The organism is Streptomyces sp. NPDC050704 (genome assembly GCF_040654355.1).
In the GTDB taxonomy this organism is placed as follows: Bacteria; Actinomycetota; Actinomycetes; order Streptomycetales; family Streptomycetaceae; genus Streptomyces.
Genome location: NZ_JBFAHW010000069.1, coordinates 1 through 55,138 on the forward strand (window position 1 = coordinate 1; position 55,138 = coordinate 55,138).

Consider the following 55,138-nt stretch of genomic DNA (forward strand, 5'->3'; position numbering starts at 1 on the left):
CTCGGGGGGCGGGGGGGTGGGGGCCCCCCCCCCCCCACGGGATGGGACGGGTAGGGGCGGCGGGGGCGAAAAAAGGAGGCAGCCCGCCGACGGGGGAAGTTCGGCGGGCTGCCTGGTGCCACAGTGGTCTAGTGGACGGAGTGCTCGTCCAGAGGGAACGTTCCGCCGACGACATCGTCCGCGAAGGCCTTGGCCGCGTTGCCCATGACCTCCCGCAGATTGGCGTACTGCTTCACGAACCGCGGCATCTTGCCACTCGTGAGCCCGAGCATGTCGGTCCAGACGAGCACCTGCGCGTCGGTGTCGGGACCCGCGCCGATGCCGACCGTCGGAATGTGCAGCACCCGCGTGACCTCGGCGGCCAGCTCGGCCGGCACCAGCTCCAGCACGACCGCGAACGCCCCGGCGTCCTGGACGGCCTTGGCGTCCCGGAGAAGCTGCTGCGCGGCCTCCTCGCCGCGTCCCTGGACGCGATAGCCCATGGAGTTCACGGACTGGGGCGTCAGGCCGATGTGCGCCATGACAGGGATGCCGGACTCCACGAGGAGCTCGATCTGGCGGTGCGAGCGCTCGCCGCCCTCCAGCTTGACGGCGCCGACCCCCGCCTCCTTGACCAGCCGCGTCGCCGACCGCAGGGCCTGGACCGGACCCTCCTGGTACGACCCGAAGGGCAGGTCACCGACGATCAGGGCGCGGCTGGTGCCCCGTACGACCGCCGCCGAGAGCATGGTCATCTCGTCGAGCGTGACGGGCACGGTCGTCTCGTACCCCAGATGGCAGTTCCCCGCCGAGTCGCCCACGAGCATCACGGGAATCCCGGCCTCGTCGAAGACGGACGCGGTCATCGCGTCGTACGCGGTGAGCATGGGCCACTTCTCGCCGCGTTCCTTGGCGGTGGCGATGTCGCGGACGGTGATACGGCGTGTGCCCTTTCCTCCGTACAGCGCCCTACTGCTGCTGCTGTCGGTGGATGCGTGGGCAGCCGAAAGCTGCGTCATTGCAACGGCTCCTTCTGTCATCTCGAAGCGCCCTCACGGCGTCCCCGGATCACCTCCATGGTGGCACCTCGTGCCAGGAAACGGCTAGAGGGGCTTCCCGCCCGCGTAAGACCTCGGCAAAGGATTTTAGATACGAGACGGTCTCGTATCGAAAGTCGCTAGGCTCGTCGCTATGACAACTCCCGCCGTCCCCGCCGCCCGCATACCGGAAGCCGTACACCGGCGACGCTGGGCGATCCTCGGCGTCCTGATGCTGAGCCTGCTGATCGTCGTCCTCGACAACTCGATCCTGAACGTCGCGATCAAAACCATCTCGACCCCCGCCCCGACCGGCCTGGGAGCCACCCAGAGCGAGCTCGAATGGGCCATCAACTCCTACACCCTCGTCTTCGCGGGCCTGCTGTTCAGCGCCGGCCTCCTCGGCGACCGGCTCGGGCGCAAGAAGGTGCTGCTCGGCGGGCTCGTCGTCTTCGGCATCGGCTCGGCGCTCGCCGCGTCCTCCGGTTCGCCGGCCGAGCTCATCGCGTTCCGCGCGGTGATGGGCCTCGGCGCCGCCTTCGTGATGCCCGCCACGCTCGCGGTCCTGATGAACGTCTTCGAGCGCGACGAACAGCCGAAGGCCATCGGCATCTGGGCGGGCGGCGTCGGACTCGCCATCGCCATCGGACCGATCACCGGCGGAGTCCTCCTCGACCACTTCTGGTGGGGGTCCGTCTTCCTCATCAACGTGCCGATCGTCCTCGTCGCCGTCGCGCTGATGGTCTGGCTGGTCCCCGACTCCCGCGACCCGAAGCCCGGACGACTCGACCCGGTCGGCGTTCTGCTGTCCGTCGTCGGACTCGTGCTGCTCGTGTACGGGATCATCAAGGGCGGCCAGCTCGCCGACTTCACCGACCCGGGGGTACTGGCGACCATCGGTGCCGGCCTCGCCGTACTCGTCGGGTTCGTCGTCTTCGAGAAGCGCAGCAGCCATCCGTCCATCGACGTCACGTACTTCAAGAACAAGGTCTTCTCGGCCGCGATCGCCGCCATCGCGCTCGTCTTCTTCGCGCTGATGGGTGTGACCTTCTTCTCGGTCTTCTACACCCAGAGCGTGCGCGGCTACTCGCCCCTGCAGACCGGCCTGCTGATGCTGCCGCTGGCCGCCGCGCAGATGATCTTCGCGCCGCGCGCCCGGCTGCTCGTCGACCGCTTCGGCAACAAGGCCACGACCACGGGCGGCATGTTCATCATCGCCGCGACGCTGGCCGCGTTCGGCACGCTGGAGGCGGACACCCCGATCTGGATCCTGGAGGTCATCTTCTTCCTCATGGGCATCGGCATGGCGCACATCATGACGCCCACCAGCGTCGTGATCATGCAGGCCCTGCCCCGCGAGAAGGCCGGCTCCGCCTCCGCGCTCAGCAACACCTTCCGGCAGGTCGGCGGCGCCCTCGGCATCGCCGTACTCGGCTCGGTCCTCTCCGCCGCGTACCGCTCGGGCATCGAGGACAAGCTGCCCGCCGCCGCCCGGCACACCGCGGGCGAGTCCATCGAGTCGACGCTCGGCTACGCCGCGAAACTCGGCGCGAAGGGAGATGCCCTGGTCGGACCGGCCAACGACGCCTTTCTGCACGCGATGCACGTCACGGCCCTGTGCGGCGCCGGAGTCGCCCTCGTGGGCACGGTCGTCGTGGCCTTGTTCCTGCCCGGCCGCACCCCGGCCCCGGCGGAGAAGGCGGGCGAGGACGCGGAGTTGGTGGGCGTCGACCACTGAGTCGTACGCCGGAATCCGGCCCGCCCGAGCGGCGGTGATCGAACTCCTCGTGCACCAGGGAGAATCAGGAGAACCAAGGGAGCGAGCGCGTGGCGGAACGGAACGGACGAGCGGGACGAGCGGGACGAGCCGGATGAGAGAGCGGAGCCAGGACGTGGGTGTCGTGGAGCAGGACGCGGCCGGCGGCGGCGGACCCGTCAGGGGGCGCCCGCGCAGCGAGAGCGTGGAGCGCTCGATCGTCGAGGGCGTCATGAAGCTGCTGGAGGACGGCGTCCCGCTGGCGGACATCTCCATCGAGCGGGTGGCCCGCACCGCCGGTGTGGGCAAGGCCACCATCTACCGCCGCTGGAGCGGCCGGGAAGAGCTGTTCATCGACGTGCTGCGCACCGCCGAACCGCCCGACCCGGAGCTGCCCGGCACCTCGATGCGCGACGACCTGATCGTCCTGCTCGAATCGCTGCGCAGGCGCGGCCTGGCCAACCGCTCGTCGGCCATCCTGCACAACGTCTACGCCCAGATGAAGAGCAGCCCCAAGCTGTGGGAGGCGTACCACGCGGCCGTCATCGACCCTCGCCGCCGGAGGAGCCTCGACGTGCTGCGCCGCGGACAGGAGAACGGCGAGATCCGCGCGGACGTCGACGTCGAACTGGCCAACGACCTGTTCATGGGCCCCATGCTCGTACGTGCCGTGATCCGCCTGGACTCCGGACTCGACGAGGTACTGCCCGAACAGATCGTCGATACCGTCCTGCAGGGGCTCGGGCCCGCCGCCCCCCGCTGACCCGGGGACCGTCAACCCCTGTAGGGAATGTGCGCGTTTCGTCACAGAGCACCCTCGCCGACCGGCGACCGGAACTCCTGGCGCCGACTCGTTCGTCCTCGTGCCCGTACGGCCGTCATGGGACGGCGGGAACAAACGCGATCATCCCCTAGGGTCTTAGACGCGGGGACGAAGTGCACGGCAGTTGGTGAGGCGACGGTATGGCGCAGGCGTACATGACGGAGACGGGCAGCGGCGGCCAGGGGCCCGACCGCAGAGGATCCCGGCTTCGGCGCCTGTACGCGACCCTGCGCAACGACCGCGGTGTCTGGCGCCGCGGTATCGTCCTCGCCGCGCTCTCGATCGTGCTCGCCCTGGTGATGCTGCTGCACGCGCAGATCCCGAACGCCATCGGCAACCTCGGCAGCCTCACCGAGACGTTCCTGCCCTGGCTGGGCGTCTTCGTCCCGGTGCTGCTCGTCCTCGCGCTGGTCCGGAAGTCCGCGACCGCGCTGATCGCCGTGGTGCTGACCCTGAGCGTCTGGCTGAACCTCTTCGGCGGGCTGATCGGCGACAAGACCGGCAGCGGCGGCAACCTCACCATCGCCACCCACAACGTCAACGCCGACAACCCTGACCCGTCCGAAACGGCCCGCGACGTGGCGGCCTCCGGCGCTGACGTGGTGGCCCTGGAGGAGCTGACGGACGCGGCGGTCCCGGTGTACTCGAAGGCGCTGGAGCCGACCTACAAGTACCACTCCGTGCAGGGCACCGTCGGCCTGTGGAGCAAGTACCCGCTGAGCGGGGCCAGGCCGGTCGACATCAAGCTCGGCTGGACGCGCGCGATGCGGGCGACGGTCACCACGCCGGACGGGCAGCTCGCGGTGTACGTCGCCCACCTCCCCTCCGTGCGGGTGAAGATCGAGGCCGGGTTCACCGCGCGGCAGCGCGACAAGAGCGCCGGCGCGCTCGGCGAGGCCATCTCCGACGAGAAGCTGCCGCGGGTCGCGCTGCTCGGCGACCTGAACGGCACGATGAACGACCGCGCGCTCAACGCCGTCACCGCGCAGCTGCGTTCCACCCAGGGCGCGGTGGGCAGCGGCTTCGGGTTCAGCTGGCCCGCGTCGTTCCCGATGGCGCGCATCGACCAGATCCTGGTCAAGGGTGTCGAGCCGGTCACCTCGTGGACCCTCCCGGAAACCGGCAGCGACCATCTCCCGATCGCCGCCCGCGTGAAGCTTTCGGCAACCACCTCGTAACCGCTGGGAATACCGGGCCTGAGAGACTTTGTTCCGTACGTGAACTTAAACTGGTACGGAACTCTGCTCGCTCCCCCTGAAAGGCCCCTCCCTCATGCCCCTGGCCCTGCTCGCCCTCGCCGTGGGCGCCTTCGGCATCGGCACCACCGAGTTCGTGATGATGGGGCTGTTGCCCGACGTCGCGGACGACCTGCACATATCGATACCCGGCGCGGGCCATCTCGTTTCGGCGTACGCGCTGGGTGTGGTGATCGGCGCTCCGCTGCTCGCGGCGGTCACGGCCCGGATCTCTCGCCGCAAGGTGCTGATCGGGCTGATGGTCCTGTTCGTGGCGGGCAACGCGCTTTCGGCCTTCGCGCCCGACTACCACTGGCTGCTCGCCGCCCGCTTCCTGAGCGGTCTGCCGCACGGCGCCTTCTTCGGTGTCGGCGCGGTCGTCGCCACCGGCCTCGTCGCGCCCGAGCGCAAGGCCCGCGCGGTCTCGCTGATGTTCCTCGGCCTGACCGTCGCCAACATCGCGGGTGTGCCCGTCGCGACCCTCATGGGCCAGAACCTGGGCTGGCGGTCGACCTTCCTGGGCGTCAGCGTGATCGGTCTGGCGGCCATCGTGTCCCTGGCGCTGCTGCTGCCGCACGATGGTGCGCACGCGCCTGCGGCCGGTCTGCGGGGTGAGCTGGCCGCGCTCCGGTCGCTGCCCGTCTGGCTGGCGCTCGGTACGACGGTCGCGGGATTCGGTGCGCTGTTCTCGGCGTACAGCTACATCACGCCGATGCTGACGGACTCCGCCGGGTACGCGGACTCCAGTGTGACGCTGTTGCTGGCGCTGTTCGGTGTGGGGGCGACGATCGGGAACCTGCTCGGTGGGCGGCTGGCCGATCGGTCGATGCGGCGGACGCTGTTCGGTGGGCTGATCTCTCTGGCCGTCGTTCTGGCCCTGTTCCCGGTGTTGATGACGACGGCGTGGAGTGCGGCGGTGGCGGTGGTGCTGCTCGGTACGGCGGCGTTCGTCACCAGCTCGCCGCTGCTGCTGATGGTCATGGAGAAGGCGTCCTCGGCGCCGTCGCTGGCCTCGTCCGCGAACCAGGCCGCGTTCAATTTGGCGAACGCGGGTGGGGCGTGGATTGGGGGGCTGGCTTTGGCGGCGGGGTTCAGTGTGACGTCGCCTGCGGTGGTGGGGGCGGGGCTTGCTGTTCTGGGGCTGGGGGTGGCTGCGGTCGCGTATGTGGTGGATCGGCGTCGGGTGTTGACGTCCACGGGGGCTGGGCGTGTGGTGGCCTCGCATGTGCCGCGGGTTGTGGGGGAGTCTGTTCGGCGCTGATCGGCTCCGCCGGTTGGGTGGTTGTTTGTCTGCGGGTGTGTTGTGGCTGGTCGCGCAGTTCCTCGCGCCCCTGGGTGTGTGGGTGGGGCGGTGCCGCGACGGGGTATCCGATCGCCGCTCTGGGATATCCAGTCATGGCATGTTGCCGCGGCGATCGGACACCCCGACACGACCCCTCACGCCGGAAGGCCGAGTGCGGGCGGGTGGGGCCTGCGGTGCAGACCCCAACCCCGCCTCACGGCCGTTGGCCGTTGTCTTTTGTCTTTTAGGGGCGCGGGGAACTGCGCACCCAGCCCCCACCGGCCCGCAGTGATCACACCGCCCCAAGGCCCCCGGTCTTTTGTCTTTTCAGGGGCGCGGGGAACTGCGCGACCAGCCACGGCCGGCCCGCACCCTACGAACCGACCCGAGGCACCCCAGCTCTTTTAGGGGCGCGGGGAACTGCGCAACTGGCTCCAGAACAATCGCCCAACCGCCGGAGGTCAACCGGTTTCGCGCCAGCGGCTGGTGATCGGGAGCCGGCGGTCCTTGCCGAATCCCTTGGCCGAGATCTTGGTGCCCGGCGGGTACTGACGGCGCTTGTACTCCGCCGTGTCGACCATGCGCAGCGTCTTCGTGACCACCGCATGGTCGAACCCGGCGCCCACAATCGCATCGGCCCCCGTGTCCCGGTCCACATACAGCTCCAGAATCGCGTCAAGGACGGGATAGTCCGGCAGGGAGTCGGTGTCGACCTGGCCGGGCCGCAGCTCGGCGCTCGGCGGCTTGGTGATGGAGTTCTCGGGAATCGGCGGGGTCTGACCGCGCTCGGCCGCCGCCCGGTTCCGCCACTCGGCGAGCCGGAAGATCGAGGTCTTGTACACGTCCTTGATCGGCCCGTACGCACCCACCGAGTCGCCGTACAGCGTCGAATACCCCACCGCCAGCTCGGACTTGTTGCCCGGCGCCAGCACGATGTGCCCCTCCTGGTTGGAGATGGCCATCAGCATGGTCCCGCGCAGCCGCGACTGGAGGTTCTCCTCGGCCAGGCCGGTGAGTCCCAGCGATCCCATGTACGCGTCGAACATCGGCTCGATCGGTACGGTCCGGAAGTTGAGCCCGGTGCGGCGGGCCAGTTCGGCCGCGTCGCCCCTGGAGTGGTCCGAGGAGTACTTGGACGGCATCGAGACGCCGTACACGTGCTGCGCGCCCAGCGCGTCGCAGGCGATCGCGGCGACGAGCGCGGAGTCGATACCGCCGGAGAGCCCGATGAGGACGGAACTGAACCCGTTCTTCGCCACGTACGCCCGCAGCCCCACCACGAGCGCCGAGTAGACCTCCTCGTCGTCGTCGAGCCGCTCGGCGTATCCGCCGGAGAGCTCCGCCTCGTACGCGGGCAGCGGCTCCTCGGAGATGACGAGGTGGTCGATGCGCAGCCCGTCGTCCACGACCCCGGAGGGCGGCTCGACGGCGGCGGCGGGCAGATCGAGGTCGAGGACGACGCAGCCTTCGGAGAACTGCGGTGCCCGCGAGACGACTTCGCCGTCCCGGTCGACCACGATCGAGTCCCCGTCGAAGACGAGCTCGTCCTGCCCGCCGATCATGGCGAGGTACGCGGTCGTGCACCCGGCCTCCTGCGCACGCTTGCGCACCAGCTCCAGCCGGGTGTCGTCCTTGTCGCGCTCGTACGGCGAGGCGTTGATGGAGACCAGCAGCCCGGCCCCGGCGGTACGGGTCGCCGGGACACGGCCGCCGTCCTGCCAGAGGTCCTCGCAGATGGCCAGGGCGACGTCCACGCCGTGCACCCGGACCATCGGGAGAGTGTCGCCGGGCACGAAGTAGCGGAACTCGTCGAACACGCCGTAGTTCGGCAGGTGGTGCTTGGCGAAGGTGAGCGCCACCCGGCCGTCGTGCAGTACAGCGGCGGCGTTGCGCGGAGCGCCGGGAGGCTGACCGTATTTCGGCTGGGCCACCTCGGAACGGTCGAGGTAGCCGACGATCACCGGCAGCTCTCCGTAGCCCTCGTCGGCGAGGCGCGCGGCGAGATCCCGCAGGGCCGTGCGGGACGCCTCCACGAAGGACGACCGCAGAGCCAGGTCCTCGACGGGATACCCGGTCAGCACCATCTCCGGGAACGCCACCAGATGCGCTCCCTGCTCGGCGGAGTGCCGGGTCCAGCGGACGATCGCCTCGGCGTTCCCGGCGAGATCGCCGACGGTCGAGTCGATCTGATTCAGGGCGAGGCGTAGTTGAGGCACGGGGCTCAGTGTAATCGTCAGAGCGACGCGATGGGGTGGTGAGGGGGTGTGGGGCGCCCCACCATGTGGGGCACCCCGGCCCACGTGGTGGGACACCCCGCCCCACGTGGTGATGCGGGGTGCTCCACATGGTGGTGCGGGGCGCCTCACGTGGTGGGCGCCCCCCCCCGTGGTGGGTGCAGGGCACCCCTGGCGGCTTGAAGCCGACGTGCCGGGCTCGACCTCCGGATGTGCCGGGCTCAGCCTCCGGAGGCCGAGCCCAGTCTCCGGATGCGTTGGCCTGGCCCCCGGACGGGCCGGGTCCGGTGGCCCGACACAGGCCCGCCTCGGGCCCGCCACAGGCCTCAGCTCCGGTAGCCGAGCACGGTCATCATCCCCGCCTCCGAGTGGTAGACGTTGTGGCAGTGGATCATCCACAGTCCTGGGTTGTCGGCGTCGAAGTCCACCGTGAGCGTGCCGTTCGGGAGGACGACCGCCGTGTCCTTGCGGGGGCCGTCCACCACGTTGGCCAGCTGGAAGGTGTGGCCGTGCAGGTGGACCGGATGCCACATCGACGTGGAGTTGGCGAAGATCAGCCGCACCCGCTCGCCGGCCCGCACGGGGTGGCGCTGTGAGGCGGTGTAGGGCTTCTTGTCGAAGGCCCAGTCGTACTTCGCCATCCCGCCGGTCAGTTGGAGCCTGACCGTCCTGTCCGGTTTGCGGGACGGCAGCCGGACGGACTCGGCGGCCTTCAGTTTGTCCGCCGTCAGCACCTGGCCGTCCAGTTCCCTGGGTCGTATCGACGCGGTGGGCGCCGCCCCGCTCCCCGTACGCAGCAAGGCGAGTGCTGATTCCTTCTTGCCCTCGGCCACCGCCGTCAGCGGGAAGACGCCGTCCTTGACGGTGACCAGCACGTCGTACCGCTCGCCCATGCCGAGCAGCAGCGCGTCCGCCTTCGCGTGCTCCACCGGGAAGCCGTCCGTGTGCGTCACCGTCATCTCGTGCCCGCCGAGGGCCACCCGGAAGGCAGTGTCACCGCCCGCGTTGATCAACCGGATGCGGACGCGGTCCCCGGGCCGGGCCCGGAAGACCGAAGGCGCCTTCGCCGTACGCCCGTTGACCAGGTAGTGCGGATAGGCGACATCCCCCGCGTCTCCGCCGAGCAGGTCACTCGTCGCGCCCATCATCATTCGGGAGGGACTGGAGGGGCGAGAGGGGCGAGAGGGATTGGAGAGGCCGGATGTCTGCGGAGATGGGGACTCCTTCATCTGCATCGACATGTTGGACATGTCATGGCCGGAGTCGCCGCTGTCATCGGTGTTCCCGCCTCCGTCGCCCATGTCCATGCCGCTGCCCATGCCCCCGGACAGCTCCTTCAGGACCCCGTCCGGGGTCGAGCCGTCCACGCCGTCGACCCAGTCGTCGAGCACGATGACCCACTCCTTGTCGTAGGACAGGGGCTCCTTGGGGTCCTCCACGATCAGTGGCGCGTACAACCCGCGGTCCTGCTGCGTACCGGAGTGCGGATGGAACCAGTACGTCCCCGCGTGCGGCACCGTGAAGCGGTACGTGAACTCGGCGCCAGGCTTGACCGGGCGCTGGGTGAGGCCGGGGACGCCGTCCATGTCGTTGCGCAGCGCGAGGCCGTGCCAGTGCAGGGACGTGGCCTGGGGGAGGTGGTTGGCGAGTGTGAGGTCGAGCGTGTCCCCCGCGGTGACGCGGACCTCCTTGCCGGGCAGGTCGTCGCCGTACGCCCACGACCTGACCGTACGGCCGCCGAGGTCGAGCGAGGCCGCGGCGGCGGTGAGCCGCACGGTCCGGACCGGGCCGGAGCCGCGCTTCTTCTCGGTGGCGGCGACCTGCTCGCCCGCCGGGTCGACGTAACCCGCGGGGGCGCTTCCCCGCGAACCGCCCCCGTCTCCGGTCCCGTTCCCATCCTCTGAACCACCCGAACTCGATCCGGAGCAGGCGGCCAGAACTCCCGCCCCGGCGGCGGCGATCGATGCACCGAGCACGGTGCGGCGCGTGTGAATACGCATGACTGAGTAACACCTCGTCGTCAAGTGGTGCGTGTGTGCGGCTGGACGCGTCTGCTGCTTCTGGTACACCGCTCGGGGCCCGGAGGTTCCCACCTCCGCGCGAGCAGTTCGAAGCAGCCGGGGCGCGGGCCTAGATCCGCAGCACCGACAGGCGGGCGAGGAGAGTCCCGGGGGGTGGGGGATCGGGCCGCAGGGCGCGGGCCGGCCGGGCGTCCGAAGGCGCTGCGCCGGGCGACGACGGGCGCCTGAACGCCACGGCCACCAGCACGAGGAACGTGAACGTCCCGAGGACGGCGAGGCACACGGCAGACAGGTCCATGCCGCTCATCGGCGTCTGCCCGGCGGCCGACACGAGGGTCGTCTGCGCTGGGTCGGCCGCCGACGCCCGCTCGGATGAGTGGGTCGAAGACATTGCATGCGCGGATGTCACCCGGTGCTCCGAAGCCGCCATCGACCCGTGCCCCGGCCCCTGTCCGTGCCCCGCCCCGTGTCCCGACGGATGCCCCAACGTATGCATCGCCACGATCCCGAGGAGCAGCGCGGCGAACAGCATCAGCTGTCCGTACACCTGCTTCCTCGGTTTCGTCATGCCGGACACCTTACCCCCACGGGGTATGGGGGGTGTGAGGGGACATGCGAACGCCCGCCCCTCGACGCGAAGTCGAGGGGCGGGCGCAACGAGCCCGGGCCGAGGTAGTGCCCCGGTGTCAGGGCGTCAAGGTGCCAGGGTGTCAGGACGTCAGCGACGGTACGAGTTCACGTAACCGGGTGCGGGTGAACCCACCCCGGTGACGTCGTCGTATCCGCGGACGGCCTTCAGGGAGCGGTCCTTGCCGAGGCTGCGGACCGAGGTCGCCAGGCCTCCCGACGCGTCGAAGGTGTTGACGAAGTCGACCCGCGCCACCGCCAGGTCGGCTCCCGTCGGACGGTCCGTGACGTCGTGGTAGAGCTTCGTGCCGTACCGGCCGTAGATCGCCGGGTTGGCGAAGCCGATCGGCCGGCCGCCGCGCTGCTGCTGGGCGAGCGCCTGGATGCCCGCGATCACCGGCGAGGCGAGCGAGGTGCCGCCGATGCGGTACTCGTCGTACTTCTGCGTTCCGTCCGGGAAGGTCTGCGACTGCCCGACCAGGAACCCGGTGTTGGGATCGGCGATCGCGGAGATGTCCGGCAGGGTCCGCATCGGGGCCGAGCCGTTCGCCCGGGCGAGCGACGAAGGCACCACACCCTGCTGGTAGAAGGGCTGCCGCACCGTCTTGCTGGTGCCGCCGCCCGCGCCCGAGGTGTACGCGCCCGGGAAGTCCGTCCAGCTCTTGCCGTCGTCCGACAGCGTGGACTTCAGCGTGCCCCAGCCGGTCTCCCACTGGTACGTGTCGCCCTTGCCGACGGCCAGCGAGGTGCCGCCGACCGCCGTCACCCACGCCGAATTGGCCGGGGTGTCGACCTGCTTGGTCCCAGTGGCGGCCGCGAAGTCGCCGTCGTCACCGGTGGAGAAGTAGAAGCCGATGCCCTCGATCGCGCCCAGCTGGAAGACCTGGTCGTAGGCGGCCGCGAGGTCCGGCGTCTCGTTGGCCTCGATGTCGCCCCACGAGTTGGAGACGATGTCGGCCAGGCGCCCGTCGACGATCTTGCCGAGCGAGTCGATCAGATCGTCGTCATGGCAGGACGCGGCGCCCACGTAGACGATGTCCGAGGCGGGTGCGACCGCGTGCACGGCCTCGACGTCGAGGGTCTCCTCGCCGTACCAGCCCGGGGCCTTGCACTCCTTGGTGTTCGTGTACCCGCTCGGCAGCACCTGCTTCAACTGCCCATCCGCATACGCCGCGTCACCGTGCTTCGCCGCGTACGTGGCCGCGTCCGACGCGATCGTCGGCGAGGCGTACGCGTCCGTGATCGCCACGGTCACGCCCTTTCCGGTCGCCCGGCCCGCTCCGTACGCGGCGCGCAGCTGCTTGCCGGTGTAGCCCTTCACGGCGTACGGGATCTTCGTGCCGTACGCGTCCGGCAGCGTCGTCGCCGTGTTGGAGCCGTAGTACGAGGAGAACGGCCCGGCGTTGTGGAACACGGCGTCCGGCGGTGGCAGCGTGTCGGTGTGGTTCGCCTTGTGCGGGGCGTTGTCCAGGCCGGTGACGGTGAGGACGGCGCCGTTGAGGTCCGCCGGGGCCGAGGCCGCCGCCGCGGGCGCCCGGTAAGTCTTCCCGCCCTTGGCGTAGTTGTGCAGCTGGGTGCCGAACGCCTTCTCGGTGTCGGCCACTTCACCGGTCACCGAGATGTAGTGCCGGGTCGTACCCGTGACGCTCAGGCCCGCCGCCTTCAACCAGGCGGTCACCTCGGCCACTTGGGCCTTGGTCGCCCCGAAGCGGGCCTGCGCCCGGCGCGCGCTCAGGTACTTCCCGTACGAGGCCGACGACGGGTCGGAGACGGCCTTGGCGTAGGCGCTCAGGCCCGCCGCGTCCCGGCCGGCGAGATAGACCCGGGCCGAGACCCGGGAGGCGTTCGCGGTGGCTCCCTTGTCGGCCTTGGCGGTGGCCCACAGGGGCTTGGTGCCCTGGAGCCTGTCACGGCCGCCCTGGTCGGAGGCGTGGGCCGCGGGTATGCCCAGGACCAGCGCGCCGGCGAGCAGAGGCAGTGTCGCCGCCATGCTCACACCGGCGCGGACCGCGGCACGGTTGGATCTCATGTGGAACCCCCAAGTGGATCTCCGGATGGGGGTCACTCTTGCGATCAACCGTTCATGCCAGGGGAATGGCGGGGGCATAGCTGGGCCAAGAAGCCCCCAAGGAACGGCATGTGCAAGGAGTTTGGGATGCCATGCCCGACATAAGGCCGGGCGGCCGCCTCACTGCGGAGGCTTCGCGCCGCGCTCCTTGAGCAGGTCGGTGATCAGCTTCATCTCCGACTCCTGGGCCCGGACCATGCCCTGCGCGAGCCGCTTCTCCACGCCGACCTCGCACTTCCGCACGCACCCCCCGGCCATGTGCACGCCGCCCACGTGATGCGTGTACATCAGCTGGAGGTAGCGGATCTCGGCGGCCTTGCCGCTCGCCTCGCCCAGCGACTTCATCTCGGCGTTCGTCGCCATCCCCGGCATCAGCGCGCCGTCCTCGCCGGACGCCATGTCGCCCATGCCCATCCAGGCCATGGGTTCCTCGGCCGACACCTTCGGCAGCTCCCACAGGTCCAGCCAGCCGAGCATCATGCCGCGCTGGTTGGCCTGCGTCTGCGCGATGTCGTACGCGAGGCGGCGTACCGCCTCGTCCTTGGTGCGGTCGCGCACGATGTACGACATCTCGACGGCCTGCTGGTGGTGCACCGCCATGTCACGTGCGAAGCCCGCGTCCGCGGAGTCCGCCGACGGGGCCTTCAGACCGGAGCCGTCGCCGTCGGCGACCGCGTACGTGATCGCCCCGGCCGCCACCAGTACGGTCGCGGCCGCCCCGGTGATCCAGCCGGTGACCTTCATCCGCCGCACCGCGGACGTCACTTGGAGAGCCCGTTGGTGCAGGCGGCGCCCGGCTCGGGCGTCTGCTTGCCCTGCACGAACTCCGAGAAGAACTTGTCGACGTTCGGGTCGCTCGCGCCCGTCACCGTGCGCTGCTTGCCCCAGGCGCTGAGCATGATCGGGTCCTGCTGGTCCTCGACCGGGCTCATCAGCGAGTACGGGGTCTTCTTGACCTTCTCCGCGAGCGCCTTCACGTCCGCGTCCGACGCCTTGCTGTTGTACGTCACCCAGACCGCGCCGTGCTCCAGCGAGTGCACGGCGTTCACGTTCTTGATCGCCTCGGTGTAGACGTCGCCGTTGCAGTTCATCCACACCTGGTTGTGGTCACCGCCGACCGGGGGCTCCATCGGGTACTTCACGTCCTTGGAGACGTGGGTCTGCGAGAGCTTTCCGCTCCACGTCTTCACGCCGTCCTTGCCCGTGACGAACTTCCCCGAGGTCGACTTCGAGTCGCTCGACGCGCTGTCCTTGTCGGACTGCGAGTTGATCAGGTACGCACCGCCGGCGACGAGCCCGGCGACGACGACCACGCTGGCGGTGATCGTGAGGATCCGGCCGCGGCGCTCGCGGGACTGCTCGGCGCGCCGCATCTCCTCTATGCGCGCCTTGCGCGACTTGGTGTCTGTCTTCTTGGCGGAACCCATGGGGTGGTCCTTCTGGGGGAAAGGGGCAGTCGGGACAACTGATCGTAGTGGGGGAGGAGGGGGTACCGGCAGGGAGGCCACAGGAATGGCCGAATGGTCGGGGATGCTCGGGGCTTCCGACGGCTCGCGCCGGGGCCTCCAACGGCATGCTCAGGTCCCGCGACGATAATTTGAACCGTGGATGCGCATTATTTACGCTGCTGGTATGCGGCTGTTGCGATCCACCGACCTGGCCCTCCGCGTCCTGATGCGGCTCTCCGTCGCGGGCGGGACGACCCCCACGACGCGCGAGGTGGCGGCCGGTATGGAGGTGCCGTACACGCACGCCGCGAAGGTCGTCGCCGAACTCCAGCACCTCGGCCTCCTGGCGGCCCGGCGCGGCCGGGGCGGCGGGCTCACGTTCACCGAGAAGGGCCGTACGGCCTCGGTCGGCGCCGTCGTGCGGACCTTCGAGGGAGACGGTGACGTCGTCGACTGCGAGGGCTCCACACCCTGCCCCCTGAACTCCGGCTGCCGGCTGCGCGGCGCGCTGCGCCGGGCCCAGGAGGCCTTCTACGCCTCCCTGGACCCGCTGACCGTGGCGGACATGGTCGCCGCGCCCACCGGGCCGCTGCTGCTGGGCATTTCCAAGCCCTGACAGGTACTGACCGTGAGGCCTCCGGGCGTCAGCCGTGGGCCAGCCAGAGGTCGGGGCCGAACACCTCGTAGTGGATGTCGGCGGGCGCCACGCCCTTCTCGATCAGCTGTCCGCGGACCGCCCGCATGAAGGGCAGCGGGCCGCACAGGTACGCGCGCGTGCCCGACGCGATCGCCACTCCGGAGAGGTCGACCAGGCCGGTGCGGTCGGCCGGGTGGCCCGGTTCCGGCCGCTCGTACCAGAAGTGGGCCGCCGCGTCCGGAAGCTTCTCGGTGTACGCCTCGTGCTCGGCGCGCAGGGCGTGCTCGGCGGGGGAGCGGTCGGCGTGCACGACGGTGACCGGGGCGCGGTGTCCGGTGATCGCGAGCTGCTCCAGCATGGCGATCATCGGGGTCACGCCGATACCGGCGGAGGCGAGGAGCACGGGAGTGCCCGTAAGGCCCCCGCCGACACCGTCACCGCCCCCGGCGCCGCTGTCGAGGACGAGATCGCCGTACGGGGCCGACAGCTCCAGCCGGCTGCCGACCTCCACGCGCGCGTGGAGGTGGTTGGAGACCTCGCCGTCAGGTGTCGCACTACCGTCGCCGTCGCCGTCGCCGTCACCGCGCACCCGCTTCACGCCGATCCGCCGCAGGTCCGAGCCGGGCGCGCCGACGAGGCTGTACTGGCGTATCTGCCGGGCCCCGTCGGGCAGCTCGACGCGTACGGAGACGTACTGGCCGGGCTTGAAGTCCGGCGCGGGGGAACCGTCGGCGGGGCGCAGCCGGAAGGTGGCCACGTCCGCGGTCTCCTCGACGCGCTCGACGACCTCCCAGGGGCGCCAGCCTCCGCGGCCGCTCTCGCTCGCCGCGTACAGCCGCTTCTCGATGGCGACGAGGGCGTTCGCCATCAGCCAGTAGACCTCGTCCCAGGCGGCCGCGACCTCGGGGGTGACCGCCTCGCCGAGCACGTCGGCGATCGCCGCGAAGAGGTGCTCGTGGACGGTCTCGTACTGCTCCGGGGCGATGCCCAGGGAGGCGTGCTTGTGCGCGATGCGGTTCAGCATCACGTCGGGCCGTTCGTCCGGGTGCCGTACGAGATGGGTGGCGAAGGCGGCGATGGAGCCGGCCAGGGCCTGGCGCTGGGTGCCGGCGGCCTGGTTGCCGCGGTTGAAGAGGTCGCGCAGCAGCTCCGGGTGGGCCTCGAACAGCCCCTCGTAGAAGCGTTCGCTGATCTCCCCGATGGCCGCGCCGACGGCGGGGAGGGTGGCGCGGACGGTGGCGGCGGACTGCTCGGACAGCATCGGAACTCCTCGGGCTCGGATGTGCCGCACGGTAGTAAAACTTGCATCTAAGATGCAAATTAAGCGGAGTGAGCAGAGAGACCGGTGGTCGGCCATTACATGTGCGGCGCTCAGCAGGCAAGATGGGCGTCAGAGCGGTACACCTGCCGTACGTGAGGCGTTCAGACCGAGGTCGGTCGACCGACCGAGGCCCGCAATGCGCATGAAATGCTGTTGTGGTGGGATGCTCAGGTGCCCGACCGCCTCCCGTGGGACGGGAGCAGGCGGCCTGACCAGCAAGGATTGGGTGGAAGCGGAAGATGGACAAGCAGCAGGAGTTCGTGCTCCGTACGTTGGAGGAGCGCGACATCCGGTTCGTACGCCTGTGGTTCACGGACGTGCTGGGCTTCCTCAAGTCCGTGGCCGTGGCCCCGGCCGAGCTGGAGCAGGCGTTCGACGAAGGCATCGGCTTCGACGGATCGGCCATTGAGGGCTTCGCCCGCGTGTACGAGTCCGACATGATCGCCAAGCCGGACCCGTCGACCTTCCAGGTCCTCCCCTGGCGCGCGGAGGCCCCTGGCACGGCCCGTATGTTCTGCGACATCCTCATGCCGGACGGTTCGCCGTCCTTCGCGGACCCGCGGTACGTACTGAAGCGTGCCCTCGCCAAGACCTCCGACCTCGGGTTCACGTTCTACACCCACCCGGAGATCGAGTTCTTCCTGCTGAAGGACAAGCCGGTCGACGGCACGCGCCCGACCCCGGCCGACAACTCCGGCTACTTCGACCACACCCCGCAGAACGTCGGCATGGACTTCCGCCGCCAGGCGATCACCATGCTGGAGTCGATGGGCATCTCGGTCGAGTTCTCGCACCACGAGGGCGCGCCGGGCCAGCAGGAGATCGACCTGCGCTACGCGGACGCGCTCTCCACGGCGGACAACATCATGACGTTCCGCCTGGTCATGAAGCAGGTGGCGCTGGAGCAGGGCGTCCAGGCGACCTTCATGCCGAAGCCGTTCTCCGAGCACCCGGGCAGCGGCATGCACACGCACCTGTCCCTCTTCGAGGGCGACCGCAACGCCTTCTACGAGTCGGGCTCCGAGTACCAGCTCTCCAAGGTCGGCCGCTCCTTCATCGCGGGCCTGCTGAAGCACGCCGCCGAGATCGCGGCCGTCACCAACCAGTGGGTCAACTCCTACAAGCGCATCTGGGGCGGCTCCGAGCGCACCGCGGGCGCCGGTGGCGAGGCTCCCTCGTACATCTGCTGGGGCCACAACAACCGCTCGGCCCTGGTCCGCGTCCCGATGTACAAGCCCGGCAAGACCGGCTCGGCCCGGGTGGAGGTCCGCTCCATCGACTCGGGCGCGAACCCGTACCTGGCGTACGCCATGCTCCTCGCCGCCGGCCTCAAGGGCATCGAGGAGGGCTACGAGCTCCCGCCGGGCGCCGACGACGACGTCTGGGCCCTCTCCGACGCCGAACGCCGCGCGATGGGCATCGAGCCCCTCCCCCAGAACCTGGGCGAGGCCCTCACGCTCATGGAGCGCAGCGAACTGGTCGCCGAGACGCTCGGCGAGCATGTCTTCGACTTCTTCCTCCGCAACAAGCGGCAGGAGTGGGAGGAGTACCGCAGCGAGGTTACGGCTTTTGAGCTGCGGAAGAATCTGCCGGTGTTGTAGGGCGGGTCAGGTGGGCTGTCCCGCTGGAACGGCACGTAGGTAGGGCCGACGGTTGCGAACCGTTGGCCCTACGGCGTTTCACCGGCCGGAAGTCTGCTTCCAGCCAGGTTTCAGCACCGGGCGCGACGTCTTCAGACGCGACTGAGGTGCTCCAGCGCATCGTCCAGGAGCGGACTGTCGGGGTCATCCCAGACCAGGCAGCCCCACACCAGACCGGGCACATCTGGGCCCATGGCATCGGCCGGCCCTTCGGTGAGCGTGCGGTGCACAGCTTCGAGATAGGCGGCGATCGAGGGATAGCCGGGCTTGTCGCAGGCCAGGTTGTCCGGCAGCGACCAGTAGCCGACGCCGTCCGCGCCCACGTAGTGCCCGGACTCGGGGCCTGTTTCGTCGCCGGTCAGCCACGGAACCACCGCGGCGCCCCACCTGTCGCTGCGGCCGGTCTCGGGCAGCCGCGGCCTGAGCGCATCCGCCGGGCCGAGCAGAATCCCGCCAGGCAGGAACGCCCCCGAGCCGACCTCGCCCGCCTCCCCGTTGGCCTCGATGTACTGGTGCTCCACACCGCCGCACAGCCGCCACAGCGCGGCCAGCTCCGACGGCAGGGCGAACCCGAGGTGCTGCCTCAGCGCCGCGTCCGCGTTCGCTATCCCTGTCTCCGGCGCGGGGGGCAGCAGTGAGGCGTACGAGGTGGGCGCGTGCTGCTTCAGCCAGGCCACGACGCGGCCCCACGCCGCCTCGACCTGTGCCGCCCGGCCTTCTGCATCCAGTTGACCGCTCATCCCGCCAACCTATGGTGTCCATGCGGCCCGCCTCCGCATCAGACACGGAGTGCAGGCCGGTCGAACACCGGACAGAACCTGGACAGTTACGCCGGGTCCCGGCGTCATCACTGTTCAGCAACTTGGCGAAGCCGCACTTGTGCAGGCAAGGCGCATGGCTCAACTTGGCTGGTGCTCCGAAGCACCCTATGAGACTTGATGCACCCGCGAGGCGTATGCGCGACCTCCAGCGGCAGGCTCCAAGGCTGGCCGCGTCGGACGGCGTCTGCTCCCTCGCGGCACAGGGCGGTCACCAACTTGTGGAAGCAGCGCGGGTTCAGCCCGGCGAACGGCGCTGTCCAGGACGGTTCCGACGCCTGATCACACCAGCCATGCGGCAGATCATTTCAGTTGCCGATATTCCTCCCCGCAGCTGATCATGGGTGCCAAGCAAGCAAGGAGGACCGGCCGGATGGGGCTCATGCTCTGCCCTGCGGACGACGAAGTGACGAGCCCGGATATCGCGTGGTCGCACTACGGGTTCAACCTGTTCAGGGAGTGGCTGGCCCAAACCGAGGGATTCGCCCTCCCCGAGATGGTCGGCTTCGGGGGAAACCGTCCGTGGAGCAGCGTCACCACCACGCTGGCACCGCTACTCGACCATCCAGATGACGACGGCGACCTGGCCCCCGCTCAATGCGCGGCCATGCTGCCCCGGCTAGAAGCAATACTCGACGAGCGGTCACACGCGGCCGACGATCCCATTCTCCAACGACGCATCGATGACACCTGCCAGCTGATCGACGTCATGAAGTACTGCGTGGACAAGGACATCCGGCTTGACTTCTGCTGACCACGGGATCACCGAGCTGCCCCCACCAGGGACGATTCAACAGTTACGGGACGTTCCTTAGACCGCTATGACATGGAAATCAACGATCCGTTCGGCAATCGCGCGCGCCCGCTCCAGGCTCGTGGGTGGGGATCCAGCGATCCGAACGCGGCCGTGCAAGTGGTGCGAGGTTCCGGTGCGGCAGCCGAGGAGCCGGTGGCGGAGGCGGAGTTTCTGCAGCAAGCGCCATCGTCGTAGGAACCGTGTCCTGTCGGCGGTGATGAAAGCTCTGGACAACCTGTGACCGTTCAGGCGGGCGTGCACGGCAGGTCGAGATCCTGGGTCGGCTCCCTGAGTTGAAGCACGCCTGGTACGCCGAGGAGGCCAAAGCCGGGGCGCTGGACGAGCGGAAGTTCGGGGACGGGTGGGCGCGTGAATACGTCACCGACGACGTGCGGACCGAGACGCCGGTGGGGAGCGCGGAGGGCGCCGATGTCGAGCGGCTCACCGAGGAGGCGTTGCTGCGGTATGAGCGTACGCAGCACATCGCGTCCGATGTTGATCGTCGACGTCGACGATCACATCGGCTCGGGGCGGGCCTCCGCCACCTGGAACGCCCTCATGACGCACGTGCACCACGAATCCACGCTGCGGGCGCTCGGTGAGGGCGCCGCGCCGCTGTTCACCGTGGGCGGCCGCTACGAGGCGGACCTGAGTCGCACGGCCGACGGGTGGCGGATCAGCCGGGTGTCGGTGCGTGTGATCTGGACCGCCGGGCAGCCGCCCCTCGGCGTCAGTGGATGAGTAGGTGGAGGTGGATGAGTAGGTCGAGTGGGCCGGTTACTGCTGTGACAGGTCCGTCAGTAGCTTGTGCAGGGGGTTGGTGGCGCGCTGGCGGTACTCCTGGATCGCCCAGCCGTTGCCGTCCGGGTCCTTGAAGTACATGAACGTGGCTCCGTCGTCGGGCGTGTACTGCTGGGGCTCGGACACCTCCAAGCCGCGGTCGACCAGCTCGGCGTGGGCCGCCTTGATGTCGGCGACGCACAGCTGGAGGCCCTGGTACGAGCCCGGTGCCGGCTTCGGTCCGTCCATCGTGTCCCAGAGGGTGTCGCCGAGGGCGACGGAACAGCCGGAGCCCGGCGGCGTCAGCTGGACTATGCGCATGCCCGGCATGACCTCCTGGTCGATGTCGACATGGAAGCCGACCTTGTCCCGGTAGAAGTCCCGGGCCCGGTCGATGTCGCTGACCGGAAGTGGGATCACTTCGAGCGTGTATTCCATTTCTGTCTGTCCTCCGTGTCGTCCCGACGGGAGCGTCAGTTGAACCGCCAGCGCGTCTGGCTGAACGGCTCCCCCTTACCGAAGCCGAAAACGGTCCCGGGCGCCACCGAGAAGACCAGGGCATTTCCTGCCCCGTGGTGGAAGAAGCCGTCACGCACCTCGAAGTGCCAGAAACTGCCGTACTTGCGCTCCCACGCGGCGGCCAGCCCGCGCAGCCGTGCGTCGTCGGTCACCCGGACCGCCTCGCCCTCCACCACCAGGTCGTATCCCTTGTTCCAGGTGTTGGTGCCGGTGGTCAGTACGACGTGCGGGTTGAGCGCGAGGTTGCGCGCCTTGCGCTCCTCGGGTCCGGTGCAGAAGTGCAGGGCGCCGTCCGCCCACACCGCGGGCAGCGGTGTGACGTGCGGCCGCCCGTCGGGCCGTACGGTCGAGACCCAGAACAGCTCGGCCTCGGACAGCAGCGCCTCGGCCTCGGACCAGGGGCGTGCGGTGGCGGTCTCGTCGCTGTAGCGGGCGTCTAGCTCGGTCTGCGGTTCCATCGGCTTCCTCCGGGAGCTGGCGGACGACTGGATGATTCCCCACGAGGGCAGACCCCGCTCGGCGGCGGAACTCATCGGTCGCGGCTTCGTACCGTCCGTCGCGACGTCGTACCGTCCGTCGCGGCCTCGGACGGGCTCGGGGGCTCTCCTTCACGCTTCTTCCGCCTCGGGGAACACCCGGGCCACCGCGGCGGTCCGGCTCGACACGTTCAGCCGGCCGAAGGCGTTCTCCAGGTGTTTGCGTACGGTGCTGCGGGACACGACGAGCTGCTCGGCGATCTGCGGGGTGGTGAGGCCGCGGGCCACGCAGCGCAGGACGTCCAGTTCGCGCGCGGTCAGCCGCACCGGGGGCCGGCGCCTGAGGGCGGCCTCGCGGTAGAGCGTGTACAGGTGGGGTGCCATCAGCCGCAGCGTGGTCATCTCGTGGTCGCTGAACGGCTTCGGGTCCTCGCGGAGGAACTGGAAGACACGCGTGCGGTTGGGCGCGGTGGGCAGGGCTACGGCCGCGATGGACTTGAAAGGCCGGAGGACCTCGGTGTAGATCGGCAGGCTCGTCAGCTCGCGCAGCGACAGGAAGTCCGTCAGCTGAGCCGCTTCGGGGCCGCTGTGCGGACCCGCGACCCACAGGCACTGCAGATGCTGGTGACGCCAGCGCCAGAAGCCGTCCAACGAGCCGTCCCAGCCCATGTTGCCCCAGTTGTCGTACGGCGTCTCCTGCTCGTTGACGTGGATCCGGGTGGGCACGTCCAGCTCCGAGAAGCAGGCGCAGTCGCAGGGCACCAGACGCTGCATCCCGAGCAGCAGGGACTCCGGGGGCACCGCGTCCGAGGGGTCGTGCCGGGCCTCGTCGAGGATGTCCGCCATACGGCGCAGATGGGTCTCGGCCGTCGTACCGGTCGCTGTCATGACGGCCTCCCGGGGCCGGTCGGTGCGTGTCCTGAATGTACGCCTTCGCGATGCCGTAGCGGGCCGGGGATTCGCCAAATGACGAATGGGCTACGGCCGTTGGCGGGCGCAGTCTCGACACAGACGGCCACACCGATGGCCGGGCGTCAGAAGAGACAGAGGCACCCCGTGCACATCAGGGACAGGCATACCGAGGACAGGCACACCAAGCGCAAGCACATCAAGCACATCAAGCGCAGGCATCCCACGCACACGCGTCAGCATTCCTACCGGCCCGCGGCTCTCGTCGGCGGCGCCACGGCCCTGGTCGCCGGGCTGCTCGCCACCGGGTGCGACAGCGCGCCCACCATCACCGCCGTGGAGGCGGCCGACGCCGAGTTCTCGACCGTGCGGTTCGAACTCGGTGCCCGCGGTGGCATCCAGGTCGCCGGGGCTCCCGGACCGCCGTCACACCGGCGGGCGCCCACCCGGCGTCCGCGGGCCGGGCCCACCCCTTCGAGCGGCCCGACGGCAAGCTGCTGGTCGTGCTCCGGCACTGGTCGGACCTGGGAGCGGAGCGGACCTCGCGGGGACGGGCACCCCGGCTGCCGCTGCCCGAGGAGGCGGCGATCGAGACCGGGTTCCTGGTCGACACCGCGAACTGGGTGCGGGCCGACCTCGACGGACACCCACTGCGGTGGCTCCGCCGCGACACGATCCGGATCGACACCACGAACACCGCCGCCGGGGACACCGTCCGGCTCACGCTGTCCGCGCCGCACGGGGGTCGGCACGGGCAGCCCACACCGCCGCCGGGCGGCAGGGGATGCGGGGACGTGGACGAGTGGGCCGACCGGCACGTGGAGCTCCCGGCGATCGAGCGGGGCGCGCCCCTCGCGGGCGTGCTGGCGCGGCTGGGGAAACAGTGCCTCGACGTCCAGTACGCGTCGCTGCCGGGCAGCGCGCGCCCCGGCACGGTGGAGCGCGTCCTGGTCCCGATCGCCGGCCGGCCGAACGCCCTGGCTGCCCTGCCGCCCGACGGGGGAGCCGAACTGCCCGGCCGTACGACGGGCAGCACCGTGCTGGTGGACCTGTCCCGCCCGGCCACGGTGCTGGTGGCCCGCTGAATCCGCTCTCCCGCGCCCGGGCGCTTCCCCCAGCCACTCCGGTTACGCTCAAGGCCGTACGACCTTGATCCCACGGGAGGACGGGAGGCCGAGGATGACGGCGCCGGGGCGCAGGAGCAGTACCTTCACGCGGCTTCTGCGGCACGGTTTCACCGATCCGTCGGCCGCCGAGCGACTGCTGGAGAGCGCCGAGCTGGCGCCGATAAGGACCGACCCGGTGCTGCTCGACGCGCTCGGGGCGACCGCCGATCCGGATCTGGCGCTGCTCGGGCTCGTACGGCTCGTCGAGGCGCAGGCCAGTCGCGCCGGCCAGCGGGAGCTGCTCGACACGCTGATCGCGGCCAAGCCGCTGCGGGACCGGCTGCTCGGGGTGCTCGGCGCCTCCGCCGCCCTCGGCGACCACCTCGCCCGGCATCCGCTCGACTGGCACGCCCTCGTGATGTACGAGCCGCAGGACCTGCACCCGGGCATCGCGGAGTTCGAGCGCGGGCTCGCCGACGCCGCCGACCCGGTGTCGCTGCGGGTGTCCTACCGGCGATGCCTGCTGTCCATCGCCGCGCGTGACGTGTGCGGGACCACCGATCTCGCGCAGACCGCGGCCGAGCTCGCCGATCTGGCGACCGCCACGCTGCGGGCCGCGCTCGCCATCGCCCGGACCGCCGCGCCCGAGGACGCCGCGATGTGCCGGCTCGCCGTCATCGCGATGGGCAAGTGCGGGGGCCACGAGCTCAATTACGTGTCCGACGTCGATGTCATCTTCGTCGGGGAGGCCGTCGAGGGGGCCGATGAAGGGAAGGCCGTGCGGGCCGCTACCCGGCTGGCCTCCCACCTGATGCGGATCTGCTCCGAGACCACCGTGGAGGGGTCGATCTGGCCCGTCGACGCCAATCTGCGGCCCGAGGGGCGTAACGGTCCGCTGGTGCGGACGCTGGCCAGCCATCTCGCGTACTACCAGCGGTGGGCCAAGACCTGGGAGTTCCAGGCCCTGTTGAAGGCGCGGCCCGTCGCCGGGGACATCGAGCTGGGGGACACGTACGTCGCCACGCTCGCGCCGCTCGTCTGGCAGGTCGCCGAGCGGGAGAACTTCGTCGGCGACGTTCAGAAGATGCGGCGGAGAGTCGTCGAGAACATTCCCGTCGCCGAGATCGAGCGGGAGCTGAAACTCGGGCCAGGGGGTCTGCGGGACGTCGAATTCGCTGTTCAGCTGCTGCAGTTGGTGCACGGGCGGGGCGACACGTCGTTGCGGAGCGGGACCACTCTGGACGCCCTGAAGGCGCTGGCCGCGGGTGGGTACGTGGGGCGTGCCGACGCTGTGCAGCTCGATGACGCCTACCGGTTCCTGCGGTCCATGGAGCACCGCATCCAGCTCTTCCGGCTGCGGCGTACGCATCTCGTTCCCCAGGACGAGGCCGATCTGCGGCGCATCGGGCGGTCGTTGGGGCTGCGTACGGATCCGGTCGCGGAGCTGAACCGGGAGTGGAAGCGGCATGCGGCCGTCGTGCGGCGGCTGCACGAGAAGCTCTTCTACCGGCCGCTGCTCGATGCCGTCGCCCAACTCGCGCCCGTCGAGAGCCGGTTGAGTGCCGGTGCGGCGCGGGAGCGGTTGGTCGCTCTCGGGTATGCGGATCCTGCCGCCGCGCTGCGGCATCTGGAGGCGCTGGCCTCCGGGGTTTCGCGGAAGGCCGCCATCCAACGGACCCTGCTGCCCGTGCTGTTGGGGTGGTTCGCGGACTCCGCCGATCCCGACGCGGGGCTGCTCAACTTCCGCAAGGTGTCCGACGCGCTGGGCAAGACCCCTTGGTATCTGCGGTTGTTGCGGGACGAGGGAGCCGCCGCCGAGAACCTCGCCCGGGTGCTGTCCGCCGGGCGGCTCGCCCCCGACCTGCTGATGCGGGCGCCCGAGGCGGTGGCGCTGCTCGGGGACGGGAAGGCGGGCGGTCTCGAACCGCGTGACCGGGCCCACCTGGAGCAGGAGATCCTCGCGGCCGTGGGACGGGCCGCCGGGGGACAGGCCGCGGTGACCGCCGCGCGCGGGGTGCGGCGCCGGGAGCTGTTCCGTACGGCCGCCATCGACATCATCAACTCGTACGGCACCGAGGAGTCGCCGGCCTCCGCCGATCAGGGTGCGCTGGTGGATCTGGTCGGCGGCGCGGTGTCGGATCTGACCGCGGCGACCCTGGCCGGGGCCTTGCGGGCCGTGGTGCGGGACGGGTGGGGGGAGACCCTGCCCACCCGGTTCGCGGTGATCGGCATGGGGCGGTTCGGCGGGCACGAGCTGGGCTACGGGTCCGATGCCGATGTGCTGTTCGTGCACGAGCCCCGGGAAGGGGTGGACGAGCAGGAGGCTTCCCGGGCCGCGCACACCGTCGTCTCCGAGATGCGGCGGTTGCTTCAGGTTTCGAGTGCGGATCCGCCGTTGCTGATCGATGCGGATCTCCGGCCGGAGGGGAAGTCCGGGCCGATGGTGCGGACGTTGAACTCGTACGAGGCCTACTACCGGCGGTGGTCGCTGGTGTGGGAGTCGCAGGCGCTGCTGCGGGCCGAAGTCGTCGCGGGGGACGCGGACTTGGGGCTCCGTTTTATTGAGCTGATCGATCCGTTGCGGTATCCGGCGGAGGGGCTCGGTGACGATGCCGTACGGGAGATCCGGCGGCTGAAGGCCCGTATGGAGTCGGAGCGGATGCCTCGCGGGGCGGACTCGACGTTGCACACCAAGCTGGGGCGGGGCGGGCTGTCCGATGTGGAGTGGACTGTTCAGCTGCTTCAGCTGCGGCATGGGTGGGTGGAGCCGGGGTTGCGTACCACTCGTACGCGGGAGGCGCTTGCGGCTGCCTGTGCCGCTGAGTTGATCTCCGGTGAGGATGCCGCGGTTCTGGACGAGGCGTGGGTGCTGGCTACGCGGGTGCGGAACGCGGTGATGCTCGTGCGGGGGCGGGCCGGGGATACGTTTCCGTCCGACGGGCGGGAACTTGCGGCGGTGGGGCGGTACTTGGGGTATGGGCCGGGGCATGTGGGGGACATGCTCGATGACTATCGGCGTACTACTCGGCGGGCTCGGGGTGTGGTGGACGAGTTGTTCTATGGGGTGGCTGAGCGGTAGTCCCAGGCCGGTGCCTCCGGCGGTGGGGCGGCTGTTTGACTGCGGGTTCGGTGGGGGCTGGTCGCGCGGTTCCCCGCGCCCCTGGGTGGGTGGGGGGTTGGGCCGGTGGAGATTCCGCAGGCCGGTGGTTGTGCGCCTGCTTGGAGTTCGGGGCGGGGACGCGGCGGGGTATCCGTCCTCGAACTGGCGCGATTGAGTGGGATGGGAGGGTGGCCGGGGCGGACGCGCCAGCCGCTGCGGGCGGACACCCCGCCGCGTCCCCTCCGGGCGTCTCGCGGGTGCGAGGCCTGGGGTGGCATTCGTTCGTGCTACGCCCGTGCGTACGCGTGGGTCATCGCCCCCGAGGGCAGGCTCAGGCCTTGGTCGGTAGGAGTGGGCCGCCTCGGGGTTTTGCCGGGACCGTCGGTACCAGCTGCGGCAGGGCGTACGGCAGGGAGCCGTACCAGAAGCGGGCCACTGTGAAGCCGAAGGCCAGGCAGAGCATGCCGCCCACCGCGTCCAGCCAGAAGTGGTTGGCCGTGGCGACGATCACGATCAGGGTGGCCGTGGGGTAGAGGAGGCCGAGGATGCGGGCCCAGGGGGCCGAGGCCAGGGCGAAGATCGTGAGGCCGCACCAGAGGGACCAGCCGATGTGCATGCTGGGCATCGCGGCGTACTGGTTCGACATGTTCTTCAGGTCGCCGGAGGCCATCGAGCCCCAGGTCTGGTGGACCACGACCGTGTCGATGAAGTCGGTGTTGGTCATCAGGCGGGGCGGGGCCAGTGGATACAGGTAGTAACCGAGCAGGGCCACGCCTGTGGTCGCGAAGAGGACCATGCGGGTCGCCGCGTAGCGGCCGGGGTGGCTGCGGAAGAGCCAGACCAGGACGCCCAGTGTGATGATGAAGTGCAGCGTCGCGTAGTAGTAGTTCATGCCGACGATCAGCCAAGTCACCGAGTTCACGGCGTGGTTGACGGAGTCCTCCACGGCGATGCCGAGGCTGTGCTCCACCTTCCAGATCCAGTCGGCGTTGTGCAGCGCTTCCGTCCGCTGCTCCGGGACGGCGTTGCGGATCAGTGAGTACGTCCAGTAACTCACCGCGATCAGCAGGATCTCGAACCAGAGCCGGGGGCGGCGGGGCATACGCAACCGGCGCAGGAGACGTTGTCCCGCGCGGTCGTTCGCCTCGTCCGCGACGGGCTGTGGAGTGGCCGGCTGCCGGCCTTCCAGTGTCGTCACGGTGCTCTCACCCATAGGGACAGAGTCTGCCAGATGAGCCTTTCACCACCGATCATCCCTCGGGTGGGTTCTGGCCGCACGTTCTACACCTGGAGTAGGTGAGGGCCTACTGCTTACGTACGATTTCGGTCCCCAGGGGCCGAAGCGGTCGAACCGCGCACCACCAGCTCCGGCATGAACACGAATTCGCTGTGGGGTGCCGGTGTCCCGCCGATCTCCTCCAGCAACGTGCGCACCGCGGCCTGGCCCATGGCCGGGACCGGTTTGCGGACCGTGGTGAGGGGCGGGTCCGTGAAGGCGATGAGCGGGGAGTCGTCGAAGCCGACGACGGAGATGTCCTGGGGGACCCTGAGACCGCGCTGGCGGGCTGCCCGTATGGCGCCCAGCGCCATCATGTCGCTCGCGCAGACGATGGCCGTGCAGTCGCGGTCGATGAGGGCGGTGGTGGCCGCCTGGCCGCCCTCCAGCGTGTAGAGGGAGTGCTGGATCAGGCGCTCCTCGATGTCCGCCGTGGCCAGGCCCAGTAGATCCTGCATCGTGCGGACGAAGCCCTCGATCTTGCGCTGGACCGGCACGAAGCGCTTGGGGCCCAGGGCGAGCCCGATGCCGGTGTGGCCGAGCGAGACGAGGTGGGTGACCGCGAGGGCCATGGCCGCCCGGTCGTCGGGGGAGATGAAGGGGGCCTGCACCTTCGGGGAGAAACCGTCCACGAGGACGAAGGGGACGCCCTGGCCGCGCAGCTGCTCGTAGCGCTGCATGTCGGCGGAGGTGTCCGCGTGCAGTCCGGAGACGAAGATGATGCCGGCCACGCCCCGGTCGACCAGCATCTCGGTGAGCTCGTCCTCGGTGGAGCCGCCCGGGGTCTGGGTCGCGAGGACCGGTGTGTAGCCCTGCCGGGTCAGAGCCTGGCCGATGACCTGGGCCAGGGCCGGGAATATCGGGTTCTCCAGCTCCGGGGTTATCAGCCCGACGAGCCCCTCGCTGCGCTGCCGCAGCCGTACGGGCCGCTCGTATCCCAGCACGTCGAGTGCGGCGAGAACGGACTGGCGGGTGGTGGCGGCGACGCCCGGCTTCCCGTTCAGGACGCGGCTGACGGTCGCTTCGCTCACCCCCGCCTGGGCTGCGATGTCGGCAAGCCGTGTGGTCACAGGGTTGGACTGTACCGGCCGGGTCTCGCCTTGCCCACCGAACGGACGCCGTGCGCGGGCACTCGAACGGCGCGCTCCGGGCTGCTGCGTCATCGCGCTCCCTCGTGATTCTGACTGGGCGGTTCCTGCAAGGCGCTTGCGGGGTGATGATCCCCGTGGCGAACCGGTATGGCAAGAGCTTGCAGAGTCTTGCACAGGGGCTTATTGGCCGGTGAAGTGCCCTGAGGCAGGCCTCGGGACGGTCGAGAAGCGGTCACGAGCGGGTAACTGTCGGTCGGTCTTGCACTTTTTTGCTGCAAGACCTTTCGCGCCGCTTACAACGCTGTTACGTTCACGTCGCCCGGCGGCGGCAACGGCGCGGTCGGCAAGTCGGCAGGGACGGCGGACGGGGCCGTTCCCTCAACCACACGGGCTTTCACCCTCAAGGAGAACTCATGCGGCGTGGCATAGCGGCCACCGCACTGGTGGCGTCCCTCGCTCTCGCGGCGACGGCCTGCGGCGGCGACAGCGACAGTGGCGGTGGCGAGGCGGACGGCCCGACCACCATCACCTGGTGGGACACGTCCAACGCCACCAACGAGGCACCGACGTACAAGGCTCTCGCCGAGGACTTCGAGAAGGCCAACCCGGACATCAGGGTCAAGTACGTCAACGTGCCCTTCGACCAGGCGCAGAACAAGTTCGACACCGCCGCAGGATCCAAGGGCGCCCCGGACATCCTGCGTTCCGAGGTCGGCTGGACGCCCGCGTTCGCGAAGAAGGGCTTCTTCCTGCCGCTCGACGGCACCGAGGCACTCGCGGACCAGGCCGAGTTCCAGCCCAGCCTGATCGAGCAGGCCAAGTACGACGGCAAGACGTACGGAGTGCCGCTGGTCACCGACACCCTCGCGCTGGTCTACAACAAGGCGCTCTTCGAGAAGGCCGGCATCAGCGAGGCGCCCAGGACCTGGGACGACCTGAAGACCGCCGCCGCCACGATCGAGAAGAAGACGGGCGTCGACGGCTACTGGGGTTCCGCCCAGGCCTACTACGCGCAGTCCTTCCTCTACGGCGAGGGCACCGACACGGTCGACGCCGACGCCGAGAAGATCACCGTCAGGTCGCCCGCCGCGGTCAAGGGCTACGAGACCTGGCAGGGCCTCTTCGACGGCAAGGGCCTGCACAAGGCCGACACCACCGTCGACGCGTACGCCCACATCCAGGAGGCGTTCGTCAGCGGCAAGGTCGCCTCGATCATCCAGGGTCCCTGGGAGATCACGAACTTCTACAAGGGCTCGGCCTTCAAGGACAAGGCCAACCTCGGCATCGCCACCGTCCCGGCCGGATCGAGCGGCAAGGCGGGTGCCCCGACCGGCGGCCACAACCTCTCGGTGTACGCGGGCTCGGACAAGGCCCACCAGGAGGCCTCGCTCAAGTTCCTGAAGTTCATGACCTCGCAGAAGTCGCAGGAGACGATCGCGCTCAAGAACTCCACGCTCCCCACCCGCGAGGACGCCTACACGGCCGAGGTCAAGGCCGACCCGGGCATCGCGGGCTACCAGAGCGTGCTCGCCTCCGCCCAGCCGCGCCCGGCACTGCCCGAGTACAGCTCGCTGTGGGGCCCGCTCGACACCGAGCTGAACAAGGTCGCCGGTGGCGACGAGTCCCTGGACAAGGGCCTGAGCAACGCGGAGACCGCGATCGCCAAGCTGGTCCCGGACTTCGGCAAGTGAGCGGCCAACTTCCTTTCCTTCCATGACAAGTGGCCCGCGTGGCCGCCGGATCCGACCGAGGGGGACGGATCCGGCGGCCACCGGCTGTACGCGCCAAGCCCAGTCACGTCCAGCCCGGTCCCGCCCCGCCTGCCTGCCCGTGAGGCCCCCGGACCGTGCGCCCAAGCCCTGATTTTCCAGAAGGTGTCGAACCATGACAGTCGTCATCGACCGCGCGACCGGCAAGCGCCGCGGTGACCGGGCCCCGCGCCCCGGTCGGCTCCAGCGCCTGAAGCACGCGTACCAGAAGTACTGGTACGCGTACGCGATGATCGCCCCGGTGATCGTCGTACTCGGCGTACTGGTGCTCTATCCGCTGGTGCGGGGCATCTACCTGACGTTCACCGACGCCACCAGCCTCAACTCGGCCCGCACGATCGGCGTCAACCACATCGACGCCACCTACAAGTTCATCGGCCTGGACAACTACGCCGACATCCTGTGGGGCCCGACCGCGTACGACCGCTTCTGGTCGCACTTCATCTGGACGATCGTGTGGACGGCTCTGTGCGTGCTGCTCCACTACGCCATCGGCCTCGGCCTCGCGCTGCTGCTCAACCAGAAGCTGCGCGGCCGTACGTTCTACCGGCTCGTCCTGGTGCTGCCGTGGGCCGTGCCGACCTTCGTCACCGTCTTCGGCTGGCGCTTCATGCTCGCCGACGGCGGCGTCATCAACTCCATGCTCGACGCGGTGCACCTGCCGTCGCCGCTGTGGCTGGAGGACACCTTCTGGCAGCGCACGGCCGCGATCATGGTCAACACCTGGTGCGGTGTGCCGTTCATGATGGTCTCGCTGCTCGGCGGGCTGCAGTCCATCGACGGCGCTCTGTACGAGGCCGCCGAGATGGACGGGGCCACCGCCTGGCAGCGGTTCCGGCACGTCACGCTGCCGGGGCTCAGGCCGGTCAGCTCCACCGTCGTCCTGCTCGGTGTGATCTGGACCTTCAACCAGTTCGCCATCATCTTCCTGCTCTTCGGCGACACCGCGCCGGACGCGCAGATCCTCGTCACCTGGGCCTACTACCTGGGATTCGGACAGCAGCCGCGCGACTACGCGCAGTCCGCCGCGTACGGCGTCCTGCTGCTCTCCATCCTGATCGTCTTCACCTCCGTCTACCGCCGCTGGCTGGCCCGCAACGAGCAGCAGCTCGCGATCTGAGGCAGGAGCCCCCCCATGAGCACCCTCGACAGTCCACCGTCCGTTGCCGTGCAGCGCCCGTCGGCCGAGGCGGCCACTCCCCGGCGGCCCAAGGTGCGGGCGCGCGGCGAGCGCGGCCTCGCCGGCTCGCTCACCTCGCACGGCATCCTGATCGTCGCGAGCCTCGTCGCGGTCTTCCCGATCGCCTGGCTCCTCTACCTGTCCCTCGGCCCGGACAAGGACGACTACCTGCACCCCGGGGGCATCCTCGGCAAGATGACGCTCGACAACTACTCGTTCGTGCTCCAGGACACGAACTTCTTCGCCTGGCTGCAGAGCACGCTCATCGTGTCGCTGGGCACGACCGTCATAGGCGTGCTGATCGCCGCCACCACCGGCTACGCGGTCTCCCGGATGCGCTTCCCCGGCTACCGGAAGTTCATGTGGGTGCTGCTGGTCACCCAGATGTTCCCGGTCGCCGTCCTGATGGTGCCGATGTACGAGATCCTCTCCGAACTCCAGCTCATCGACAGCTACTTGGGCCTGATCCTCGTCTACTGCTCGACCGCCGTGCCGTACTGCGCCTGGCTGCTCAAGGGCTACTTCGACACCATCCCCTTCGAGATCGACGAGGCGGGGCGCGTCGACGGCCTGTCGCCCTTCGGAACGTTCGCGCGGCTGATCCTGCCGCTCGCCAAGCCGGGCCTCGCGGTGGCCGCCTTCTACAGCTTCATCACGGCGTTCGGCGAGGTGGCCTTCGCCTCGACGTTCATGCTGTCCGACACCAAGTACACGTTCGCCGTCGCCCTGCAGACCTTCGTCAGCGAGCATGACGCGCAGCGCAACCTGATGGCTGCCACCGCGGTGTTGGTGGCCATTCCGGTCTCCGCGTTCTTCTACCTTGTCCAGAAAAACTTGGTGACCGGGCTGACCGCGGGCGGCACGAAGGGATGAGCCGCGAGAGGCTGTCGGTCGTCCGGCGGCCTCGTCGTGGCTGGTCGCGCAGTTCCCCGCGCCCCTTACGGGGCGCGGTCGCCTCGTCGGTTGTCCCATGTATGAAGAGGCCCGCGCCACAATGAATCCAGACCGAACTCTGTTACGTCTCAAGGATGTTATGAGCCAGCACTCCGCCGACCAGGCACCGACCTCCGCTCTCGCCACCGTCGCCGCCCACCGCGACTGGTGGCGCGACGCGGTGATCTACCAGGTCTATCCGCGCAGCTTCGCCGACAGCAACGGCGACGGCATGGGCGACCTGGAGGGCGTACGTTCCCGGCTTCCGTATCTGCGCGACCTCGGCGTGGACGCCGTGTGGCTCAGCCCCTTCTACGCCTCGCCGCAGGCCGACGCCGGCTACGACGTGGCCGACTACCGGGCCGTGGACCCGATGTTCGGCAATCTGCTGGACGCCGACGCGCTGATCCGCGACGCCCACGAGCTGAGCCTGCGGATCATCGTCGACCTCGTGCCCAACCACTCCTCCGACCAGCACGAGTGGTTCAAGCGGGCGCTGCGGGAAGGCCCCGGCTCACCGCTGCGGGACCGCTACCACTTCCGTCCGGGGAAGGGCGCCGACGGTGAACTCCCGCCCAACGACTGGGAGTCCATCTTCGGCGGGCCCGCCTGGACCCGCGTCACCGAGCCGGATGGCAGGCCGGGCGAGTGGTACCTGCACCTCTTCGCGCCCGAGCAGCCCGACTTCAACTGGGACCACCCGGCCGTCGGGGACGAGTTCCGCTCGATCCTGCGGTTCTGGCTCGACATGGGCGTCGACGGGTTCCGTATCGACGTGGCGCACGGGCTGGTGAAGGCGGCGGGGCTGCCCGACCTGGGATCCCACGAGCAGGTGAAGCTGCTGGGCAACGATGTCATGCCGTTCTTCGACCAGGAGGGCGTGCACGAGATCTACCGGGCCTGGCGGATCGTCCTCGACGAATACGCGGGCCAGCGCATCTTCGTGGCCGAGGCGTGGACGCCGACGATCGAGCGGACCGCCCACTACGTCCGGCCCGACGAGTTGCACCAGGCCTTCAACTTCCAGTACCTGAGCGCCTATTGGGACGCCGAGGAGCTGCGCTCCTGCGTCGACCGCACCCTCGACGCGATGCGTCCCGTCGGCGCCCCCGCCACCTGGGTGCTGTCCAACCACGACGTGACCCGACACGCGACACGGTTCGCCAACCCGGCCGGGCTCGGCACCCAGATCCGTATCGCGGGAGATCGCGAGCTGGGTCTGCGCCGGGCGCGTGCGGCCACGCTCCTGATGCTCGCGCTGCCCGGGTCCGCCTACCTGTACCAGGGCGAGGAGCTGGGCCTGCCCGACGTCGTCGACCTGCCGGACGAGGTGCGCCAGGACCCCGCCTACTTCCGCGGTGCGGGGCAGGACGGGTTCCGCGACGGGTGCCGGGTGCCGATCCCGTGGACGCGGGACGGCTCGTCGTACGGCTTCGGCGGTGGCGGCAGCTGGCTGCCCCAGCCGGACGGCTGGGGCGAGTTGAGCATCGAGGCGCAGACCGGGGTCGCGGGCTCCACGCTTGAGCTGTACCGATCGGCGCTCGCCGTCCGGCGTGAGCAGCCCGACCTGGGCGCGGGCGACTCCGTCGAGTGGCTGAAGGCGCCCGAGGGCGTACTGGCCTTCCGGCGCGGGGCGTTCGCCTGCACCACGAACACCGGGGGCGAGACGGCGACCGTACCGGCGTACGGGCGGGTGCTGCTCACCAGCGGCGAGGTGACCGTGACGGACGACGGCGAGGCGAAGCTGCCCGCGGACACCACGGTGTGGTGGACCACCGACTGACGCCCTCGCGGCCCGGTCCCGGCAACTGACGGGCTCCGCAAGGAGTTTCCGGAATTTTCAGAGGCCTGCCTTCCGCTTCGGGAGGCAGGCCTCTACGATCTGCGGCACCGCACATTCTTGCAAGTCTTTCTGCAAGAACCTTCAATGGAGAAGGAACCCACATGGCCAGCAGATCCCTCGCCGGAGCGTTCGCCCTCGTGGCCGGCGCCGCGGCCGCGGTCGTCGCCCCCACCGGCACCGCACAGGCCGCGCCGCCCGGCACCAAGGACGTCACCGCCGTCCTGTTCGAGTGGAGCTTCGCCTCGGTCGCCAAGGAGTGCACCAACCGCCTGGGCCCGGCCGGATACGGATACGTCCAGGTCTCGCCGCCCGCCGAGCACATACAGGGCTCGCAGTGGTGGACCTCGTACCAGCCCGTCAGCTACAAGATCGCCGGCCGGCTCGGCGACCGGACCGCCTTCCAGAACATGGTCAGCACCTGCCACGCGGCAGGTGTGAAGGTCGTCGCCGACACGGTCATCAACCACATGTCGGCCGGCTCGGGCACCGGCACCGGGGGATCGGCCTACACGAAGTACACCTACCCCGGCCTGTACTCCTCGTACGACTTCGACGACTGCACCGCCACCATCAGCGACTACACCAACCGCGCCAACGTGCAGAACTGCGAGCTCGTCCAGCTCGCCGATCTGGACACCGGTGAGGAGTACGTCCGGGCGACCATCGCCGGGTACATGAACGACCTGCTGTCCCTCGGTGTCGACGGCTTCCGCATCGACGCGGCCAAGCACATACCGGCCGCCGACCTCGCCAACATCAAGGCCCGGCTGAGCAGTTCGTCCGTGTACTGGAAGCAGGAGGCCATCTTCGGCTCCGGCGAGGCCGTGCGGCCCAGTGAGTACACCGGCAACGGAGACGTGCAGGAGTTCCGGTACGCGTACGACCTCAAGCGCGTCTTCAACAACGAGAACCTCGCCTACCTGAAGAACTACGGCGAGGGCTGGGGGTACCTGAACAGCGGTGTCTCGGGCGTCTTCGTCGACAACCACGACACCGAGCGCAACGGCTCCACGCTCAGCTACAAGGACAACGCCACCTACACGCTCGCAAACGTCTTCATGCTGGCGTACCCGTACGGCGCACCCGACATCAACTCCGGCTACGAGTTCTCCGCCACGGACGCCGGACCGCCCAACGGCGGGACCGTGAACGCCTGTTGGCAGGACGGCTGGAAGTGCCAGCACGCCTGGCCGGAGATCCGGTCGATGGTCGCCTTCCGCAACACCACCCGGGGCGAGTCCGTCACCGACTGGTGGGACAACGGCGCCGACGCCATCGCGTTCGGCCGCGGCAGCAAGGGCTTCGTGGCCATCAACCACGAGTCGGGCTCGCTGACCCGGACCTACCAGACCTCGCTGGCCTCGGGCACGTACTGCGATGTCCAGAGCAACACGACCGTCACGGTGAACGGCTCGGGCCAGTTCACGGCGACTCTCGGTTCGAACACGGCGCTGGCGATCCACTCGGGCAAGTCCAGCTGCTGAGCGCGGGTACGGGCATCAGGAGGCCCGGCCCACCACTCCGAGGGTGACCGGGCCTTCAATTCTCCCCGCCGCTGAAAATTCTTACCGCATCTTGCATTCCCCTTGCTGCAAAGGAGTTCACGCCTGTGTACCGCAGACGGATCGCGGCCACAGCCGCCGCCGCGCTCGTCCTCACCCTCGCCCAGCCCCTCGCCGCGCGGGCCGAGACCCCGCCCGGACCTCCGTCGGACGCGGCCCTGGCCAGGACGCCCGCCCGCAACGACCTCACCCGGGAGCAGTTCTACTTCGTCCTGCCGGACCGCTTCGCCAACGGCGACGCCGCCAACGACCGGGGCGGCCTCACCGGCTCCCGCCTCGACACCGGATACGACCCCGCCGACAAGGGCTTCTACCAGGGCGGCGACCTCAAGGGCCTGACCGGGAAGCTCGACTACATCAAGGGTCTCGGCACGACCGCCATCTGGCTGGCGCCGATCTTCAAGAACCAGCCTGTGCAGGGCACCGGCAAGGACGCCTCGGCCGGCTACCACGGCTACTGGATCACGGACTTCACCCAGGTCGACCCGCACTTCGGCACGAACGCGGACCTCGAGAAGCTCATCGACAAGGCCCACGCCAAGGGCATGAAGGTCTTCTTCGACGTCATAACCAACCACACCGCCGACGTCGTCGACTACGGGGAGAAGTCCTACGACTACCTCTCCAAGGGCGCCTTCCCGTACCTGACCGAGGACGGCGAGCCGTTCGACGACGCCGACCACGCGGCCGGCACCGGCACCGGCGGCGGCAAGGACTTCCCGCCGGTCGGCACCGACTCCTTCCCGCGTACGCCCGTCGTGGCCGATGCCAAGAAGAACGTCAAGGTTCCGGCGTGGCTCAACGACCCGTCGATGTACCACAACCGCGGCGACTCGACCTTCGCCGGCGAGAGCGCCGAGTACGGCGACTTCTCCGGTCTCGACGACCTGTGGACCGAGCGACCCGAGGTCGTCGGCGGAATGGAGAGGATCTACAAGAAGTGGGTCAGGGACTTCGACATCGACGGCTTCCGGATCGACACCGTGAAGCACGTCAACACGGAGTTCTGGACGCAGTGGGCCACCGCGCTCGACACGTACGCGGCCGAGCGGGGCCGTGACGACTTCTTCATGTTCGGCGAGGTGTACTCGGCGGACACGGCGGTCACTTCGCCGTACGTCACCCGGGGCCGTCTCGACTCCACGCTGGACTTCCCCCTCCAGGACGCCACCCGTGCGTACGCCTCGCAGGGCGGCAGCGCGAAGCGGCTGGCCTCGGTCTTCGGCGACGACTACAAGTACACGACGGACAAGGCCAACGCGTACGAGCAGGTCACCTTCCTCGGCAATCACGACATGGGCCGCATCGGCACCTTCCTGAAGCAGGACGACCCCGAGGCGTCCGACGCCGAGCTGATGAGGAAGGACCGGCTCGCCAACGAGCTGATGTTCCTCAGCCGCGGCAACCCGGTCGTCTACTACGGCGACGAGCAGGGCTTCACCGGCGCCGGCGGCGACAAGGACGCCCGCCAGACCCTCTTCGCGTCGAAGACTCCGGACTACCTCGACGACGACCAACTCGGCACGGACCGCACGCACGCCGAGGACGCGTACGACACGAGTGCACCGCTCTACAAGCAGATCGCCGCTCTCGCAAAGCTCCGGAAGGACAATCCGGCGCTCGCGGACGGCGTACAGACGGAGCGGTACGCGGCCGACGGCGCCGGTGTGTACGCCTTCTCCCGTACGGATCTCTCCCGTACGGACGCCAAGGCGGGCCGTGAGTACCTCGTCGCCGTCAACAACGCCGACGAGGCGCGGACGGCGACCTTCCCGACCGGCTCGGCGGACATGACGTTCCACGGCATCCACGGCACCGACGACTCGCTGAAGAGTGACGCCGACAGCATGATCACCGTCACCGTCCCGGCAGGCTCCTCGGTCGTGTTCAAGGCGGCGGACAGGGCCGGTGCACCTGTGTCGAAGCCCTCCCTGACCCTGAAGGCCCCCGCCGCAGGCGCCACCGGCACCGTCGAGATCGCGGCCGACGTGGACGGCGGCCGGCTCAACCGCGTCGTCTTCGCCGCCCAGGTCGGCAACGGCAGGTGGCGCACGCTCGGTTCCGCCGACCACGCCCCCTACCGGGTCACCCACACGATCAAGACAAGCGCGGGAACTCCCGTACGGTACAAGGCCGTTGTCGTCGACTCGGCGGGCCGCACCGCGAGCGACCTCGCCTCGACCACGGCGGGCGCACCCCCGGTGAAGGAGGTGCCGAGCGCCGTCGAACGCGAGTACGCCGTCGTCCATTACAGGCGAACCGACGGCGACTACGACGGCCGGCAGCTCAAGTCGGGTGACAGTACCGCCGACTTCACAGGCAGGGACGCCTACGGCGCCTTCGCCTGGCTGAAGGTCCCCGAGGGCGCCGCGGAGATCACGTACACCGTCGTCAAGGACGGCGCCGCGGACGGCCCGCAGCGTACCGTCCCGCTCGCCCGCACCGGCGAGGTGTGGATCGGGCAGGGCGAGGACGGCCAGGCGACCACGGCACCGGACGGGGCGTACCCGCCACAGGACAAGACCAAGGCCGTACTGCACTACCACCGCGCCGACGGGAACTACGACGGCTGGGGGCTGCACACCTGGACCGGTGCCGCGAACCCCACGGACTGGTCGAAGCCCCTGGAACCGGTGAAGACTGACGCGTATGGCGCTGTCTTCGAGGTGCCGCTCAACGAGGGTGCCACCAGCCTCAGTTACATCGTCCACAAGGGCGACGAGAAGGACCTCTCCGCCGACCGGTCGCTGGACCTCAGGGCAGCCGGCCACGAGGTGTGGCTGTTGAGCGGCCAGGAGAACCACCTGCTTCCGCAGCCGGCGGGCAGCGCGGCCGCCCTCGACCTGACCACCTCCAAGGCGGTCTGGATCGACCGGAACACGGTTGCCTGGAAGGGTAACGAGGCTGCCGCGTCGACCCAGTTGCTGTACTCGCGCGACGGCTCGATCGCCGTGCGCGACGGCACGCTGACGAGCGACGACGAGCGGTGGCTGCGGCTGGACAGGGCCACGCTCACCGACGCGCAGAAGGCCAGGTTCCCGCACCTCAAGGACTATCCGGCCTGGTCCGTCGACCCGCGCGACCGGGACCGGGTGCGCGGGTCGCTGCGCGGCCAGGTCGTCGCCTCCCAACGGGCCGCGAACGGGGCCGTGCTGGCGGCGACCGGCGTGCAGATCGCGGGCGTACTCGACGACCTGTACGGCGACGCCGCGAAGGCGGATCTCGGGCCGACGTTCCGCCACGGCCGCCCCACGCTCTCTGTATGGGCGCCCACCGCACAGCACGTGTCGCTGGAGATCGGAGACCGGACCGTGCCGATGGAACGGGACAGCGGGACCGGCGTCTGGTCCGTCACCGGCCCCAAGTCCTGGAAGAACAAGCCCTATCGCTACGCGGTGAAGGTGTGGGCGCCCAGCGTCCGCGAGGTCGTCACCAACAAGGTCACCGACCCCTACTCGGTCGCTCTCACCGCCGACTCCGAGCGCAGTCTCGTCGTCGACCTCCGCGACAAGTCCCTTGCCCCGAAGGGCTGGTCGTCACTGAAGAAGCCCGAGGCGGTCCCGTTGAAGGACGCGCAGATCCAGGAGCTGCACATCCGGGACTTCTCCGTCGAGGACAGGACGGCGACCCACCCCGGCACGTACCTCGCCTTCACCGACAAGGACAGCGACGGCTCCCGGCACCTCAAGAAGCTTGCCGAGTCCGGGACTTCGTACGTCCACCTGCTGCCCGCCTTCGACATCGCCACCATCCCGGAGAAGAAGTCCGACCAGGCGACCGTCGACTGCGACCTCTCCTCCTACGCCGCCGACTCCGAGAAGCAGCAGGAGTGCGTGGCGAAGGTCGCCGCGAGGGACGCGTACAACTGGGGCTACGACCCGTATCACTACACGGTGCCGGAGGGCTCGTACGCCACCGATCCCGACGGGACGGGCCGTACGGTCGAGTTCCGGAAGATGGTCAGGTCGCTGAACGAGGACGGTCTGCGGGTCGTCATGGACGTGGTCTACAACCACACCACTGCGAGCGGCCAGGCCGACACCTCCGTGCTCGACAAGGTGGTCCCCGGCTACTACCAGCGGCTCCTCGCCGACGGCAGCGTCGCCACCTCCACCTGCTGTGCCAACACGGCGACCGAGAACACCATGATGGGCAAACTGGTGGTGGACTCGATCGTCACCTGGGCCAGGGAGTACAAGGTCGACGGCTTCCGCTTCGACCTGATGGGCCACCACCCGAAGGCCAACATCCTGGCGGTCAGGAAGGCCCTCGACGGGCTCACCCTCGCCGAAGACGGCGTCGACGGGAAGAAGATCATCCTGTACGGCGAGGGCTGGAACTTCGGCGAGGTCGCCGACGACGCCCGTTTCGTGCAGGCCACTCAGCGGAACATGGCCGGAACCGGTGTGGCCACCTTCTCCGACCGGGCCCGTGACGCCGTGCGCGGCGGCGGCCCGTTCGACGAGGACCCGGGCGTCCAGGGCTTCGCGTCCGGCCTCTACACCGATCCCAACTCCTCGGAGAGCAACGGGAGTTCTGCCGAACAGAAGGCTCGTCTCCTGCACTACCAGGACCTGATCAAGGTGGGACTCTCCGGCAGTCTCAAGGAGTTCACCTTCACCGACACCAGCGGCAAGGAGGTCAAGGGCTCCGAGGTCGACTACAACGGGTCTCCCGCCGGATACGCGGACGCGCCCGGCGACGCCCTCGCGTACGTGGACGCGCACGACAACGAGTCGTTGTTCGACGCGCTCACGTTCAAGCTGCCGGCCTCCGTGAACGCGGCAGACCGGGCGCGGATGCAGGTCCTCGCCATGGCGACGGCCACTCTGTCGCAGGGCCCCGCGCTGTCCCAGGCCGGGACCGACCTGCTGCGTTCCAAGTCGCTCGACCGCAACTCGTACGACAGCGGCGACTGGTTCAACGCCGTCCACTGGGACTGCCGGGACGGCAACGGCTTCGGGCGCGGGCTGCCGATGGCGGCCGACAACGAGTCCAAGTGGGCGTACGCGAAGCCGCTGTTGACGTCCGTCGAGGTGGGCTGCCCGCAGATCGAGGGCGCCTCCGCCGCGTACCGGGACCTGTTGAGAATCCGTACGAGCGAGCGCCTCTTCGGGCTCGGCGGCACCGAGCAGGTGCGGTCGAAGCTGTCCTTCCCGCTGTCCGGCAAGGACGAGACGCCCGGGGTGATCACGATGGCGCTCGGCGATCACGGCAAGCATGCCAGGACCGGTGATCGTGGTGGTCTTGTCGTGGTGTTCAACGCGACGCCGGAGCGGCAGAGCCAGCGCGTCGAGGCCCTGGCCGGGACGGCGTACGCGCTGCATCCGGTTCAGGCCGAGGGGGCGGACTCTATCGTCAAGTCCAGTTCCTACGATCCAGAATCGGGCAGGTTCGTCGTTCCGGGGCGAAGCGTCGCCGTATTCGCCCGCACCGCCCCTTAGCGGACTAGCTTGGTGGGGCAGGCCCCGGACCCGGCCTGTCCCAATCGAGCTGCGTGCCCCGAGGGGCTGTGGACATGGACGGCGACGGCAAGCAGGGCAAGCTGACAGACCAGGCGGGTTCCACCGTGCTGGTCGTCGACGACGCGGCGGCGGGCCGGTACGCCATGGGCGCGGTGCTGCGCCGCGACGGACACCGCGTCGTACCCGTGGCCAGCGCGTCGGAGGCGCTCAGCGAACTCGACGTACGGCTGCGGGCCGGCGCCCTGCCCGACGTGCTGCTCGTCGACGTGGGACTGCCGGACATGAGCGGTTTCGAACTGTGCCGCCGCCTCAAGGCCTCGCCCCCGACCGCAGGACTGCCCGTCGTGCACTTCTCGGCCGCCGCCGTGGCGCCCCTCGACCGGTGCCGGGGCCTGGACGCGGGCGGCGAGGCGTATCTGACGGTGCCGGCGGAGCCCGAGGAGATCCAGGCGGTGGTACGGGCCGCGCTGCGCGGCGCCCGGATGCGCTCCGGGGCCGAGGCGCTGGTCCGGCGTCTCACTCGGCTCTCCGAGGCGATCGTGGCCGTGCAGGCCGCGCGGTGCCTGAAGGAACTCGCCACCGCGGCCGCCGCCGGCGCCGCCCGGCTCACCAGCGCCCCGGCCGCGGTCTTCGTCCTCGGCGAGGACGGCGAGCTCTACTCGGGCACGTCCGGTGCGTGGATCGCGCTGCCCGACGTCAGCGCGTACGAGGCCGTGGCCCGGCTGATGCAGCGCGGCATGGCGGGCCGGAGCGAGGTGCGCGACCTCGTCGTGCCCGCGCCGCTGTGGCCCCGGGGCTTCTTCCGGCCGGCCGGGCTCGACGACGCGCGGCTCACGCTGGCCAGGACCCAGGACGGCAGCGCCCTGGTGTGCCTCGCCACGCCCGCAGGCGGGATGCGGGTCCCCGAACCGGACACCGACCAGGTGGTCGCCCGACTCGCCCAGGCCACCGCCCTGGCCGCGGAGCCGCTCCTGATGTACCAGGTCGAACGGCATGTCGCGCTGACCCTCCAGCACAGCTTCCTGCCCCAGCGGCTGCCGGAACTGCCCGGCGTCCAGGTCGCCGTGCGCTATGTGCCCGCCTCCCGGCAGACCGAGATCGGCGGCGACTTCTACGCGGGTCTGCGCACCCCCGACGGGGTGCTCGCCGCGGTCGGTGACGTCGTCGGGCACTCGCTGGACGCGGCGACCGTCATGGTCGAGATCCGGCACGCGCTGCGCGCCTACTGCGTGGAGGACTCCGATCCCGGAGTGCTCGCCGAGCGGCTCGACCAGATGCTCCAGCACTACCACCCGGAGGTCACGGCCACCGTCTGCCTGATCCTCGTGGACCCGGCCACCGGCCGTACCCGGATCGCCAACGCGGGCCACATCCCGCCACTCGTCGTACGGGACGCGGGCGCAGCCGAGTACGTCAAGGTCTGCGGTCCGCTGCTGGGCCTCGGCCTGGACCGCCCGCCGCCGACCGAGATCCTGTTGGCCCCCACCGACCGGCTCCTCATGCTCACCGACGGCCTCATCGAGACCCGCGGCACGGACCTGGCGGTCTCCCTGGAGCAGCTCCGCACGATCGCCGCCGACGTCCCGCCCGGGGTGTCCGCCCTGTGCGACACGGTCCTGAGCTGCTTCGGCCATGACCGGGAGGACGACATCGCGCTGCTCGCCCTGCGACTAAGGTGAACTTGTTGCCCTAGAACAGGAGTGCCCATGCCGCAGATCACCGTCGACTACTCCGCGCCGCTCGCCACCGCCTTCGACCGGCAGGGTTTCGCGCTCGCGCTGCACGCGATGGTTGCGGAGACCGCTGCTGCGAAGATCGAGGCGTGCAAGACGCGGTTTCGGGTGACCGAGGACGTGGTGGTCGGGGCGGATGTGGTGGGGCATGGGCTTGTCCATGTCGGTCTTGCGTTGTTGCCGGGGCGTTCCGATGAGACCAAGTCGCTGCTGACTGAGCGGACGCTTGAGCTTCTGCGGGTGCATGTGAAGCAGGTTGATGGGCTGGTACTGCATGCGTCTGCGGAGGTTCGGGATCTTGAGGCGTCGTATCAGAAGTTCGTGGACTGAGTTTCAGTTTTGAGGTTGTGTGCGATGTGCCGGTCCGTGGGGGCTGGGCGCGCAGTTCCCCGCGCCCCTTTGGGGCGCGCCCCTGAACGTCTGCCTATGACGCCAGGGAGACCAAGCGGCCCATCAGGTCTGCGAAAGGGCCCTCTGCTGGTTCCTCGTCGAACATGCGGCGTAGCAGGGAGGCCATCTCGGGGTCGTATGCGGCGCTGACCGCGGCCAGGGCCGCGAAGTCGTGGACGAGTTGGGCCTCCAGTTCGCCGCGCGGGATCCGTCGTCCGTCCAGCCAGATCAGGGCGGTCGACTCGGCGAGCGAGATCCAGGAGCGGATGACGAGTTCCAGCCGGGCGGGCGGCTGGTCGATCCTCAGGTGCGCGAGGATCTGGAGGTACGCGGCCTGCCGGACGCCGTCGATGAGGGCGTTCGTGTTCGTCGAGCCCACTGCCGGGCCACCGCGCATCAACGCCGAGAAACCGGGCCCGTGTTCGTCGACGAAGTCGAAGAAGCGCCGCATGACCCGCAGCAGCCGCGCCCCCAGCGGCCCTTCCCGCGGCTCCACGAAACGTTCCGCCAGATCGTCCGAGGCTCGCTTCAACGCGGCTTCGTACAGGCTGAGTTTGCCGGGAAAGTAGTGGTAGACCAGCGGTCGCGAGATGCCCGCGGCGGAGGCTATCTCGTCGATGGAGACCTCGTCGGGCGAGCGTCGGCTGAACAGTTCGAGGGCGACGCCGATCAACTGCTGCCGCCGCTCGTCCACACCCATTCTGCGGCGTACCCCGGTTGTCATACGAACACCTTACCGATCGGATCCGGCCTTCAACGGACAGATTCGGTACGGGTGTTCACGTGTCACCACGGTCCCCGACGCTCGGCACAGTCCGTTGCCTCTCAGCGCAGCCCGTCGATGGACCTTCCGTCGGCCAGCCTGCCCTCCAGGCCCGCCTGCGCGCCCTGCTCGGTCCGTACGGCGAGCAGGTTGCCCCGGGCGGACCCGCTGATCCCGCCGGTGGCGCTGACCGACGCGGTGTCCCGGCTGCCGGCGGCGAGGAGATACCAGCCGCCCGTACCCGACTTCCACAGCACGCCCGCCAGCACATGGGGTTCCTTCGAACCGCAGGCGAGCACGTTCTCCGCCTTCGCCGCGACCGCGCCGTGCGGCTGGCCCGGGGCGTGGAACTGGGCCAGCACGCGGGTGCCCGCACCGCGCCAGGTGTCCGCGCGGGTGCACAGCCAGTCCGCGGTGCCGCTCGCGTCGGGCAGCGGCTGCCGGGCGAACTGCCAGACGTTCACCGAGCGCACCCCCTGGCCGCGTACGGACGCGAGGGAGCAGGCCAGCGGGGACCAGGCCGCCGCCGAGGCCTCGTGGGACCGGCCGGGACGGCCCGAGGTGAGGTGCGCCGGTGTCAGCTCGCCGAGGTCGGTCATCAGCCGGGTGCCCGAGGAGTCCCGCAGCTCCAGCGCGTTCCAGGAGCGGCACTCGCCCGTCTGCTGCGCGGGGCTCGCGAACGGCTCGGTCACGCCGTCCGCCGAGCGCCCCAGCCGGGTCGTACCGGAGGCACCGGACGGCGTGCCGGACGCGGACTTCAGCAGGTCGCGCACCGCGGCCGTACGTACCCAAGGGGCCGTCAGATAGCGGACGTTGCCGTCGCTCCGGGCGAGGACCACGGCGGCCGCCTCGGCCCCGCCGGCGCCGTCGACCCGGGCGAAGTCGAGGGCGGCGCCGCGTGTGCCGTCCGTCGGCTCGGCGTAGCGCGCGATGCGCAGCCCGTCGTAGAGCAGCACGACCCGGCCCTGGTCGACCTCGCCCGCGTACAGCAGCTGGGCGGGTCCCGGCGGGGCGCCCGCCGGGGTGCCGGGGGTCGCCGAGACCCCCACGGACTCGCCCGGGCGGGCCCATACGGCGAGCGCGCGGCGCAGCAGGGCCTTGTCGCCGGTGAGGTTGCCGCGGGCCGGCCACGCGGAGAAGTCGGTGCGCGCGGACGACTTCCAGATGTTCGCCGGGACGAGGGTCAACCGGCCCGGGTCCAGGGCGGCCTGGGCCGCCGGGTTCTGCGCGTACGGGGGAGCCGCCGCGCCGTCGGGGCCCCAGCCGTCGCCGGGCAGTCCGAGCAGTGCCCCGCAGACCGCGACGGCGGCGGCCGCGGCGAGCGCCGCCTTCATGTGCTGGCGGCGGCGCATCAGGTCCGGGGGCCGGGCCTGCAGGGAGCACGGGTCGAACTCGGGGGACGCCAGCAGGCCGTACCTGGCCTCCACCCCGTCGGCCTCGGCGAGCGCCGCGGCCGGGTCCTCCTCGCCCGCGGCGGCCAGCACCTTGCGCACATCCGCGTCGGCCAGCCGCTCGAGGCCGCGCAGGACATAGGCGGCGCGGGCCGGGGCGGACAGCGCCGACAGCCGCTGGTCCAGGGCGAGTTCGTCGGCGCCGCCCGAGCGCGGGAAGAGCCGCAGGCCCCACACCTGGGGGAGCAGCGGCGGCAGCTGGGCCCGCTTGGGCCAGGCCCTGAGCCGCAGCGGGCGGCCGGCCTCCAGCGCCGTACGCAGCACCTGGAGACGCACGTACGCGTATCCCGGGTCGCCGTCGCGGCCCTCGGCCGACTGCTGGGCCGGAATGACCGAGGGGTCACCGGACGTGCGGCCCCGCGGGAGTGTGCGCTGGGTGAGTGCGTGCGCGGTGAGCACCCGGCGGTTGCGGCCGAGGCTCGGTGGCAGCACCAGGTAGGCGAGCCGGACGAGCCGCGGGTAGTGCTCGACGAGCGCGGCCTCGGCCTGCTCGACGTCGACGACCGGTCCGGGTCCGGGAGTTCGTGCGGGGCGCGGGGCGACATCCTGTGACTGCACGTTCAGCAAAACGAGCGAATCGGTGGTTGGTCACCTGGACCGTCCGAACCGTCCCGACTGTCCGAACTGCTCCGAGTGCGCGGGGGAGTCAGCGCTCGGGCTCCACCAGCAGTCGCGCGTAGTTCGCCATCGAGCGCTGGTAGCGCGGCAGATGGGGGGCGAGGGCGCCGAGGACCAGCGACAGACCCTCGCGGTCGCGGCCCAGGCTGGACAGGCACAGCGCCAGCGTGGCGCGTACGGCGTCGTCCAACTCGTCGGAGGGGCCGTCGAGTTCGGGGGTGAGCAGCTCGACGCCCTCCTCCGGCCGGCCCATGTTCCGCAGGGAGCTGGACAGCTGGATCTTCGCCCGGCGGCCCTTGTACCCGCTGAGGCCGCGGGCCAGCGCCTCCCGGTACAGCGGGACCGCCCGGTCCGGGTGGCCAGTCGAGTCCCAGGCACTGGCCTGCTCGAACGGCCCGAGCGGGCTGTCGGCGGGCAGCTCGGCGACGAGTGCGTCGATCACGGCGCGGAAGTCCGCCGCCTCGGCCTGTGCGTAGTCGTCGAAGGTGGCCCACGCGGCCGCCGTGCGCGTTTCCCAGTCGTCGTTCACCGGCCCACCCTCGCACAGGTGTGCCCGCGAACGGCATTGGCTTTACGCTGCCACCGTGACCCGGCGAGACCGAGCCGGAGCTGATTCGCGTGTCCGGGCAGGAGTCGATTGAGCGCGGAGCGTGCGGGAGCCGTATCGAAGGTGGGCCCTTGCGAGGGCTCTCGACGGCGTGGGCCGGAATTGACCCGGAGGTACGTACGAATGAGTGTGACGAGGAAGAGGCTCGCGGGGGGCGTGGCCGGTGTGGCCGCCGCCCTGCTGGTGCTGACCGGCTGCGGCTCCGACGACGGCGGGGAGAAGGTCCCCGAGACCGCGAGCGGGAGTCTGGAGCACCTGGCCAGCGAGGCCGGCTGCAAGCCGAACATGCAGACGGACGCGGACACGATCCGGCAGGCCATCTGCAAGGACTCCGGTGAGAAGTTCGTCCTCGCGACGTTCGCCACCGACCGCGGTCAGCGTGAGTGGCTGAACGGGGCGAAGGACTACGGCGGCTACTACCTCGTCGGCCGCAAATGGGTCGCCGTCGGCGCGGAGAAGACGGTCACGGCGCTGCGCGGCCGGCTCGGCGGGATCATGGAGGAGGGGTCCGAGCACATGAATCCCGGTGGCAGTCACAACAAGAGCGGCCACAGCGGCTGACCGCGCCGGGCCGGAGGCAAGTCTTCGGGGGCGAGTTCGAAGGCAGGCCGGGGCAAGCGAAAGCCGGCGGTGGGAAATCCCACCGCCGGCTTCCTGCTGCTTACTGCCTACCGGGCCACTAGCAGTCCTGGCCGCTGTTGATGCAGTCGACCACCTGGTTCATCGTGTTCTCGTCGAAGAAGTTGATGAAGTCGTTGTGGTCGGTGATCGGCTTGTGCAGCTCTGTCGGGAAGCCGTCCACCGCGAACGGGTTCACGACTTGTCCGTTCTCGATCTGCGGGGCCGGAACGTCGTAGACCAGACGGGCCTGGAGCTGGGGGATGGCCTGGAAGCCGTTGGCGCAGGTGCCGTCCTCCTGTACGAAGGCCACGTGCGTGCGGTGGTTGGCGCTGTCGATGTTCTGGCCGTCCCAGCAGCTCTGGAAGTTGGACGTCCGCACCACGGAGCTGCCCTCGGGGCAGATCGGGTACTTGTCCGTCAGCTGCCGGTCCTCGAAGCCGGTGCAGCTCCAGTTCGTGTTGGCGTTGGCCAGGCCGTTGGTGAAGGCCTTGGCGTCACCGGTGATGATGCGCAGGGCCTGCGGCATCGCGACGACATCGCCCGCCTTGTTGCCGACGAACTTCAGCTCCGCCTCGGTGGCTTCCTGGATCGGGCCGATGTTGCCTTCCGCACCACCGCCGAGGTCGTTCGCGTCGAACTCGTCCTCACCGTTCTGCAGACGCAGCACCGGCCAGTAGTACGACGACTTGTCGCCCTGGTTCTCGCAGCTGGTGTCGGCCTGGAGGAACTGCTCGTCGCTGGTGAAGGCGTTGTTGTCCTGGTTGCCGACGTAGTCGTGCGTGTGCTGCGCACCGTTGTCGACACCCGGAGCGACGATCACGTTGTCCGAGTTGTGGTTGTCGTTCCCGTTGGTGCCACAGCTCGTGGTAAAGCTGCCCGTCGAACCGGTGTCGCCGTTCGCGGGGAGCCCGTTGGCACCCACGCCCTTGGCGCCGCCGTTCGGCTGGACCTGGGTGATGTCCTGGAAGTCGGCCGCCACCGGGCCGCCCTCCTGAACCTGGCCCTGACCGTCGCCCTGGTCCTGGCCTTGGTCCTGCCCCTGGTCCTGACCGTCGCCCTGGTCCTGACCCTGGTCCTGGCCTTGGTCCTGACCGTCGCCCTGGTTCTGACCCTCACCGGCGGCGGGCTGGTCGACCGCCACACCTTCACACCCGGCGAGCTGGTCGGCACCCTGGGGAGCCTGACCGCCCGCGCGCTTGATGTTGATGTTGATCCGGTCGATGGTGGCCGTCCGCTTGGACTTCAGCGGGCCGAGGATGGCGTTGTTGACGTAGCCGGGGTCCCCCGCCTGGGCCTGGCGAGTGTCCGCGAGGCGCTTGTAGGCCTCCGTGACCTGCTGGTCGAGCTTCGCCAGCTCCTGGTCTACACCGGAGCGTGCGCCGTCCGGCACATCCGTCAGCTGCTGGCCGACGTCCGGGCATTTGATCGTGGCCACTCCTGAGGCCGCGGTTGTCTGTGCGTTCCGCGTCGAGTTGTTGTCGGTCTCGTTCGCGGACGCGTACATATTGGCCGCAAGCAGTCCGCCGCCGCCCAGCGCGAGAGCCGCCGAAGCGGCTATCGCCCGGTTGGCGAGCGTGGAGCGGCGTTTACGGTTTGTGCGTCCCATGGAACTCCTCTGGCTTCCTTGCGGGGCATTGAGGCGCCCGACAGGAGGTGAAGCGGCTCCGTTCAATACGGAGGAGGTTCCTGGGGCGTTCAGAGGCCTCAGAAATTGATGAGAGTTCCGTGGAGCAATTGTGGCGCAAGGGACCCAGAAGCCCCTGAAGCAACGGCATTTGAGGGGCAACTATTGAATAACGTTCAGTGAAAGGCGATCACCGGTGCGGCCTTCGGTGCCTTTTCAGCTGCCCTGGTTCAAATAGGCGAGAACGGCCAGAACGCGACGGTTGTCGTCGTCCGAGACCTCCAGGCCGAGCTTCGCGAAGATGTTGGAGGTGTGCTTCGCGATCGCCCGCTCCGTGACCACCAGTTGGCCCGCGATCGCCGCATTCGACCTGCCCTGCGCCATCAGGTCCAAAACCTCCACCTCGCGCGGAGTCAGCCCGCCCAGCGGCCGGCCGTCCCCCTGCCGCCGCGCCAGCAGCTGCTGGATGACCTGTGGATCCATCGCGGTACCGCCGGCCGCGACCCGGCGCACGGCATCGATGAACTGCTCGGCGTCGAACACCCGGTCCTTGAGCAGATAGCCGACCCCGCCGGTCCCGTCGGCGAGCAGCTCACGCGCGTACAACTGCTCCACGTGCTGCGACAGGACGAGCACCGGAAGACCGGGTCTCGCCCGGCGGGCCGCCAGCGCGCACTGCAGCCCCTCGTCCGTGTGCGAGGGCGGCAGGCGTACGTCGACCACGGCGACGTCCGGATTCAACTCGGCGAGGGCCCTGGTGAGTTCGGGCCCGGTCTCGACGGCTGCGGCGATCTCGAAGTCGTACGCCTCCAGCATCCGGACCAGGCCGTCGCGCAGCAGGAAGAGGTCTTCGGCTAGGACAACTCGCAAGGGATCTCCATGGTCACCATGGTGGGACCGCCCGCGGGGCTGCTGACGGCCAGGATGCCGTCGAATGTACCGAGTCGCCGCTTGACTCCGGAAAGTCCCGACCCCGCGCCGATGGCCGCGCCCCCCGTGCCGTTGTCGGTGACGGCGATCCGCAGCATGCCGCCGTCCTGCCGGGAGCCGGGTTCCCCGGTGTGGTGCATGTCGACCCAGATGCGGTCGGCGCCGGAGTGCTTGACCGCGTTGGTGAGGATCTCACTGACGGCGAAGTACGCGGCGGCCTCCACGGGCTCCCCGAGCCGCCCGGGCAGGTCCACGTCCACCTCCGTGCCGATCGGCATCCGCAGCGCCAACGCCCGTACGGCGTCGCCGAGTCCGCGCTCGGCGAGCACGGGCGGGTGGATGCCGCGTACCAGGTCGCGCAGTTCGGTGAGCGCGTCGGCGGAGGACTTGCGGGCCTGGGCGAGCAGTTGCCTGGCCTTCGCCGGGTCCTTCTCGATCAGGGCCTCGATGGTGCCGAGATCCATGCCCATGGCGACCAGCCGGGCCTGCGCGCCGTCGTGCAGGTCCCGTTCGATACGCCGCAGTTCGGCCGCCGAGGTGTCGACGGCGTCGCGCCGCGTCTCGGTGAGCACCCGGACCCGCTCGGCGAGTTCGCCCTGCCCGGACGCGAGGACGGACCGGGTCAGCAGGAAGTGGACCCGCAGCAGGAAGGGTGCCGTGTAGTAGCCCGCGACGAGCAGTGCGGCGCCCAGCGCGGCCGCGGCCAGCGCCGTGCCCTGCCCGCCGACCGGCACGAACCCGTACCACCAGCCGACGCGCGTGCCGTCCGTGAAGACCCGCCACAGCCCGGCACCCAGGGCGAACCCCTCGAAGGGATAGAGGAGCAGCAGGGCCGGCAGCAGGGCGGTGACGAAACCCGCGGTCATGTCGACGGGCAGCCACATGAGGTCCCGCCAGGTCGCCGGATCACGGAGCAGGTGGAAGCACCGCGTCCACAGGTTGGCGCCCTTCGGGACCGGCCGGTACGCGGGCGGGATCCGCACCCCGCTCCACTCGGCCGCCAGTAGGCGCCGCAGGTTCGCGAGGCCCCGCACGCCCGCGAGTACCCACGGCGTCGTGACGATGCCGATGCCCACGGGCACCAGGACGAGCGACACGATGGTCAGCACGAAGAGGGTGATCGAACCGGCCGGCACCAGGACCGACAGCAGCAGCGCCCGGGCTCCGGCCAGTACGAAGGCACGCGTCCTTGTACGGATGTCCGTACGGATGTCCGGGTCCGCGGTGTCCGCGCTCATCGTCTCCATGACCTCAGTCTCACCGAACCGTCCGGCGCGGTCACTGGGCCAGGCACCCGGAGGGGGGTGTTGCCAGCCGCACCCCCGGGGGACCTGGATGTACCCAGTACCTATCCGCCCAGGACCTTCGCCTCCACCGCCGGGTCGAGTCCGACCGCCGGGCGGTCGGGGCGCTGGGGCGCGGTTCCGACGTCCTGGAGCCAGCGCCAGGTGTCGGCCACGGTTTCGGAGACCGGCCGGCACCGGAGTCCCGCCGCCACGGCCCGCGAGACGTCCGCGCTGTGGAGGGCCCCGTGCAACTCGCTCCCCGGCGGCACCCACACCGGGAGCTGCGTCCACGGCTCGATCCCGGCCTGGAGAATCACTTCGGGCTCGGTCCAGCGAAGCTCGGCCCCGCCGCCGGTGACGCGCACGCACGCGTCGAGGAGTGCCCCCGTCGTCGTATGCCCCTGCGGGCTGATGAGGTTGTACGCCCCGCTCGCCGCCCCTTCCACCGCCCCGAGCATCCACTCGGCGAGGTCGCGGACGTCGACGTACTGGAGCGGAAGGTCCCGGGGCCCGGGCGCCAGGACGGGTCCGCCGCGGGCGATCCGGGTCAGCCACCACGGCAGCCGCCCGATGTTCTCGTACGGCCCGAGGATCAGCCCGGACCGCACGAGGACGGACCGCTCCGGGCCGAAGGACTCCAGTACGGCCAGTTCGCCCCCGCACTTGTCCCGCGCGTAGTCGGTCTGCTCCGCGCCCGCCGAGGCCCCCTCCACCAGGGGAGCGTCCTCGGTGTAACCGGCGGCCGGCGGCCACGCGTACACGGAACAGCTCGACACGTACACGTACCGCCGGACCCGGTCCGCCAGCAGCCGTGCGGCATCCTGTACCGCCCGCGGCGCCGCCGACCAGGTGTCGACCACGGCGTCCCACTCGCCCTCGGCTCCGGCGAGCGCCGTGAGCTCCGCGAGCCCGTCGGGGGCGGTGCGGTCGCCGTGCAGGGACCGCACCCCGGCCGGCGGCGCGTGCCGCCCCCGGTGGAAGACCGTCACGTCCCAGTCGCGGGCGAGGGCCGCCTCCACGACCGCCCGCCCCGCGAACTCCGTACCACCCAGCACCAGAAGTCTCATACGGGTGACTCTGCACGGAACGCCCCGCCGACGGAACCGGATTCTGCTGCCAGGCAAACCGTTCCGCGCCGGAACCAATCCGGCAGGCAGGCCGCAGAAGGCCTCAACGCCCGGACGGTGGCGCGTACTTGTACCCGACCCGGCGCACCGTCTGGATCGTCTGCCGGTGCTCCCTGCCGAGCTTGCGCCGCAGCCGGGCGATGTGGACGTCGACCGTGCGCCCGTCGCCCACGTGCCCGTAGCCCCACACGGTGGTGACCAGCTGGTCGCGGGTGTGCACCCGGTGCGGACGCGCCACGAGATGCGCGAGCAGCTCGAACTCCAGGTAGGTGAGGTCGAGCGGCCGCCCGTCGACCTCGGCGGTGCGCCGCACGGTGTCTACGCGTACGAGGGAGTCGTCGTCCTCGGATTCCGCCGGGCCCGCGTCCGGCACGGCGACCGGCAGGAGGGGCTGCTGGTCGGCCGGTACGAGGACCAGGTAGCCGATCATCGGCGGCCGGCCCGGCAGCGTGGGAAGCGTGTGCGGGGGAGCGGGCAGCCAGGTGGCGCCCGGCGGCAGGAAGTCCGTGACGTCCACCGCCTCGTCCCGGTCGACGGCACGCAGCCGGTGGCGTGCCGGAGCCGTGACGGGGGAGGAGGTGACAGCGGAGAAGGAACGGGTGTTCGCCATGAGAGGTCAGCTCTTTCGCGCGAGAGGTCGTCGGGGGACGTACGTCGTGCGCGCTGGCCGAAGGCCGGGATGTACGGCGTTAGAGGGCCGGCGCGTTCGTCGCGCGGCAACACTCCCGGTCGAAGTCATGATGCTGACGGGAAGGCCAGAAGGGCTCCAGGTCATGACGACCTGTCGCGAGGTACCTCCGGAAGCCAGCCATGCCCCCATTGAAGCAGACCCTGAACAGCGACAGCAGCCTCTTCTCACTGGCCGGACACGGACTCCCCAGGGGCGCGGGGCTGTGACATGTGCGGCTCCGCCGCGTGGGCGCGACCAGCCCCCACCTACCCGCACGCGCCCATGCACCCGACGCCACCCCCGATCGCACGCAGAAGGGGCGCCCACCGCATAGGCGGGCGCCCCTTCACAGAGAACGGGAAACTCAGACCTGCCCAGCCTTGTCGAGCGCCGTGCAGCACGTGTCGACGATGAGCCGCGTCACCACATACGGGTCGACGTTCGCGTTCGGACGGCGGTCCTCGATGTAACCCTTGCCGTCCTTCTCCACCTGCCACGGGATACGCACCGAGGCACCACGGTTGGAGACACCGTACGAGTACTCGTTCCACGGGGCGGTCTCGTGCAGACCGGTCAGGCGGTCGTCGATGCCGGCGCCGTAGTTCTTGACGTGGTCCATGGGCTTGGAGCCCTCGCCCAGCGACTCACAGGCGGTGATGATGGCGTCGTAGCCCTCGCGCATCGCCTTCGTGGAGAAGTTGGTGTGCGCGCCGGCGCCGTTCCAGTCGCCCTTGACCGGCTTCGGGTCGAGGGTCGCGGAGACGTCGAAGTCCTCGGCGGTGCGGTAGAGCAGCCAGCGGGCCATCCACAGCTGGTCGGAGACCTCCAGCGGGGAGACCGGGCCGACCTGGAACTCCCACTGGCCGGGCATGACCTCGGCGTTGATGCCGGAGATGGCCAGACCCGCCTTGAGGCAGTTCTCCAGGTGCGCCTCGACGATGTCGCGGCCGAAGATCTCGTCCGAACCGACACCGCAGTAGTAGCCGCCCTGCGCGGCCGGGAAGCCGCCCTCGGGGAAGCCGAGCGGGCGCGAGCCCTTGAAGAAGGTGTACTCCTGCTCGATGCCGAAGATCGGCTCCTGCGCGGCGAACTTGTCCGAGACCTCGGTGAGCGCGGCACGCGTGTTGGACTCGTGCGGCGTCATGTCGATGTTCAGGACCTCGCACATGACGAGGACGTCGTCGCCGCCGCGGATCGGGTCCGGGTAGGAGGCGACCGGCTTGAGCACGCGGTCGGAGGCGTGACCCTCGGCCTGGTTCGTGGAGGACCCGTCGAAGCCCCAGATCGGCAGCTCGGCACCCTTGGCGTCGTCGCCCAGTATCTTCGTCTTCGAACGGAGCTTGGCCGTCGGCTCGGTGCCGTCGATCCAGATGTACTCAGCCTTGAAGGTCACGGGCCTCATCCTTCGGGGTGGGTCTCTAGGCGCACTTGCGGGTGCTGCGGCGCTGCGGCACTGGGGCGCCGCGGGGGATACCGGGCAGCCTGTCAACATGCATCGCCGTGGCCGCGAAGAACGTCGACACGAGGGAACACGATCTTGTCGACGCGGACGACTACTTCCAGTACCACGGTGGGATGGTCGCGATG

45 protein-coding genes and 1 pseudogene are annotated in these 55,138 nt (G+C 69.8%); 20 read left to right on the plus strand and 26 right to left on the minus strand.

Annotation, left to right across the window (positions count from 1 at the left end):
• Positions 1–128: 128 nt before the first annotated feature.
• Complete coding sequence (gene panB / locus AB0I18_RS32940; RefSeq protein WP_363109307.1) at positions 129–998, minus strand: 3-methyl-2-oxobutanoate hydroxymethyltransferase; 870 nt, start codon at positions 996–998, stop codon at positions 129–131.
• Between the two features lie 172 nt (positions 999–1,170).
• Here panB and AB0I18_RS32945 point away from each other — a divergent pair, with 172 nt between their 5' ends.
• From AB0I18_RS32945 to AB0I18_RS32960, 4 genes are all read left to right on the plus strand, one after another.
• Positions 1,171–2,754 carry an MFS transporter gene (locus tag AB0I18_RS32945; RefSeq protein WP_363109308.1) on the plus strand — a complete coding sequence of 528 codons (1,584 nt, stop codon included), beginning with the start codon at positions 1,171–1,173 and terminating at the stop codon, positions 2,752–2,754.
• 133 nt (positions 2,755–2,887) lie between these two features.
• Positions 2,888–3,535, plus strand: coding sequence for a TetR/AcrR family transcriptional regulator (locus tag AB0I18_RS32950; protein ID WP_363109309.1), 648 nt, complete (start codon positions 2,888–2,890; stop codon positions 3,533–3,535).
• 200 nt (positions 3,536–3,735) lie between these two features.
• Positions 3,736–4,773 carry an endonuclease/exonuclease/phosphatase family protein gene (locus AB0I18_RS32955; protein ID WP_363109310.1) on the plus strand — a complete coding sequence of 346 codons (1,038 nt, stop codon included), beginning with the start codon at positions 3,736–3,738 and terminating at the stop codon, positions 4,771–4,773.
• Between the two features lie 94 nt (positions 4,774–4,867).
• Positions 4,868–6,091: an MFS transporter gene (locus AB0I18_RS32960; RefSeq protein WP_363109311.1), complete on the plus strand. Its 1,224-nt coding sequence runs from the start codon at positions 4,868–4,870 to the stop codon at positions 6,089–6,091.
• Positions 6,092–6,573: 482 nt separating this feature from the next.
• On the opposite strand, the gene AB0I18_RS32965 is transcribed toward AB0I18_RS32960, so the two are convergent.
• The 6 genes from AB0I18_RS32965 to AB0I18_RS32990 all read right to left on the minus strand — a co-directional run bounded on the left by AB0I18_RS32965 (position 6,574) and on the right by AB0I18_RS32990 (position 14,489).
• A complete protein-coding gene (locus AB0I18_RS32965; protein ID WP_363109312.1) occupies positions 6,574–8,328 on the minus strand; it encodes an NAD+ synthase in 1,755 nt (584 codons plus the stop codon).
• A 344-nt stretch (positions 8,329–8,672) separates the two neighbouring features.
• Positions 8,673–10,346, minus strand: coding sequence for a multicopper oxidase family protein (locus AB0I18_RS32970; RefSeq protein ID WP_363109313.1), 1,674 nt, complete (start codon positions 10,344–10,346; stop codon positions 8,673–8,675).
• A 130-nt stretch (positions 10,347–10,476) separates the two neighbouring features.
• Positions 10,477–10,935 (minus strand): hypothetical protein, encoded by a 459-nt coding sequence (locus AB0I18_RS32975; protein ID WP_363109314.1) that lies wholly within the window; start codon positions 10,933–10,935, stop codon positions 10,477–10,479.
• Between the two features lie 150 nt (positions 10,936–11,085).
• Complete coding sequence (locus tag AB0I18_RS32980) at positions 11,086–13,023, minus strand: S53 family peptidase (protein WP_363109315.1); 1,938 nt, start codon at positions 13,021–13,023, stop codon at positions 11,086–11,088.
• Positions 13,024–13,182: 159 nt separating this feature from the next.
• The gene (locus AB0I18_RS32985; RefSeq protein WP_363109349.1) at positions 13,183–13,806 is read right to left on the minus strand and encodes a DUF305 domain-containing protein; all 624 of its coding nucleotides are present in this window, start codon (positions 13,804–13,806) and stop codon (positions 13,183–13,185) included.
• 17 nt (positions 13,807–13,823) lie between these two features.
• Positions 13,824–14,489, minus strand: a complete 666-nt coding sequence (locus tag AB0I18_RS32990) for a DUF3105 domain-containing protein (protein WP_363109316.1) — start codon at positions 14,487–14,489, stop codon at positions 13,824–13,826.
• A 205-nt stretch (positions 14,490–14,694) separates the two neighbouring features.
• Here AB0I18_RS32990 and AB0I18_RS32995 point away from each other — a divergent pair, with 205 nt between their 5' ends.
• Positions 14,695–15,126, plus strand: coding sequence for an Rrf2 family transcriptional regulator (locus AB0I18_RS32995; RefSeq protein ID WP_363109317.1), 432 nt, complete (start codon positions 14,695–14,697; stop codon positions 15,124–15,126).
• Positions 15,127–15,154: 28 nt separating this feature from the next.
• Here the strand turns inward: AB0I18_RS32995 and AB0I18_RS33000 are convergent, their stop codons facing one another.
• Positions 15,155–16,408, minus strand: a complete 1,254-nt coding sequence (locus AB0I18_RS33000) for a globin domain-containing protein (protein ID WP_363109318.1) — start codon at positions 16,406–16,408, stop codon at positions 15,155–15,157.
• 299 nt (positions 16,409–16,707) lie between these two features.
• Between AB0I18_RS33000 and AB0I18_RS33005 the strand changes: the two genes are divergently transcribed.
• Positions 16,708–18,069 (plus strand): glutamine synthetase family protein, encoded by a 1,362-nt coding sequence (locus AB0I18_RS33005; RefSeq protein ID WP_363109319.1) that lies wholly within the window; start codon positions 16,708–16,710, stop codon positions 18,067–18,069.
• Positions 18,070–18,200: 131 nt separating this feature from the next.
• Here AB0I18_RS33005 and AB0I18_RS33010 read toward each other — a convergent pair whose 3' ends face one another.
• Both AB0I18_RS33010 and AB0I18_RS33015 read right to left on the minus strand, forming a co-directional pair.
• Positions 18,201–18,848, minus strand: coding sequence for a hypothetical protein (locus AB0I18_RS33010; RefSeq protein ID WP_363109320.1), 648 nt, complete (start codon positions 18,846–18,848; stop codon positions 18,201–18,203).
• 224 nt (positions 18,849–19,072) lie between these two features.
• A pseudogene (locus AB0I18_RS33015) lies at positions 19,073–19,221 on the minus strand (IS5/IS1182 family transposase); the annotation flags it as partial.
• A 78-nt stretch (positions 19,222–19,299) separates the two neighbouring features.
• On the opposite strand from AB0I18_RS33015, the gene AB0I18_RS33020 reads away from it, so the two are divergent.
• Positions 19,300–19,680 carry a hypothetical protein gene (locus AB0I18_RS33020; RefSeq protein ID WP_363109321.1) on the plus strand — a complete coding sequence of 127 codons (381 nt, stop codon included), beginning with the start codon at positions 19,300–19,302 and terminating at the stop codon, positions 19,678–19,680.
• Positions 19,681–19,967: 287 nt separating this feature from the next.
• Here AB0I18_RS33020 and AB0I18_RS33025 read toward each other — a convergent pair whose 3' ends face one another.
• Positions 19,968–20,204 carry a hypothetical protein gene (locus AB0I18_RS33025; protein ID WP_363109322.1) on the minus strand — a complete coding sequence of 79 codons (237 nt, stop codon included), beginning with the start codon at positions 20,202–20,204 and terminating at the stop codon, positions 19,968–19,970.
• 10 nt (positions 20,205–20,214) lie between these two features.
• Between AB0I18_RS33025 and AB0I18_RS33030 the strand changes: the two genes are divergently transcribed.
• Positions 20,215–20,463 (plus strand): nuclear transport factor 2 family protein, encoded by a 249-nt coding sequence (locus AB0I18_RS33030; protein WP_363109323.1) that lies wholly within the window; start codon positions 20,215–20,217, stop codon positions 20,461–20,463.
• Between the two features lie 36 nt (positions 20,464–20,499).
• On the opposite strand, the gene AB0I18_RS33035 is transcribed toward AB0I18_RS33030, so the two are convergent.
• The 4 genes from AB0I18_RS33035 to AB0I18_RS33050 form a co-directional block, all read right to left on the minus strand.
• Positions 20,500–20,940: a VOC family protein gene (locus AB0I18_RS33035; protein WP_363109324.1), complete on the minus strand. Its 441-nt coding sequence runs from the start codon at positions 20,938–20,940 to the stop codon at positions 20,500–20,502.
• A 35-nt stretch (positions 20,941–20,975) separates the two neighbouring features.
• Positions 20,976–21,479, minus strand: a complete 504-nt coding sequence (locus tag AB0I18_RS33040) for a pyridoxamine 5'-phosphate oxidase family protein (protein ID WP_363109325.1) — start codon at positions 21,477–21,479, stop codon at positions 20,976–20,978.
• Between the two features lie 150 nt (positions 21,480–21,629).
• Positions 21,630–22,385 carry a helix-turn-helix transcriptional regulator gene (locus AB0I18_RS33045; protein ID WP_363109326.1) on the minus strand — a complete coding sequence of 252 codons (756 nt, stop codon included), beginning with the start codon at positions 22,383–22,385 and terminating at the stop codon, positions 21,630–21,632.
• Positions 22,386–22,651: 266 nt separating this feature from the next.
• Complete coding sequence (locus AB0I18_RS33050; protein WP_363109327.1) at positions 22,652–22,921, minus strand: hypothetical protein; 270 nt, start codon at positions 22,919–22,921, stop codon at positions 22,652–22,654.
• On the opposite strand from AB0I18_RS33050, the gene AB0I18_RS33055 reads away from it, so the two are divergent.
• Positions 22,910–23,491, plus strand: a complete 582-nt coding sequence (locus AB0I18_RS33055; RefSeq protein WP_363109328.1) for a hypothetical protein — start codon at positions 22,910–22,912, stop codon at positions 23,489–23,491. The genes AB0I18_RS33050 and AB0I18_RS33055 overlap by 12 nt on opposite strands.
• Positions 23,492–23,585: 94 nt before the next feature.
• Positions 23,586–26,591 (plus strand): bifunctional [glutamine synthetase] adenylyltransferase/[glutamine synthetase]-adenylyl-L-tyrosine phosphorylase, encoded by a 3,006-nt coding sequence (locus AB0I18_RS33060; protein WP_363109329.1) that lies wholly within the window; start codon positions 23,586–23,588, stop codon positions 26,589–26,591.
• A 352-nt stretch (positions 26,592–26,943) separates the two neighbouring features.
• Here AB0I18_RS33060 and AB0I18_RS33065 read toward each other — a convergent pair whose 3' ends face one another.
• Together AB0I18_RS33065 and AB0I18_RS33070 are read right to left on the minus strand one after the other, a co-directional pair.
• A complete protein-coding gene (locus tag AB0I18_RS33065; RefSeq protein WP_363109330.1) occupies positions 26,944–27,825 on the minus strand; it encodes a phosphatase PAP2 family protein in 882 nt (293 codons plus the stop codon).
• Positions 27,826–27,923: 98 nt separating this feature from the next.
• Positions 27,924–28,958, minus strand: coding sequence for a LacI family DNA-binding transcriptional regulator (locus AB0I18_RS33070; protein ID WP_363109331.1), 1,035 nt, complete (start codon positions 28,956–28,958; stop codon positions 27,924–27,926).
• A gap of 434 nt (positions 28,959–29,392) precedes the next feature.
• On the opposite strand from AB0I18_RS33070, the gene AB0I18_RS33075 reads away from it, so the two are divergent.
• The 8 genes from AB0I18_RS33075 to AB0I18_RS33110 all read left to right on the plus strand — a co-directional run bounded on the left by AB0I18_RS33075 (position 29,393) and on the right by AB0I18_RS33110 (position 43,794).
• The gene (locus AB0I18_RS33075; RefSeq protein WP_363109332.1) at positions 29,393–30,670 is read left to right on the plus strand and encodes an extracellular solute-binding protein; all 1,278 of its coding nucleotides are present in this window, start codon (positions 29,393–29,395) and stop codon (positions 30,668–30,670) included.
• 193 nt (positions 30,671–30,863) lie between these two features.
• The gene (locus tag AB0I18_RS33080; RefSeq protein WP_363109333.1) at positions 30,864–31,868 is read left to right on the plus strand and encodes a sugar ABC transporter permease; all 1,005 of its coding nucleotides are present in this window, start codon (positions 30,864–30,866) and stop codon (positions 31,866–31,868) included.
• Positions 31,869–31,883: 15 nt separating this feature from the next.
• Positions 31,884–32,801, plus strand: coding sequence for an ABC transporter permease subunit (locus tag AB0I18_RS33085; protein ID WP_363109334.1), 918 nt, complete (start codon positions 31,884–31,886; stop codon positions 32,799–32,801).
• Between the two features lie 160 nt (positions 32,802–32,961).
• Entirely contained in the window at positions 32,962–34,644 is a 1,683-nt protein-coding gene (locus tag AB0I18_RS33090; protein WP_363109335.1) for a glycoside hydrolase family 13 protein, read from the plus strand.
• Between the two features lie 161 nt (positions 34,645–34,805).
• A complete protein-coding gene (locus AB0I18_RS33095) occupies positions 34,806–36,188 on the plus strand; it encodes an alpha-amylase family protein (RefSeq protein WP_363109336.1) in 1,383 nt (460 codons plus the stop codon).
• A 125-nt stretch (positions 36,189–36,313) separates the two neighbouring features.
• Positions 36,314–41,710 carry a pullulanase-type alpha-1,6-glucosidase gene (pulA, locus tag AB0I18_RS33100; RefSeq protein ID WP_363109337.1) on the plus strand — a complete coding sequence of 1,799 codons (5,397 nt, stop codon included), beginning with the start codon at positions 36,314–36,316 and terminating at the stop codon, positions 41,708–41,710.
• A 74-nt stretch (positions 41,711–41,784) separates the two neighbouring features.
• Positions 41,785–43,410 carry a SpoIIE family protein phosphatase gene (locus tag AB0I18_RS33105; protein ID WP_363109338.1) on the plus strand — a complete coding sequence of 542 codons (1,626 nt, stop codon included), beginning with the start codon at positions 41,785–41,787 and terminating at the stop codon, positions 43,408–43,410.
• Positions 43,411–43,437: 27 nt separating this feature from the next.
• Positions 43,438–43,794 (plus strand): isomerase, encoded by a 357-nt coding sequence (locus tag AB0I18_RS33110; RefSeq protein WP_363109339.1) that lies wholly within the window; start codon positions 43,438–43,440, stop codon positions 43,792–43,794.
• Between the two features lie 94 nt (positions 43,795–43,888).
• Here the strand turns inward: AB0I18_RS33110 and AB0I18_RS33115 are convergent, their stop codons facing one another.
• From AB0I18_RS33115 to AB0I18_RS33125, 3 genes are all read right to left on the minus strand, one after another.
• Positions 43,889–44,578: a TetR/AcrR family transcriptional regulator gene (locus tag AB0I18_RS33115; RefSeq protein WP_363109341.1), complete on the minus strand. Its 690-nt coding sequence runs from the start codon at positions 44,576–44,578 to the stop codon at positions 43,889–43,891.
• 101 nt (positions 44,579–44,679) lie between these two features.
• A complete protein-coding gene (locus tag AB0I18_RS33120; RefSeq protein ID WP_363109342.1) occupies positions 44,680–46,626 on the minus strand; it encodes a hypothetical protein in 1,947 nt (648 codons plus the stop codon).
• A gap of 88 nt (positions 46,627–46,714) precedes the next feature.
• Entirely contained in the window at positions 46,715–47,233 is a 519-nt protein-coding gene (locus tag AB0I18_RS33125) for a tetratricopeptide repeat protein (RefSeq protein ID WP_363109350.1), read from the minus strand.
• A 183-nt stretch (positions 47,234–47,416) separates the two neighbouring features.
• Between AB0I18_RS33125 and AB0I18_RS33130 the strand changes: the two genes are divergently transcribed.
• Positions 47,417–47,854, plus strand: a complete 438-nt coding sequence (locus AB0I18_RS33130; protein WP_363109343.1) for a hypothetical protein — start codon at positions 47,417–47,419, stop codon at positions 47,852–47,854.
• A 118-nt stretch (positions 47,855–47,972) separates the two neighbouring features.
• On the opposite strand, the gene AB0I18_RS33135 is transcribed toward AB0I18_RS33130, so the two are convergent.
• The 6 genes from AB0I18_RS33135 to glnII form a co-directional block, all read right to left on the minus strand.
• Positions 47,973–49,520, minus strand: coding sequence for a DUF1996 domain-containing protein (locus tag AB0I18_RS33135; protein ID WP_363109344.1), 1,548 nt, complete (start codon positions 49,518–49,520; stop codon positions 47,973–47,975).
• 234 nt (positions 49,521–49,754) lie between these two features.
• Entirely contained in the window at positions 49,755–50,408 is a 654-nt protein-coding gene (locus AB0I18_RS33140) for a response regulator transcription factor (RefSeq protein WP_363109345.1), read from the minus strand.
• Positions 50,393–51,706: a sensor domain-containing protein gene (locus AB0I18_RS33145; RefSeq protein ID WP_363109351.1), complete on the minus strand. Its 1,314-nt coding sequence runs from the start codon at positions 51,704–51,706 to the stop codon at positions 50,393–50,395. Before AB0I18_RS33145 ends, AB0I18_RS33140 begins: the two co-directional genes overlap by 16 nt.
• A gap of 110 nt (positions 51,707–51,816) precedes the next feature.
• Positions 51,817–52,821, minus strand: a complete 1,005-nt coding sequence (locus tag AB0I18_RS33150) for an SDR family oxidoreductase (RefSeq protein ID WP_363109346.1) — start codon at positions 52,819–52,821, stop codon at positions 51,817–51,819.
• 103 nt (positions 52,822–52,924) lie between these two features.
• Positions 52,925–53,491 carry a winged helix-turn-helix domain-containing protein gene (locus AB0I18_RS33155; protein ID WP_363109347.1) on the minus strand — a complete coding sequence of 189 codons (567 nt, stop codon included), beginning with the start codon at positions 53,489–53,491 and terminating at the stop codon, positions 52,925–52,927.
• A 424-nt stretch (positions 53,492–53,915) separates the two neighbouring features.
• Entirely contained in the window at positions 53,916–54,944 is a 1,029-nt protein-coding gene (gene glnII, locus AB0I18_RS33160) for a glutamine synthetase (RefSeq protein WP_363109348.1), read from the minus strand.
• 107 nt (positions 54,945–55,051) lie between these two features.
• On the opposite strand from glnII, the gene AB0I18_RS33165 reads away from it, so the two are divergent.
• Positions 55,052–55,138: cobaltochelatase subunit CobN (locus tag AB0I18_RS33165; protein ID WP_363109352.1), on the plus strand; the 87-nt coding region annotated here is incomplete at its 3' end.

What these genes read in the sequence shown, in the direction of transcription:
- panB (WP_363109307.1), bottom strand. Translation starts at nt 998, where the DNA reads ATGACGCAGCTTTCGGCTGCCCACGCATCCACCGACAGCAGCAGCAGT.
- AB0I18_RS32945 (WP_363109308.1), top strand. Translation starts at nt 1,171, where the DNA reads ATGACAACTCCCGCCGTCCCCGCCGCCCGCATACCGGAAGCCGTACAC.
- AB0I18_RS32950 (WP_363109309.1), top strand. Translation starts at nt 2,888, where the DNA reads ATGAGAGAGCGGAGCCAGGACGTGGGTGTCGTGGAGCAGGACGCGGCC.
- AB0I18_RS32955 (WP_363109310.1), top strand. Translation starts at nt 3,736, where the DNA reads ATGGCGCAGGCGTACATGACGGAGACGGGCAGCGGCGGCCAGGGGCCC.
- AB0I18_RS32960 (WP_363109311.1), top strand. Translation starts at nt 4,868, where the DNA reads ATGCCCCTGGCCCTGCTCGCCCTCGCCGTGGGCGCCTTCGGCATCGGC.
- AB0I18_RS32970 (WP_363109313.1), bottom strand. Translation starts at nt 10,346, where the DNA reads ATGCGTATTCACACGCGCCGCACCGTGCTCGGTGCATCGATCGCCGCC.
- AB0I18_RS32975 (WP_363109314.1), bottom strand. Translation starts at nt 10,935, where the DNA reads ATGACGAAACCGAGGAAGCAGGTGTACGGACAGCTGATGCTGTTCGCC.
- AB0I18_RS32980 (WP_363109315.1), bottom strand. Translation starts at nt 13,023, where the DNA reads ATGAGATCCAACCGTGCCGCGGTCCGCGCCGGTGTGAGCATGGCGGCG.
- AB0I18_RS32985 (WP_363109349.1), bottom strand. Translation starts at nt 13,806, where the DNA reads ATGAAGGTCACCGGCTGGATCACCGGGGCGGCCGCGACCGTACTGGTG.
- AB0I18_RS32990 (WP_363109316.1), bottom strand. Translation starts at nt 14,489, where the DNA reads ATGGGTTCCGCCAAGAAGACAGACACCAAGTCGCGCAAGGCGCGCATA.
- AB0I18_RS32995 (WP_363109317.1), top strand. Translation starts at nt 14,695, where the DNA reads ATGCGGCTGTTGCGATCCACCGACCTGGCCCTCCGCGTCCTGATGCGG.
- AB0I18_RS33000 (WP_363109318.1), bottom strand. Translation starts at nt 16,408, where the DNA reads ATGCTGTCCGAGCAGTCCGCCGCCACCGTCCGCGCCACCCTCCCCGCC.
- AB0I18_RS33005 (WP_363109319.1), top strand. Translation starts at nt 16,708, where the DNA reads ATGGACAAGCAGCAGGAGTTCGTGCTCCGTACGTTGGAGGAGCGCGAC.
- AB0I18_RS33010 (WP_363109320.1), bottom strand. Translation starts at nt 18,848, where the DNA reads ATGAGCGGTCAACTGGATGCAGAAGGCCGGGCGGCACAGGTCGAGGCG.
- AB0I18_RS33020 (WP_363109321.1), top strand. Translation starts at nt 19,300, where the DNA reads ATGGGGCTCATGCTCTGCCCTGCGGACGACGAAGTGACGAGCCCGGAT.
- AB0I18_RS33030 (WP_363109323.1), top strand. Translation starts at nt 20,215, where the DNA reads ATGTTGATCGTCGACGTCGACGATCACATCGGCTCGGGGCGGGCCTCC.
- AB0I18_RS33035 (WP_363109324.1), bottom strand. Translation starts at nt 20,940, where the DNA reads ATGGAATACACGCTCGAAGTGATCCCACTTCCGGTCAGCGACATCGAC.
- AB0I18_RS33040 (WP_363109325.1), bottom strand. Translation starts at nt 21,479, where the DNA reads ATGGAACCGCAGACCGAGCTAGACGCCCGCTACAGCGACGAGACCGCC.
- AB0I18_RS33045 (WP_363109326.1), bottom strand. Translation starts at nt 22,385, where the DNA reads ATGACAGCGACCGGTACGACGGCCGAGACCCATCTGCGCCGTATGGCG.
- AB0I18_RS33060 (WP_363109329.1), top strand. Translation starts at nt 23,586, where the DNA reads ATGACGGCGCCGGGGCGCAGGAGCAGTACCTTCACGCGGCTTCTGCGG.
- AB0I18_RS33065 (WP_363109330.1), bottom strand. Translation starts at nt 27,825, where the DNA reads ATGGGTGAGAGCACCGTGACGACACTGGAAGGCCGGCAGCCGGCCACT.
- AB0I18_RS33075 (WP_363109332.1), top strand. Translation starts at nt 29,393, where the DNA reads ATGCGGCGTGGCATAGCGGCCACCGCACTGGTGGCGTCCCTCGCTCTC.
- AB0I18_RS33080 (WP_363109333.1), top strand. Translation starts at nt 30,864, where the DNA reads ATGACAGTCGTCATCGACCGCGCGACCGGCAAGCGCCGCGGTGACCGG.
- AB0I18_RS33085 (WP_363109334.1), top strand. Translation starts at nt 31,884, where the DNA reads ATGAGCACCCTCGACAGTCCACCGTCCGTTGCCGTGCAGCGCCCGTCG.
- AB0I18_RS33090 (WP_363109335.1), top strand. Translation starts at nt 32,962, where the DNA reads ATGAGCCAGCACTCCGCCGACCAGGCACCGACCTCCGCTCTCGCCACC.
- AB0I18_RS33095 (WP_363109336.1), top strand. Translation starts at nt 34,806, where the DNA reads ATGGCCAGCAGATCCCTCGCCGGAGCGTTCGCCCTCGTGGCCGGCGCC.
- AB0I18_RS33105 (WP_363109338.1), top strand. Translation starts at nt 41,785, where the DNA reads ATGGACGGCGACGGCAAGCAGGGCAAGCTGACAGACCAGGCGGGTTCC.
- AB0I18_RS33110 (WP_363109339.1), top strand. Translation starts at nt 43,438, where the DNA reads ATGCCGCAGATCACCGTCGACTACTCCGCGCCGCTCGCCACCGCCTTC.
- AB0I18_RS33115 (WP_363109341.1), bottom strand. Translation starts at nt 44,578, where the DNA reads ATGACAACCGGGGTACGCCGCAGAATGGGTGTGGACGAGCGGCGGCAG.
- AB0I18_RS33130 (WP_363109343.1), top strand. Translation starts at nt 47,417, where the DNA reads ATGAGTGTGACGAGGAAGAGGCTCGCGGGGGGCGTGGCCGGTGTGGCC.
- AB0I18_RS33135 (WP_363109344.1), bottom strand. Translation starts at nt 49,520, where the DNA reads ATGGGACGCACAAACCGTAAACGCCGCTCCACGCTCGCCAACCGGGCG.
- AB0I18_RS33145 (WP_363109351.1), bottom strand. Translation starts at nt 51,706, where the DNA reads ATGAGCGCGGACACCGCGGACCCGGACATCCGTACGGACATCCGTACA.
- AB0I18_RS33150 (WP_363109346.1), bottom strand. Translation starts at nt 52,821, where the DNA reads ATGAGACTTCTGGTGCTGGGTGGTACGGAGTTCGCGGGGCGGGCGGTC.
- AB0I18_RS33155 (WP_363109347.1), bottom strand. Translation starts at nt 53,491, where the DNA reads ATGGCGAACACCCGTTCCTTCTCCGCTGTCACCTCCTCCCCCGTCACG.